This is a genomic window from Phenylobacterium sp. LjRoot219, from assembly GCF_964252995.1.
GTDB lineage: Bacteria > Pseudomonadota > Alphaproteobacteria > Caulobacterales > Caulobacteraceae > Phenylobacterium.
In genome coordinates this window covers 169,088-222,627 of the sequence record NZ_CAXUQI020000001.1, presented here as the reverse complement: position 1 = coordinate 222,627, position 53,540 = coordinate 169,088, and the positions used below count along the sequence as shown (strand labels likewise).

Sequence of the window (53,540 nt, the reverse complement as noted above, 5' to 3'; positions counted from 1 at the left end):
AGCCTCGGCGCGGCCGGAGCCCAGGAGGCGATCTACAGCCTGCTGATGCTGAACAACGGCTTCGCTGCCGAGAGCGCCAACATCGAGAACCTCGATCCGGCGTTCGACGGCCTGCCGATCCTGCGCAAGCGGGAGGACCGCGAACTGACCACGGTGATGTCCAACAGCTTCGGCTTCGGCGGCACCAACGGCTGCCTGGTGATGAGCCGGGTCTGATCAAGGGCGGTTTTCCCGGAAGCCTGCGCAAGCGGTTGTCCGCGGCCGATGAACACCGGATTTTCTTGAATGGCCGCAGCGGCTCAGCTGCGGCCATTTCCATTTGCGCCGTGTTCCTGGGTCCCGGTCTTTGGCGCAGCGCGCCAAAACCGGGATGACAGTTGGGGGCTGATCGTCCAAAACCCGCCGCATTACGGATTTTTCCGTCAGGGGAGTGGACGCGTGGCCGACGACTATCAGATGCCCAAGGGCGAACTGATGAAGGGCAAGCGGGGGGTGGTGACCGGCGTCGCCAACCACCAGTCGATCGCCTGGGGCATCGCCGCCCAGCTGGCCGCCCAGGGCGCGGAGATGGCCTTCCTGCACCTGCCGGGCATGGAACGCCGCGTGCAGCCGCTGGCCGAGAGCGCCGGCGTCAAAACGCTGGCCCCGGTGGACGTCACCGACGACGCCTCGATGGACGCCGCCTTCGCCGCGGTGAAGGACGCCTTCGGAACGATCGACTTCTTCGTCCACGCCATCGCCTTCGCCAACAAGGACGAGCTGAAGGGCTCGTTCGTCGAGAACACCACCCGCGACGGCTTCCTACGGGCGATGAACATCTCGGCCTTCAGCTTCGTCGACTGCGCGCGCCGCGCGGCCGAACTGATGCCGGACGGCGGCTCGATCGTCACCCTGACCTACATGGGCTCGGAGCGGGCGATCCCGAACTACAACACCATGGGCGTGGCCAAGGCCGCGCTGGAGAGCGCCACCCGCTACGCCGCCCGCGACCTCGGGCCGAAGGGCATCCGCGTCAACGCAGTCTCGCCGGGGGCCATGCGCACCCTGTCGCTGGCCGGCATCCAGGGCGGCCGCGGCATGCTGGCCAAGGGCCGCTCACTGTCGGCGATGAAGGAAGACACCTCGATGGAGGGCGTCGCCGGTTGCGCGCTGTGGCTGCTGTCGGACCTCGGCAAGTCGACCACCGGCGAAGTGATCCACGTCGACGCCGGCTTCCACATCATGGGCTTCTCCGAGGACGAGGAGGGCTGAGCCCCTCCCACCCCGTCATCCCGGACGGCCGTCAGGCCGATCCGGGACCGAGGGGTTCTGCAGTGCGGCGGCCCTGGGTCCCGGCTCTCCGCTTCGCTACGGCCGGGATGACGGTACTATGAGCCGATGACCGACACCTTCGACGCCGACGTGATCATTGCGGGCGCCGGCATGGCCGGGGCTACGCTCGGGCTGGCGCTGGCGAAAGCCGGACTAAAGCCGGTGCTGATCGATCCGGTGGTGTTCAGCGCCCAGGTCGCGCCGACCTTCGACGGCCGCTCGTCGGCCATCGCCTACGCCGCCTTCCGCCAGTGGCGCACGCTGGGCCTGGCCGAGGCGCTCGAACCGCAATCCGAGCGCATCGAGCACATCCTGGTCACCGACGGCCGCACTCCCGGCCCGCTGGCCGCCAGCGGCCCTGGGCCCTTCTTCCTGCGCTTCGACGCCGAGGAGATCGCCGACCGCTCGGACGGCGAGCCGCTGGGCTACATGCTGGAGAACCGCCACACCCGCGCGGCGCTGGCCCAGGCGCTGGAGGCCGCCGGCGTCACGGTGCTGGCCCCCGCCCGGGTCGCTTCGGCCAGCTTCGAGCCGCGCGCCGCGGTCGTCACCCTGGCTGACGGCCGGACCTTACGCGCCCCGCTGGTGGTCGGCGCCGAGGGCCGCGGCTCGGTGATCCGCGAGGCCGCCGGCATCGGCGCGATCGGCTGGGACTACCGCCAGACCGGCGTGGTCGCGACCGTGAAGCTGGCCCGGCCGCACAACGGCGTCGCCCACGAGTTCTTCCTGCCCTCCGGCCCGTTCGCCATCCTGCCGCTGACCGACCAGCGCGCCAGCCTGGTGTGGACCGAGAGCGACCGTCGCGCCGCGGCGCTGAAGGCCGCCCGGCCGGAAATCTTCCACGCCCATCTGCAGCGCCGGATCGGCGCGCACCTGGGGCCGGCGGTGGTCGAGGGCGCGGTCTTCACCTACCCGCTGAACCTGCAGCTCGCCGAGCGGCTCTGCGGCCCGCGGGTGGCGCTGCTCGGCGACGCCGCCCACGGCGTGCACCCGATCGCCGGCCAGGGGCTGAACCTCGGCCTGAAGGGCGCCGCGGCGCTGGCCGAGACCATCGTCGACGCCGCCCGGCTCGGCGAGGACTTCGGCTCGGAGGCGGTGCTGGCGCGTTACGCCGCCTGGCGCAGCTTCGACACCGTCACCCTCTCGGCCGGCATGGACGCCTTCGTGCGGCTGTTCTCGAACGACAACCCGCTGCTTCGGCTCGGCCGCGGGCTCGGCATGGCGGCGGTGAACCGCATCGGCCCGGCGCGGCGCTTCTTCATGCAGGAAGCCGGCGGCGCGGTCGGCGACCTGCCGCGGCTGCTGAAGGGCGAGGCGCTGTAGCGCCTCCCTCCCCTTTATGGGGAGGGACAGCTCGCCGAAGGCGAGCAGGGTGGGGAATGGTGGTTCAGGCTCGGAGCGCGGCGACTGATCGCGACTCCCCCACCCCTGACCGCTTCGCGGTCGTCCCCTCCCCATAAAGGGGAGGAAAGGCTACTCCCCGTCGCCCAGCTCGCGGGCGTCTTCCGGCAGCATGATCGGCACGCCGTCGCGGATCGGGTAGGCCAGCTTGGCGCCGCGGCTGATCAGCTCGCCCTTGGCGCGGTCGAGCTCCAGCGGGCCGCGGGTGACCGGGCAGACCAGGATTTCCAGGAGACGCGGGTCAACGTCGACTTCGAAGGCGGCGGGTTCGCTCATCTGCTCCCCTTACTGCAGCGACGGGCTCTCGTCATCGCCGTCCTCGACCGAGTCGATCTCCAGCAGCGTCGTCAGCACGTCGAAGCGCCCGGCGAGGTCGGGCGCCTGCAGCAGCGCCTGCTTCTCCTGCGGGGCGAACGGCAGGCCCATCGCCAGGCTGGTGACCAGCGCCTCGAGCGGCGCGACGTGGGCGGTCTCCCAGTCGATGTCGAGGTCGCGGCGGTTCAGGTAGCGCTTCAGCGCCCGGGCGAAGCGCTCGCGCGCCTCGGTCGGCGGGGCGGACTTCTCGTCCTCCTCGGCGAGATCGTCGGCGAACGGCTCGTAGCGGGCCCGCACCTGGCGATACGGCATCCGCAACGCCAGCTCGTCGCCCGGTTCGAAGCGGCACAGCCCGGTCAGGGTGATCAGATAGCGCCCGTCGGAGGTCTCGGCGAAGCTGGTGATGCGGCCGGCGCAGCCGACCGCCGCGAGCAACGGCCGCGCGCGGTCGCCGCCGGGCCGGGTCTGGATCATGCCGATGATCCGGTCGCCGCCCATCACGTCGTCGACCATGTTGAGGTAGCGCGGCTCGAAGATCTGCAGCGGCAGCTCGCCGCCCGGCAGCAACAGTGCGCCATCGAGCGGAAAGACCGGGATCACCTGCGGCAGGTCCGCCATCCGTCTGAAGCCGGCCATCGCGCCCTCCTAGAGCCGCTCCCGATCAGGTTGGAGCAACCTGACCGGGGAAGCATGGCTCGAATCAACGGTTTGAGCGCGTGTTAATCGCAAAGCCGCCTCCACTTTCGCGGCGCGCCCTTTAGCTGAACAGGATGGCCGACAACCGCCGCCGGCCGTTCTTGGCGAGGTCGGACATCTGCCCGGCCGCCTCGAACACCGTCAGCAGCTGCTTGCGCGCCGCCTGCTCGTTCCACTCGCGGTCGGCCTCGATGATCGCCAGCAGGTTGTCGACCGAGTCCTCCAGCCGGCCGTGCGCGGCCAGCGCCTTGGCCAGCTCGAACCGGGCCTCGAGATCGTTCGGATCCTTCGCCAGCCGGTCCTGAAACTCGCGCACGTCGGAGGGCGCGTCGGCAGCCAGCGCCAGCGCCGCGCGCACGCTGTCGAGGTCCGGATCCTTGGCGTCGGCCGGGGCCATATCGAGGATCTCGCGGGCCCGGTCCGGCTCGTCGCCGGCGAGGTAGACCCGGGCGAGGCCGCCGAGCGCCTTCACGTTCTCCGGGTCGTGCTGCAGCACTTGGGCGAAGGCCTGGGCCGCGCCGCCGAGATCGCCGAGTTCCAGCGACTCGCGCGCCATCGCCAGCACCTCGTCCAGCCCGTCGTCCGCGCCGCCGCCCTGTTTGGCGAGCCGCTCGACGAAGGTCTTCAGCTGGCTTTCCGGCACCGCGCCCATGAAACCGTCGACCGGACGGCCGTCGACGAAGGCGAACACCGCCGGGATCGACTGCACCCGCAGCTGGCCGGCGAAGGACGGATTCTTGTCGATGTCGATCTTCACCAGCTTGACCGCGCCCTTGGCCGCGGTGACCACGCGCTCCAGCGCCGGGCCGAGCTGACGGCAGGGGCCGCACCAGGTGGCCCAGAAATCGACGATGACCGGCTGTTCGCGGCTGGCCTCGATGACGTCGGCCATGAAGCTCGCGTCGGTGCCGTCCTTGATGATGTCGCCGGCCGGCTTGCCGGTGGTCTCGCCGATCAGGCTCATAGCTCTGCCCTCAACTTTCGCGCCCTCAGAAACGTCTCTGCGGCCAAGATGGTCGCACCGCGGCCAGTGTTCAACGCACCACGTTCAGCCGGCCTCTACGGGCTCGACCCGGCTCAGCGTTTCGAAGTCGACGACCAGCGGCTCGACGCCGATCGCCCGCAGGAAGAGCCGCAGCCCGGCCTGGTCGACGCTGGTCGTCGCGGTGTTGGTCAGCGGGTGGAAATTGACGCTTGCGGCCTCGGCCAGCGCCCGGTCGAGCACGAAGCGCACCCGGCGGTCGACATCGTTGATCAGGCCGAACGCCGTCACCGATCCCGGGATCACCCCCAGCGTCTCGACCATCAGCGCCTCGGCGCCGAAGGACAGCCGGCCCGAGCCGATCACCGCCGGCAGCCGCTTCAGGTCGATCACGCTGCGGTCCTCGGCGGAGATCAGCCACAGCTGGCCCTTGGCGTCCTTCAGGAACAGGTTCTTGCTGTGCGCGCCCTGGATGCTGGCCTTGATCTCCTCGCCCTCGCCCACCCGGAACACCGCCGGATGCTCATGGGTGGTCGCGGTCACCCCGATCTGCTCGAGGAAGGCCAACAGGTCGGCTTTGGTCTTCATGGGCGCAGCCTTACCCGGTCCGGTGATGTCCGCGAAACCCTCGGGCCGGGCTTTTTGCCGTTCCCGGGCCGCCAATTCCGTCATGGCCCGGCGGGCGTGTGGTCCCCTCTCCCGCTGGACGCCGCCGCGAGGGCTGCCTAGAGGTCGAAACTCCTCCTTTCCTCGCATCGAGAGCGTCATGGAACTCGAGTGCTACCCCACTTCCGAACGGCCGCCGGAAATGGTCCCGGGCCGGCCGCAGCGCGCCTGGATGGACCATTTCACCGACCGCCATCCCTATCGCTGCCTGCCGCTCAGCATGGCCAACACCTCAGGCTGGGAGCTGCTCAACCCGGTGGGCTTCACCGCCGAGTGGACCGGCGGCCCGCACCAGAACGACATCCGGCTGACTCCGGACCATCCGCACCCGGACTTCCACCGGCACGCGACCAGCCACTTCAGCCACGGGGTGCTGACCTTCCACTCCGGCTATCTGTTCCGCACCCCGCCGGGCTGGTCGATGTGGGTGATGGGGCCGCCGAACCACATCAAGGACGGCATCCAGCCGCTGGCCGGCGTGGTCGAGACCGACTGGCTGCCGTTCCCCTTCACGATGAACTGGGTCTTCAGCCGCCCGGGCAAGGTGCGCTTCGAGAAGGGCGAGCCGTTCTGCTTCCTGACGCTGATGGAGGACCACCCGCTGCACGAGATCCAGCCGGTGATCCGGCGGATGGATTCCAACCCCGAGCTGCGCCACCAGTACGACGTCTGGGAGAAGCACCGCAGCGAGTTCAACCAGAAGATTTTCCGGCAGGACCCCGAGGCGACCAAGGAGGCGTGGCAGCGCTACTACTTCAAAGGCGAGTTCCCGGAGGAGGTCGCGCCGGCCCCGGAAGGGCACGTGAACAAGCGTCGTTTGAAAGCCCCAAAATTTGGTGGCTGAGGCGCTTGCCAAGCCCTCCGCCCTCTGCCATAAGCCGCCTCCTCGAAACGGGGCGCGGCCATAACGGGTCGGCTCCGCGGAGAATGCGGGCGTAGCTCAGGGGTAGAGCACAACCTTGCCAAGGTTGGGGTCGGGCGTTCGAATCGCCTCGCCCGCTCCAAAATTTTGGAGCGAAAGCATTAACATAGCGCCGTCCTTCGGGACGGCGTTTTGCTGTCTAGCTAAACGCCCCACTCCAACCCCACTTCAGCCGCTTCATATTGGCCGGCCGCTTTCAGGCGCGTTGACGAATGGGGGGACAGGGGGGGCCGGGGGGTGCTCTTTGCAGCAATTCGGGCGTCGAAATTTTCCCAGAGAAATTCCGGAGATCGGACTCCCCAAGCGAATCAGCTTGAATCACATCCGCTTGACGTAAGGCGATCCATATCGTGGGCGGGGGTCTTGAGGAGTTCACAAGCGGGCTGAAGAGCCTCAGCGACCAGGCGATGCTGGACCGCTTCTACTACGCACGGCCGGCCGCCATGCTGGTGGGCGATCAGGAGGCCGCCCTGCGCAGAGCCATCACGGATCAGTTCCGCGTTTCGATGCGGGACGTTCTCGTGACAGGGTCCGCAAAACTCGGGTTCACCACGGTGTCGAAGCCGGAGAAAAAGCGACCCATCTTCTCACCCTTCGGCGATACGTCCGACATCGACGTCGCGATAATCTCAAGCGACCTATTCCTCCGCTTCTGGCGACGAACGTCCGAATTCGAGAATGCTGAGGGCTGGAAGGACCGGAGCTCCTTTCGAAGATACCTTGCGCGAGGGTGGATACGGCCCGACATGCTACCCACGCACCCCGATTTCTCTGAGAAAATTGAGTGGTTTGAGTTTTTTCAGGAACTCACCGCATCTGGCCGTTATGGCCCCTACACGATTACCGCCGGCGTCTATTATGACGCCGAGTTCTGGGAAAAATACGCCTGCAAGTCCCTTGGCATTTGCCGGCAGTATATAGAGAGCGGCCTATGAACACCTCCGCCGAAAGCAGAAATATTGGCGCTCTATTGAGAGCGCTGAGGGATAACGCACTTATCCCCAAGCCGCACTTCCAACGCCGCGCAGTGTGGACAAACAAGGATAAGGTCGCTCTTATCGAGACCATCCTTCAAAATTATCCGTTTCCGGAGATTTACGTTGTTTCCGGTCAGGTCGACGTTGTCTCGGGCGACACCAGCGAATGGCTCGTTGATGGACAGCAGCGCGTGCGCACCATCTACGAATACTTTTTGGGAGAGGCACCCTTCAAGACGAATCGATTAATTACGACATACAGGGATCTTGGCGAAGAGCAGCAAAAGTCCTTCCTCAGCTACAACGTGGCGATTCGGAACCTCGGAATCTTGGGCGATGAGAAGGTTCGAGAGGTGTTCAAAAGAATGAACAGCACCTCCTACAACCTTAACAACATGGAGAGATTTAACGCCGCCTACCTTGGGGAATTCAAAAAGTTCTCCGAGGCCGCGGCCAGCCTTATCGATCGTTGGATTGGTATATTCAGCCCGAACGACATTCGGCGCATGAAGGATGTATCTTACGCGGCCTCTCTGGTCTCCACGATGATGTCGACGTACTTCCATCGAGACGATGATATCGAGAAGTATCTTGAGACCTACAATGAGCAATTTTCAGCGAAAGATGTGATAGCTGCTAGATTGGTCTCCGCCCTTCGCTATTTTCATGAATTGAAACTGGGCGGCACTCCGCGGATTAATCTCAAGGCGGATTTCTATACACTGCTCGTGGAGATCGATCGTCAACTCGGACGCCAACACCGGAAGCCCGATCCGGAAGCAGCGTCGCGAGCACTAAAGGAGCTTTTGCGCTCCGTTTCTGCCGGGCGGGAGACCCCCCCTGAGAATCCGGCCGCGAAACGTTACTACGAGGCTACCCTCCAGAGCGTGAACGACCGCGCCAGCAGAATTGCGCGAGGCGATGCCATCCGGACCATCTTCGAAGGCGTTGAAGCCTCCCCCTTTGTGATGGACCTGGAGGTCGGAAAAAGGCTGGTTGCGCAGATGGAGGCCCCCACGGCGGACGACGAGATCGACGAAGAAGGAGATGCTGACTTGGGAACCACAGGGTCAGACCACACGCCCACGATGTTCTGAGTTGGTGCTTTTACCGCAGGGCGACTCCCTCCAAGTTCCGCAGCCATGCGCGCTGTTCACGACGTCATGGAGGCGGCTCAGTCCCCCGCGGAGATGCACGCCTTCGTAGAGGCCTTTGCGAGGGTTGGCGTGACCTACATTCGGGAGGTTCTCGGAACGCCAACGGAGGAAGCCGCTCAAGCCGAGGAGGCGCTCGATCCGGACTGGGACGACGACACCAAGCTCCTTGAGAGTGGCCTCGCGCTTGGAGCCATCGATGAAGATGCGCGAAGCGGTCGCCGCTATCTTCACATCGACGTGGCAGCCTCTCCCGCAGGCCAAAGGGCGCGAGAGTTGTTTCTCGGCCTGACCGGCTTGTCGGATAAGCAGCAGCGGACACTTTTCCCCGCCCTCCGCTCCCGCAGTCGCGTCGATCGGGAACGCTTGAGCACCGAAGTCACGCGCTTGAACGCTTGGCTGGACGAGGTCCGAGTAGATGGGTTCGATCCCGCCGCCTTCGTCACATACCAACGAAGCATCGGGATTCATGGTCAAACGACCAACTGGTTTGGCAGGATTGGCGCTGCGGGCGCGGCCTGCGCCTTTGCCGATGCTATCGAAGAGCTGCAACCGAATTCGATCAGCGACGCCGTTGGTCTACTTCCGCCGCCATCCATTCGAAAGCCCATCGAACTCTACAATTGGCTACGTGGTGGTGCCGATCGAACCGTCCGAGCTTTGCTGTTAAGGAATGGCCGGGCGATCGTATTTGCAGGCAGCAAAGACGTGAACATTTTCGAGCCGTTGGGAGGACGGGTGTTCAGCACGGCTCAGGAGGCGCTCACTGAGTACAACGCCGTAGCGACCAACCAGCGAGCCCGCTCTCAGCGCCTGCATGAGCACTCTGTCGGCGAGGTGAAAACGGCGACCGATCCAGCCAACCTTCATGAGCGCATGGGCCTAGCCTCGCGAGAAACCCAGACGGAGCTACGCACCGATCGCTTCCTGTTCATGGCTCTGCTGAGTGCAGACATCCTTGCGGGTGGCACGCAGCGCCGGACGCTCAACAACCGCGACCTCACCCGCTTCAGCCACGTATTCAACCTGCACCACTGTTGGGGCTGGGATGGTGGCCGAGATCGGCATCCAAACCACTGGAGCTTCTTTAAGGCGTCGGTTGCCGAGTGGTGCGGCCTCTAGGCTGCTGATCGGATCGTGACGGCCTCGACGTCCGCAAGCGTGAGGCACGTGTTCGACATTATCCAGTCGGCCGGCTGAGGGCGCTTGCCAGTCAAGGTCCAATCGACACAAGCCGCAATCTGCCAGGCAATCATTGGCGGCACCGCATCCCCGATAGCGCGATAGCGGTTCGCCACCGAGCGCACCGGGAACCGATAGTCGAATGGGAAGCCTTGGAGGGTGGCCATCTCCCGGACTGTAAGCAACCGATTGGCGAGAGGGTGAGCGTAGCGACCGTTCCCTATGTGAGCGCACTCCCGTTTGATCGTCGGGGCGGGACGATCCCACCACATCCTGCCGTACACATCAGGGTGCGAGCCTAAGTTCCCTTCGTTCCAGCGACGAAGGCAGTCCGGAGTTAGGTGCCGGCGCAACCGAGGTTGGCGAGCAACGTCCACCCAACCACCACCGTCAGCGGGCGTCACAGCCAGTCTCTTCGCGACCGGAGCGCTCATTCCCGGGACTGCGTCGCCAGTGCTGTCCTTCAGACCGCGCGCTCGCCAACCTTCCAGGCGGCCAAGAGCGCTCCTCACAGTTATGGCGCTAGGCCTTAACGACCAGCCGCTCCAAAGATCGGTCAGGGTCTTCGGGGCACCCACACGAGAGGCAATAACCAGCGCCCGCTCGCGGATTTGCGGCAACCCAAACTGGCTGAGGAAATGGACCTCCGCCCGCACCTCATAACCCAAGGTTTCCAAGCGGCGACGCAGCGAAGCCCAATGTTCCGGGTGATTACCAGTTATCAGCTCTCGGGCATTCTCCATCACGAAGACGTCCGGCAAGAGCGCCTCGACAAAGTCGCCAGAACGCCCGACCAGCGTGTTCCGACGCCGATCGGTGAGGTGATTTTGCGGGTTAGCCCGGGAAAAATCGGTACACGGCGCGCACGAAATCAAGCACCCGACCTGACCGCGCTCCAAACCGAAATGCGCCATCAGCTCTTCAGGCGTAAGCGCATGTAGGTCAGCTGAGAGCGGCTTTAGACCGTGATTGGCCTCATAGATCTCGTTGCAGCCAGTCTCGCCAGCATCCCGGCCTGAGGGCTTTGCGACCTCGAGATCCACCGCTCCAGCGAGGTGCCACCCAGGACGCTTGGCAAAACCAGCGCTCATCCCGCCCCCACAGGAGAAGAGATCTACAACTGCTCTGCTCGTCGTTTGCGGATAGGTCATGCGCGGCTCCCCGGAGGCGAAGCTAGCAGGCCGGCGGACTCAGGGGAATCCACCTACGTCCGAGGGGGACCGAGGAACTCGACCAGGCGGTTGATTACGGTCGGGAGATCGCGAAGTTCGCATTCCCAAACGACGGCGACGCGCCAACCTCGGCTGCTCAAGGCCCCTTCGTTACGAGCATCCCGCGCCACGTTGGACGCCAACTTCTCGGCCCACCACTCGCGTCTCGACGCCGGCGTCTTGTTTCTTTTGCTGCACAAAGCCGCGTCATGCTGATGCCAAAAGCACCCCCGCACATCGATGGCGGCGCGCTTGGCCGGGAAGACAATATCCGGCGTGCCGGGGAGGTCCCGAACATGCAGTCGAAAGCGATATCCCAGCCTGTGCAGCGCCGAACGCAAACGCTTCTCCGGCAACGTATCCTTCGCGCGGATAGCTTGCATGTTCCGGCGCCGACTAGGCGTGACCGGTGGCTCAAAGGTCATGCCCCGAACTGATGCCCAGACCCAACCCGACCGCAAGAGCCGCTCATTTCCAGTCGTGCTGAACGCCGTCGAGGAGGGCATCAAAATAGGGTCGGGTTCGAATCTGACTCGGCCGCAAATGATGTGACTTAGCGAATTCTCGCTCGGCCTGCTTCGTCATGAATCCATCAACGCCGTCAATAGGACCTGGACTAAAACCATTTAGTCGCAGCAGAAGTTGTATCAGACAAATTCTTTTAGATCTCTCATCTGGACTTAAGCCTTGGACATCTGGATTTAAATCTTCTGATGACATTCTTCTCAAATGCGAGATATCCGCAATTGCATCTAAGCTGGCGCGACACACACCGCCCTCGACCACCTGCTCAATTCGGCTATTCCACTGAAGATCATTATGCCAGTCACCCACAAACGGCGATGCACAAGACAAAATAACGGAAGTTAGAACACCGGTGCCGACAAGAAATTGTAGCGCTCCCCAGAAGTTGAGAGAGCCTGGAGCAAGTACAATGTCCGAAAGGTATAGCTCGGCAATCACGCGGTCACTTGCTGTTAGCCGACCCAGAAGAATGCGTTCGTCATAGAGCTGTTCACGGAACGCAAACCCCCCACGCGCCATGAGCCCTTGCAGGGGCGCACTCGCGGTAGTCATGAGAAGTTCGCCTCTGAACGGAACGAACAATTGCTCGCGCAATCCAAGCGGCGGACCGGCCTCGCCAAAAGCTGCCGCGGCGCGGCGCAGGCCGGATTCCCAATGGGCGAAAAGATCCGCAGTGAGCCGGGCCAAACTCCGGTCGAGCCCCGACGCTTCGATCATTCGCCCGCGCGTCACATCGAAGCCGCGCTGGTCGAATGGGGGATACTTATCTAGCCGACTTATCGTTGAGGCCGTTGGCGCTTGAGGAGGACGGCGAGTCTGAAGCGCTGAATGGCCCCAAACTTTTATGAACAGCTCCCGCCTTTCCTCAGGCTCGAATTCGGCCATGTCGCCCTCCCTACCTCAGGTCTACATACCTAAGCTTACGGAATTGACGAATGGGGTTGCGGCAGCTTGCTCAAGGTAGGAGCGAATAACCTCGCCCCCCCTCTCGACCTCCCCAACGTCGGAGTTGAGCCGCCAAATCGCGACCCTCCACGGCACATTGGGCGACAACCCGATCATAGCTGCGCTTCATGGCGCGACACGATGCAACCTTGCCTTTGAGCGCCCTTGCGAGGAGCGCCTTCGCCGCTCCACCTCCGGGTTCGTGCAATTCTGGCGCATAGAAGCTCGCGAGGCGAACCTCGACCCACGACGACCCGGATCCACGGCCCCTGCTCACGTCTACGCAGAAGCTGTCGCCGTCGCCAACGTAGACAACGGGACCGGAAAACTGCGCCTGATGCTGCAGCTCGGACGGCAAAGGACCACGGTCGGGGATCGCTTTGCAGGGGTCTGCGAAGGCCGCGCCATGCCACGCGAAGGCAACGACGATGCCGGCAGCAAACCGATCAACGACCTCCCGCCTTTCCATCAGGATCTCTCCCCCGGCCACGGTGCATCCAGCGGCTCGTGCCAATTCATGCCGGGAGCTTTGGCTTGGAAAGCGACGACGCCTCCACACCCCACTCGCTTGCAGCGACTCTTCCGGTTCCAGAGGCTGAAGGCTTGGCCGCGCACCTGGCACAACGCTTTGAGGTCGACATGCGTCAGGAGCCCACAAGCGGCGCACCTAGCCAACACTTCCCACTGCTGGTCGAGCATCTGCGCCACCGTTTCGCACTTGCGCCGCCGGTAGGCCAACGACACTCGATCTGGATTCCGACTACCCATGACCCTCTCCGAATATGGAACATATACGGAACATGAGGGCTGGATCGAGTCCGAAGAGCTAAGCGTCGGCTTCCTGGAGAAGGCGTGAAGGTGGGACACCGAGGGCTTGGGCGAGCCTTCCCAGCGCCCTAACAGTCGGATTGCGGGTACCCCGCTCCAAATCGCTCAGGTAGCTGCGCTTCATGCCGGCTTCGTGCGCAAGCTCTTCCTGGGACATGCCGAGACGCGTCCTCTCAAGACGAACGTTTCGCCCCAATGTCCGCACCACGTCCACGGGTGGAGTTAGGGCTAAGGCTTAGGCTTGCGCTGTCCACCAGTCGTGTCATTTCATGGCGCTGGGCTTCAATAGCGGGGGTGAGGCATGTTCGGACTCTTCAGGAAACGTGCGCGCGTCAATCCGCTCGACAGTGTGACACTGGAGATGATCCGGCCGACTCAGCCGAAGGACCCCTTCTCCTTCACGGATCAGGAGACCGCTACGATCAACGGCACATTCCTCGTGATCCAGGCCCTGATGCGGGAATGGGGTGGCGAGATTGCTCAGAAGTGGGATGAGGCCTGGGCGTGGTTCCAGGCGCAAGGTCCCGACAAAGCTCACGCCCAGTGCTTCATGATCAACAGGCTCTACGCGGGCCTCGATGGCGAGGTTTTTGTCTCTCCCGGTGAAGGCAATCACATCGTCAACCAGATCGGTCGAACGGTGGCCCACATGGTCCCCGACGTCATGAACTCGCGGCTTGCCGGTCTCTGCCAATCGGTGCGGGAGGCCCATCACGCGTTGCTCGACAGAATCGAGGAGGCAGACGACGCCTTGGCAGCGGAGGCGGATGAACCTGTGCCTGCCCCTTAAGGGTTCCCTTTAATGGTAGAGGGCGATTGGATGGTTCAATTCAGCCTCGCCCTCTCCATCATTAGTTATCCTTCACCATTAGCCAGGTGAACTAAGAGTGAATTGATATTCTTTTCCCCAATCAACAGGGGCCATTGAAACCAACCTCTTTTCAGATGGAACCACTTAGGTCAGGTTCCTTAATCGAAGAGCCTCCCTTTCTCTCGATCTTCGGTTCAAAACCAAAGCTGGATTGATAGTGGAGGGTCATCAGGTCCCGAAGGATCTGCTCGTCATCCCGCCGGACGATGAAGCTGTCGTGGACCGGTAGGATCGGAACCCCTTCCCTCACGCCATGCAGCAAAATGGCTCGGCAGAGGTCCGCATCGAGGGTCTGCAGGCGCAGCCCCACTCCAGCTCCGAGGTCTGCCGCAACCGCCTCGTGTTCGCCCCTAATCCAGTCCATCACCTCAGAGGGGTGCACGTCGTCGGGCAGCTCAATGCCCCAGTTCGCGAGCACCTCTGCACGATCGGCCCTCCGGACAGCTGCCAGGCTCCTAGGCCCCGAGTTCAGGGCCACAAGCCATAGGACCTTCACCGCCTTGCGAAGCTTCTCGCGATCGAAACCCGGCGCCATCTGAGCCGCACAGCCGAGCTCGTAGAGATCCTCGCGATAGTCGATCCCCCGCCGGTGATAGATCAACCTCGGGTGAAAGGACGCGTAGTCCAGCTCGACCGTGGGCTCGCCGTCGATGGTGATCTGGGAGCGGTACGACTTGGGTATGGATTGCCACCAGCCGCCGTAGAACCGCCCGCCCCGGTCGAGGTTATGGGTCTGCGGATCAACGTCGTTGAAGACGCGCCGGAGCTGCTTGTCGGCTAAGTCGATCCAGCGGCACGTCTCGTTGGCTTCCGCACGCCGCCAGCAGCCGTCATCAAGCGACCACCGCTCATAGGCTTCGTCCTCGATACGGCGGGCCTCGTCGGGAACCCATAGCTCAAACTTGGCCAAATGCGCGTTGATGAGCTTCAGGTGATGCCGCATCAAAAAAAGCTGCGCACCAACCGGGGTCCGCAGTGCGGGTGGTTCGACCAGGTCATAGGTCTTCCTGCCGTTCTTGCCCTTCCTCTTCTTGGAGCGGAGCTCGATCAACGGCCGGCTCGGAGAGGGCTTCACCATCTCTCGGGTGACGCCAAGCTGCTCCCAAAGGCTGATGAGCTCAGGGCGAGGACCGGCCTGGGACATCGTGCTGTCGGCCCCCACAACGTCCCACTTGCCCAACAGATGGAAAGCTAGGTCTGCGGCCACCAAGGCCTTCACGACCTCGGGGATGATCTTCGCGCTCACGAAGGCCGGCCGATAATGGGTTTGCCCTGAGTAGTAGCGAGGCGAGGCATAGAATCTCGTGCCCCGCCCCGGCCTCCGATTATGGTTCTGGATGAAATTGCACAGCAGCAGGCGGAGATTGTCGCTCCGGCCCTTGCGCCATCGCTGGACTGGCTGTGCGGCCTGCATGCGCTCTGAGACGATCGCCACCAGCTGCTCGAACTGAGGTGTGTCGCACTCCGCCCAATGGTCGAGATCAAAGACAGAAGGGGGATTGAGCGGTTGCCCTTCGGCCGGAAAGCAAGCTGCGGTGTAGTCGTATTTTGATTTGGTCATGTCGGATCCACGCCTCATCCAGCGCGAAGCGAGGGGCGTAATCCGCCACGCCCGCTCCTGCGCCAAGCCAAGGCCTAGCTGAATAAAATCAGTGATTTAGTTGGATGATAGAGCGATCAGACTCTCAGGCGCGCCGCGCTTGACGTGAGCGATTAGACCGCAGCCTTCCCGTTCCGAGCTGCATGCACGGAATTGGAGCGGCGACCTAAGCGCTCACGCCGTTGACAGTCAGCGCGCCTTAACTTCCGCGACCCATTTCAGCAGCTCATCCGCCGGATAGAGCGGTGTGGAGCCGATGAGGACCGGATCAAGCGCAAGCACGTGTTCTTTGCCGTGCCTGCGGAGGTGACGCTGGCCGCGCACCCAACTGGAAGACATGCCGATAAGCTTCGCGACGTCGCGGTCGCGATAGAGGAGTGGTGAATTCATGGAGGCAGCCCATGCTGCTGGGGAGAATGTTGGAGCCGCCTGCCCTGGCTCGTAAGGGAATGGGGTTTAGGTAGTTCGCTTAAGTCTTTGCGATACTGCCGAAAGCCTCCTGCGCTGCTCGCGACGCCGCTTCATCTCCCGAGAAGACGGCGTAGTGTTTCTCCAGCATGCTGAGATCACGATGGCCAAGCCGGCCCGCAACCTCGCGCATGTTTATGCCGGCCCCGACAAGCCTAGTGGCATGGGTACGACGGAAGTCATGTAACCGGACATCCTCGAGGCCGCAAGAGCGCCACAGCTTGGTTAGCTTGCGCTTGGCGGTCGTGAGAGAGACGGGAAACAGGCGGTCGTCCCCCGGCTCACGTCGGACCTCCTTCAGCCTCTCGGCAATCGCCTTCATCTCGTCAGTGCAGCTGACCACCCGAGGCGAACCGCCTTTGGTCTTCTGAAGCACAGCCACCAGGCCGCCATTCGGCACCGATCGAAGGTCCCCATACCTGAGACTCAAGATCTCGCCGCGTCGCATTCCGGAATGAAGCGCCCACAGGACGAAATCCGTCAGCCACCCCTTAATCTGGTTGGTCCGATATTTCTCTCGACCGTCTGCGGCCTCTTCCAGCTCACGCGCGGCCTTCAGCACGACCTTGAGCTCCTCCTCAGTGAGGAACCGCTGGCGCGCCTCGGCTCCACGGATCGGCTCCATGTCGGCAGCAGGGCTCCGCTCGATAAGCCCAGATTTCCGGGCGTGATTCAGGATCGCCTTGAAGGTCGTGAGCTGCCGCTGCACTGCCCCCGGCTTGTAGGTCTTCCGTTGCTTGGCGGCCCACCGGTCAACGTCAGCCACAGCGATGTCGGTCAGAGCCTTAGCCCCGAACGTGGGGTTCAGGTGTTTGGCGACATGCCCGGCCGCGATGCCGTAGCTCTTGAGAACCGGCTTCTTCAGCTCAAGCCACTCGCCGGCATGGGCAGCGAACGTGACCGTCTGCGCCTCTTCCAACGGCTCGCCTCGGTCAGCCCTGCCCTGAAGGTCACGATGCTGCTGCTCAAGCTGCTCCCATGACCAAGAGTCCAGGGAACCGAGCTTGATTTCCAAGGCTGACCCCGCCGAATAGGAGCGACCTTTGTAGGTGTTGGCGCGACGGAGGGAGATCTTGACCCAAGCCGTGGTCCCGCGCTCACCACGGAAAAGGCCGATGCCGTGAACGTAGGTCGGACGCTTCTTCTGCCCCGGCACGAGCGACTGATGCAGGGCCTCAAAGTGAGCGTATCGCGCTGGGCGACCACGCCGACGAACGTCTTTCATTCAGCCCCCTCGTGCAGCCCCGAATTGTGGGGAATGCCCTAATAATGGCCAGGGAACCCTTAACGGTCAAGGTGATGCCACCCCACTCAGCCCCCACTCCAAACGCTGATAAAAGCTGGTGGCAGCTCCTATCCGCTATAAACACACGCCTTTTCTTCGTGGAGGCCCTATGGTGACGGTATGGACGGGGATAACGCCATGAACGCGCTTACCCGACTTTGCCAAGGTTGGGGTCGGGCGTTCGAATCGCCTCGCCCGCTCCAAATTTCGAGACCCCCAAAACGCCGTCCTTCGGGGCGGCGTTTTTGCTTTTAGGCGCCCTCTTCACATCCACGGCGCCTGACGCGCCCGGCGGGAAGGCTTCCCGCTTTCGCGTGTTTTACGCGGACCACCGTCCGTCGCGGACAGGCGCCCGTTCGCCACGCTTTTCGGAATGCGACGGACCCCATGGCGAATTCCCGCCATCTCGAGGATGGCCGCGCCCGGTTCCCCCGCGCGCGCGTCGCCGACGGAGGTATGCAATGACGGTCCAGATCCTGCGCCCGCACCGCCTCGCGCACTACGCCGCCACCGCCGGGGCGCTGGTCTTCCTGGTCGCGGCGACCGCGGCTGCGGCGCAACAGGCCGAGATGTCCGGCGCGGTGCGCCAGGCCTGCGCCGGCGACGTCAAGACGCTATGCCCGACGGTCCAGCCGGGCGGCGGCAAGATCGTCGCATGTCTGCGCGAGAACGCCGCCAAGGTCTCGCCGGGCTGCAAGCAGGCGATGAAGACCGCCGAGGCGAGCAAGATGTCCAGCGGCGGCGCCAAGCCCGCGCCCCCCAACTAATCGCCTGCGGAAGCGACGCGCGGGCTCGCCGGCCCGCGCGGCCTACTTCTTCGGCGGCGCGGGGTACTGGATCCGCGGCTGCAGGTTGGCGACCACTTGGCGGGCGTCGAACGCGCGCGGGTCTTCGGCCGGCTTGGCGCCTTTGCCCATGAAGACCTCGGCGGTCGCCTCGAACTTTTCGACGGTGCGGACGTCGAAGCTGTCGGCCCAGAACGGACCGCCCCAGTAGGGATCCCAGGTGTTCCAGCCAGGGCCGCCGCCCCAATAGCGCCAGGACGGCCGCCAGTAGCCGTAGGGGCCGTACCACGGCGAATAGAAGGGGTCTGGGTCGATGTAGGTGCGGGTGTCGCGCTCGGTGTTGCGGTCGACGATCGAGAACCAGTCGAAGCCTTGCTGGGTGGTCAGTTCGGCGGCGCGGAACAGCAGGTAGCCCTCGACCGTCTGGCGGGAGGTGAGGCTGTTGCCCGCGAAGGTGACGCGCCAGCGGTTCGGCTCGATGCGCATCTCCGAATACCCGCCCGAAGAGGACTTGCCCGGAGTACTTGGCTGGTAAGGGGTCGGCGTGGCGCAGCCCGCAAGCGCAACCGCCAAGGCTGCGGCGACGGCCAGCGCGGCTGTTCTCTTGGCCATTGTTAGTTCCGATCTCAGCGAGGACGTCCCTCGAAAGTGACGCTATTCCGACAAACACCTCGCGGCAATTGTAGTTGCTGTGGTGAAGGCCGGCTTAGCCACGGATCGCAATGAGCGCTGCGGCGCTGATCAGCAGCAGGCCGGTGAAGGCGGAAAAGGCCCGCCGGAACTGCGGCTCGCGCATGCGCCGGGCGATCGCCGCGCCGCTGAAGCCGTAAGCGGTCATGGCGGCCACGTCGCCGGCGATCCCGACCGTGGCGAACAGCAGGATCTGCGGGCCAACCGGCCGCCCCGGATCGATGAACGGCGGCAGCACCACGGTGATGAACAGCAGCGCCTTGGGATTGGAGATCTGCACCAGGAAGCCGTCGCGGAAGGCCGAGCGGCCGGCGGTGCGCGGCGCATGGGCCGCGGGGTCGCCCCCCGCTCGGGCCGCCCACAGCGCCTGCAGGCCGAGCCAGGCCACATAGGCCGCCCCGGCGTAGGCGAGGGCGTGGAAGACCGCGGGAAACGCCAGGGCGAGCGCCCCCAGGCCGAGGCCCGCGGCGGCGTACCAGACGACGTTGGCGCTGTTCATGCCGGCCACCCCGGCCAGCACCGCGGCGCGGCCGCGGTGGGCGCCGAGCGCCATCGCGAACAGGTTGGCCGGGCCCGGCGCCGCCGTCATCACCGCGGTGATGCTCAGGTAGGCGCCGAACCGGGCCGGATCGACGGGCAGTTGCATGGCGCGCTCTGTGCCGCCGCTTGGCCGCGCCGTCGAGACGTCAGGCGGTCGCGCCGGCGGCCAGCAGGTAGATCAGCCGGCCGGCCGCGCCGAACAGCAGCACCAGGGTCGCCAGCGCCTGGATCACGAAGCCCGGCGCCCGCTTGGAGGCGTCGACCATGTAGCCCTGGGCGTAGAGCAGCCGGCCGACGATCCAGACCGCGCCCAGGCCTGCGGCCACTGCATCGCTCCAGGACAGTGCGAACAGCCACAGCGCGACCAGGAAGACCGGCAGCCATTCCAGGGTGTTGTAGTGCACGCGGATCGCCCGCTCGAGCTTCGGATCGCCGGTCATCGCCGGGGCCATGATGCCGATCTTGTGCCGGACGCGGCCGACGTTGATCCCCATGCCCAACAGCACCAACACCGCCGCGAGCGAGACCAGCCCCGGCCAGATATGCGGTTGCATCTTGTGTCCCCTCCCTTGCGCCGCCCCCGGCGCGACGGCGGAGCTTGGCGCAACGTCCGCGGGATGGGAACTCCCCGCGACGCGACGGCTTGGAGCCGGCGAGGTGCGACGGAGCCCAGGGTGCAGGTCGAATCCAGCGCGATCTACGCCATCGGCTACGACACGCGCCGCCGCCGGCTGCACGTCACCTTCGTCAGCGGCCAGCGCTACGCCTACGTCGGCGTGCCCGGCGAAGTGCATCGCGCCTTCCTCGAGGCGGACTCGAAGGGGCGGTTCTTCCAGCTGGAGATCCGAGACCGGTATCGGTACGCGAAGCTGGGGTGAGGCGCCCCTCCGCCCCCCCACCCGGTCATCCCCGCTTTCGCGGGGACGAGCGGCGGCGGAGACGCTTACTTGCCGGTCTTCAGGTCGCGCTTGGCCAGGCCGCGCAGACGCAGGGCGTTGAGCTTGATGAAGCCGGCGGCGTCGCGGTGGTCGTAGGCGACGGCGCCTTCCTCGAAGGTCACCAGCTCCTGGTCGTACAGCGAGTACGGGCTGGTGCGGCCGATGACGGTGACGTTGCCCTTGTACAGCTTCACCCGCACCTGGCCGCTGACCATCGCCTGGCTGTAGTCGATTGCCGCCTGCAGCATCTCGCGCTCCGGCGAGAACCAGAAGCCGTTGTAGACCAGCGACGCGTACTTCGGCATCAGCTCGTCCTTGAGGTGCATGGCGCCCCGGTCGAGGGTGACGGACTCGATGCCGCGGTGGGCGGCGAGCAGGATGGTCCCGCCCGGGGTCTCGTAGACGCCGCGCGACTTCATGCCGACGAAGCGGTTCTCGACCAGGTCCAGGCGTCCGATCCCGTTGTCGTGGCCGAGCTCGTTGAGCTTGGTCAGCAGCGCCGCCGGCGACAGCTTCTGGCCGTCGATGGCGACCGGATCGCCTTTCTCGAAGTCGATGGTGATGACCGTCGGCGCGTCCGGCGCGTCCTCCGGCGCGATCGTCCGCTGGTGCACGAACTCCGGCGCCTCGACGGCCGGGTCCTCCAGGACCTTACCTTCCGAGGAGGAGTGCAGCAGGTTGGCGTCGACGCTGAACGGGCTCTCGCCGCGCTTGTCCTTGGCGATCGGGATCTGGTGCTGCTCGGCGAAGGCGATCAGCGCCTCGCGGCTCTTGAAGTCCCACTCGCGCCACGGCGCGATCACCCGGATGTCGGGCTCCAGCGCATAGTAGCCGAGCTCGAAGCGGACCTGGTCGTTGCCCTTGCCGGTGGCGCCGTGACAGACCGCGTCGGCGCCGACCTTGCGGGCGATCTCGATCTGCTTCTTGGCGATCAGCGGGCGGGCGATCGAGGTGCCGAGCAGGTACTGGCCCTCGTAGACCGTGTTGGCCCGGAACATCGGGAACACGTAGTCGCGGACGAACTCCTCGCGGAGGTCCTCGATGAAGATGTTCTCCGGCTTGATGCCGAGCAGCTCGGCCTTCTTGCGCGCCGGCTCCAGCTCCTCGCCCTGGCCGAGGTCGGCGGTGAAGGTGACGACCTCCGCGCCGTACTCGGTCTGCAGCCACTTCAGGATGATGGAGGTGTCGAGGCCGCCGGAGTAGGCGAGCACGACCTTCTTGACGGACTTGTCGGCCATGGATCGGGGTCCTGAAGTGGAATGAGGAGCGTTCGCGCGCCTTTAAGGACACGCAGCCCCGCGGTTCAAGGCTTAAGCTGGCCTTCGCGCTCCAGGGCCTGCATCGCATCGCCCAGCCAGCGCAGGTGCAACAGCGCCAGCAGCGAGGCCGAGACGGCGCGCACCCCGAAGAGGATGAAGGCGAGGTCCGCATCCTCGCTCCACTTGCGGGCCTCATAGAGCAGCAGCAGGCTGAAGATGAAGGCTGAGCCCGGCAGCGACCAAAGCACCAGGCCGCGCGACAGGCGCACGCCCATCAGCGGCGGCTTCACCCCCGGCGGAATGCGCCGCCAGGCCTGGCGCGAAGCGCCGAACATGATGGTGAGCGCGAGCACCCACAGCGCGTCGCCGGCGTAGGACCAGACCATCCTAGACGGTCACCTGGGTGCCGAGCTCGACCACCCGGCCGGGCGGGATCTTGTAGAAGTCGGTCGGGTTGGCGGCGTTCTTCATCAGGAAGATGAATATCTTGTCCTGCCAGAGCGGCATGCCGGACTGGGCCGACGGCACCACCGAACGCCGCCCCAGGAAGAAGCTGGTGGCCATGATGTCGAACTTCAGGCCGAGCTTGCGGCAGAAGGTCAGCGCCTTCGGCACGTTCGGGCTCTCCATGAAGCCGTAGGTGATGATGACCTTCTTGAAGTCCTCGTTCACCGGCTCGATGCGGATCCGGTCCTCGTCGCGCACCCGCGGCGTCTCGGCGGTCTCGATCGTCAGGATGATGTTCTTCTCGTGCAGCACCTTGTTGTGCTTGAGATTGTGCATCAACGCGACCGGCGCGGTGTCCGGGTCGGAGGTCAGGAAGATCGCCGAGCCCGGGGCGCGATAGGGCGCGCGCACCCGCAGGATTTCGGACAGCTCGGACAACGGCACGCTGTCGCGCCGGGTCTTCTCGGCGAGGATGTGGGTGCCGCGGTCCCAGGTCCACATGATCACCACCAGGCCCGCGCCCAGCACCAGCGGCATCCAGGCCCCCTGCGGGATCTTCAGCAGGTTGGACGAGATGAAGACCACGTCGAGCAGGCCGAAGCCCCCGGCGGCGACGGCGGCCACCCAGGTCGGCTTCTTCCAGAAATAGCGGACGATGACGAAGAACAGCAGGGTGTCGATGAACATCGCCCCGGTCACCGCGATGCCGTAAGCGGCGGCGAGGTTCGACGAGGTGCGGAACATCACCAGCAGCACCAGCACGCCGATCAGCAGCAGGGTGTTGACCTGCGGCACGAAGATCTGGCCGGCCTGGGTCTCGGAGGTCCGGCGGATGTCGATCCGCGGGAACAGGCCGAGCTGCACCGCCTGCTGGGTCATCGAGAAGGCCCCGGTGATCACCGCCTGGCTGGCGATGATCGCGGCGGTCGTCGCCAGCAGCAGGACCGGCCAGTAGATCGCCTGCGGAATCATGTCGAAGAACGGATTGGCCCGGGCCTCGGGATGGGCCAGCACCAGCGCGCCCTGGCCGAGGTAGTTCAGCAGCAGGCAGGGCAGCGCCATGAACACCCAGGCCGCCTCGATCGGCTTCTTGCCGAAATGGCCCATGTCCGCATAGAGCGCCTCGGCGCCGGTGACGGCGAGGAAGACGCTGCCGAGGATGACGAAGCCCAGGAAGCCGTTGTCGATCAGGAAGATGACGCCGTAGTGCGGCGACAGCGCCCGGAACACCGAGGGGTCGTCGAAGATGTGGTAGATGCCGAGCCCGGCCATCACCAGGAACCAGGCCGCGGTGATCGGGCCGAAGAACCTGGCCACGCTGGCGGTGCCGCGCGACTGCACTAGGAACAGGGCGATCAGGATCCCCGCCGAGATCGGCAGCACCCAGTCGCCGACGCCCTGTGGCGCGCCGGGCGCGTCGCGGACGCCCTCGACGGCGCTGAGCACCGACACCGCCGGGGTGATGATGCCGTCGCCGTAGAACAGCGCCGCGCCGATCACCCCGAGGAAGAAGACGAAGCTCGATCGCTTGCTGAGCGAGCGCTGGGCCAGCGCCATCAGCGCCAGCGTCCCGCCTTCGCCCTTGTTGTCCGCCCGCATCAGGAAGACGACGTACTTGACCGTGACGATCAGGATCAGCGCCCAGGTCACCAGCGAGACCACGCCCAGCACCGCGAGCTCCGGCGAGATGCTGGCGCGCGTGTGATGCAGCGCCTCGCGCATGGCGTAGAGCGGGCTGGTGCCGATGTCGCCGAATACGACGCCCATCGAACCCAGCGCCAGGGCCCAGAAGCTTTCGGAAGGTGCGTGCCCCCCAGCCTCGTCCGAGGCGGTGGGAGCAACGCCGGCCTGGTCAGCCATCCAGTCTCTCCGGAGCCCCGAAGGGATCGGCTCCCGGGCGGCACGATGCCGTCACGCGGCCGGCGCGATACACGCAATCACGTCCCCGTTCAATGGGACCCAACCGCTACGGTTCCGTCAACGACCTCTGCTGCGGCTTGCGCTGGGGCCTGTACAGGCGGCGGCGGGCGGGGTTTGTGAGCGGCGGGCGAAGGAGAGGCGGATGGAGCGGAGACTGGCGCTGGTCACGGGCGCATCGGCGGGGATCGGCGCGGCCTTCGCCCGCACGCTGGCGGCGCGCGGCTACGACCTGGCGCTCAGCGCGCGGCGCACCGAGCGGCTGCACGAGCTGGCCACCGAGCTGCGCCATCGCTACGAGGCCGCATCGATCGTCGCCCCCGGCGACCTGAGCCGGCCCGAGGGCGTGCAGCAGGTCCTCGACCAGCTGGCCGCCTACGACCGGCCGGTCGACGTGCTGATCAACAACGCCGGCTGGGGCCTGCCCGGCGCCTTTGCCCAGACCGCCTGGGCCGACCAGCAGGCTTTCTTGCAGCTGATGGTCACCGCGCCCTGCGAGCTGGCGCACAAGCTGATGCCCGGCATGGTCGCGCGGCGCTACGGCCGGATCGTCAACGTCGCTTCGGTGGCCGGACTGATCCCGGGAGCGGCGGGCCACACGCTTTATGGCGGGGCCAAGAGCCTGATGATCAAATTCTCCCAGAGCCTGCACCTGGAGGGCGCGCCCCACGGCGTGCACGTCAGCGCGCTGTGCCCCGGCTTCACCTACACCGAGTTCCACGACGTCAACGGCAGCCGCGCGCAGATCACCGCGGCCACCCCGCGCTGGGCCTGGCTGCAGGCCGACGCCGTCGCCGAGACCGGCTGGCGCGCAGTGGAGGCCAATCGGGCGATCTGCATCCCCGGCGTGACCTACAAGCTGATCTGCGCAGCGGCGAAGCTGGTCCCGGACTCGCTGGCGCTCGCCGTCATGCGCGCCCAGGGGTCGAAGTTCCGCAAGGCCTGAACCCCCACTGTCATCCCGGTTTCGCGAAAGCGAAGACCGGGACCCAAGGACGCTGACTGAGGTGGTAGCCGCCGTGGCGGTGACGGTCCTGCTGCGCGGTGTTCTTGGGTCGCGGACAGCCGCTGCGCGGCTTCCGGGATGACAGCTCAGAATTACTTCGCGTAGGGCGTCGCCGCCTCCGGGCGGATGAAGTCGACGGTCGACTCGGCGATCCCGCCGAGGATGAACTGCACGGCCATGGCGCAGAGGATCAGGCCCAGCACCCGCACGACGATGGTCAGGCCGATCCGCCCGAGCAGCCGGCTGATCAGCGGGGTCGCCAGGAACGACAGCAGAGTGCAGACGCTGACCGCGGCGATCACGGCCACGCCGATCGCCGCGCCGGCGAGGCCGAAGACGCGCGCCTGGCTGGAGAAGATGACCACCGTCGAGATCGCCCCCGGGCCGATCAGCAGCGGCATGGCGAACGGCACGATCAGCCGCTCGAACCGACGCCTAGCGTAGGACCGGCCGCCGGCCCCGGCCTCCGGCGCGTCGGCGGCCTCGGCGAAGGTGGCGGTGAAGTCGTCCCGGGCCATCTGCAGGCCCATCAGGAACAGGATCACCCCGCCGGCGATGCGGAACGCCGGCAGCGAGATGCCGAAGAACTCGAGCAGCGCCACGCCGGAGAAATAGAAGAAGGTCGTGAAGCCGAGCACGAACAGCGAGACATAGAGGGCGATCTGCGCCCGCTGCCGCGGCAGCGCGCCGGCGGTCGCCGCGGCGAACACCGGCACGTTGCCGAGCGGATCGATCAGGGCGAACAACGCGACGAAGAAGTTGACCGCAAAGTCCGCCTGGCTCATGCAGCGGTCTTAGCCCAAAACCCCGCGCGCCGCACTGAGGCCAAGCCCTGAAGGGCAGGTCCTGAGCCCGCGCCCTGCCCGGAGCCGCCGCCATGCGCGCCGACCCTCGCCTGATCGTGCCCCTCGACGTGCCGACCGCCGACGAGGCCCGCGCCCTGGTCGCCCGGCTCGACGACACGGTCAGCTTCTACAAGGTCGGCCTGGAGCTGTTCGCCACCGACGGCATGGCGCTGGCCTGCGAGCTGAAGGCCGAGGGCAAGCAGGTGTTCCTCGACTGGAAGCTGCACGACATCGGCGCGACGGTGGAGCGCGCCGCCGCCGCCCTCGCCGGCGCCGGCTGCGACCTGCTGACGGTGCACGCCGAGCCGCAGGTGATGGCCGCCGCCGCGCGCGGCTGCGCCGGCTCCGGCCTGAAGATCCTCGGCGTCACCGTGCTGACCAGCCTGACCGACGCCGACCTGACCGAGATCGGCTACGCCGAGACCGCCCGCGCGCTGGTCGAGCGCCGCATCCGCCAAGCGCTGGCCGCCGGCATTCACGGCGTGGTCGCCAGCCCGCTGGAGGCCGAGCTGGCGCGGTCGATCGGCGGGCCGGACTTCCTGGTGGTGACGCCGGGCGTGCGCCCCGACTGGTCGGCGAAGAACGACCAGGCCCGCGCCGCCACCCCGGCCGAGGCCCTGAAGGCCGGCGCCAGCCACATCGTCTGCGGCCGGCCGATCACCGCCGCACAAGATCCGCAGGCCGCCGCGCTGAAGGTGGTCGCAGAGATGGCCGGGTCATAGGCCCTTCCTCTCCCGGAAGCCGCGCAGCGGCTGTCCGGGATCCAAGAACACCGACGTCGACGGCTGAGCGCGGCGTCGCCGAGGCCGTCCGGTCAGCATCGTGTTCTTGGGTCCCGGTCTTTCGCTGGCGCGAAAACCGGGATGACAGCTCGGGGGTCCTGCCCCTCCATTCTTGACCAAAGTTCTCCACAGGCGCATAAGCGCGCCCTTCTGGCGCAACCTCGGTCAGCGCCCTCCACCGCCACGACCCCCATCACCATATGGGACGAGGGCGGCGAGGCCCCCCGTCGACGTGATCGTCCACGGGGGTCGATCGCGTTTGGGCCCAAGGGTCGCCGCGTGCGGCGGCCCGGGAAAAAGAAAAACGCGCAGCTCGCATCCGCGGGTTGCGGACAGGGATCTGCATGTTCGACGCACTGACAGAACGGCTATCCGGCGTTTTCGACCGCCTCGGCGGGCGCGGCGTGCTGTCCGAAAAGGACGTGGATGAGGCGCTGCGCGAGGTCCGCGTCGCGCTGCTCGAGGCCGATGTCGCGCTGCCGGTGGTGCGCGAGTTCATCGCCAAGGCCAAGGAAAAGGCCACCGGCGAGGCGGTGATCCGCTCGGTGCGGCCCGCCGACCAGGTGGTGAAGATCACCTACGACGGCCTGGTCGAGATGCTCGGCGGCGAGGGCGAGCCCGAGGGGCTGAACCTGTCGCTGAACCCGCCGACGGTCATTCTGATGGCCGGCCTGCAGGGCTCGGGCAAGACCACCACCACCGCCAAGCTGGCGCTGCGCCTGTCGAAAGAGCGCAAGAAGGTGCTGGTCGCCTCGCTCGACACCCGCCGCCCGGCGGCGATGGAGCAGCTGGCGACGTTGGCGACCCAGGCGGGCGTCGACAGCCTGCCGATCGTCGTCGGCCAGACGGCCCCGGACATCGCCCGCCGCGCGCTGCAATCGGCCAAGCTGCAGGGCTACGACGTCGTCCTGCTCGACACCGCCGGCCGCACCACGCTGGACGAGGCGATGATGAACGAGGCGGCCGAGATCGCGAAGATCTCGACCCCCTCCGAGACCCTGCTGGTCGCCGACAGCCTGACCGGCCAGGACGCGGTGCGCACCGCCAAGGCGTTCCACGAGCGCCTGCCGCTGACCGGCCTGGTGCTGACCCGGGCCGACGGCGACGGCCGCGGCGGGGCGGCGCTGTCGATGCGCGCGGTCACCGGGCTGCCGATCAAGTTCCTCGGCGTGTCGGAGAAGATCGACGGGCTCGACGCCTTCGACGCCCGTCGGGTCGCCGGCCGGATCCTCGGCCAGGGCGACGTCGTCGCGCTCGTCGAGAAGGCCGCCCAGGACCTCGACCTGGCCCAGGCCGAGGCCATGGCCAAGAAGATGGCCAAGGGCCAGTTCGACCTGGACATGCTGGCCGATCAGTTCCGCCAGATGAAGCGGATGGGCGGCATGGAAGGCCTGATGGGCCTGCTGCCCGGCGTGCAGAAGGCCAAGAAGCAGATCGCCCAGTCCGGCATCAGCGACAAGACCATCGACCGGCAGCTGGCGATCATCTCCTCGATGACCAAGGCCGAGCGGAAGAAGCCCGACGTGCTGCAGGCCTCGCGCAAGCGCCGGATCGCCGGCGGCGCCGGGGTCGACGTGGCCGAGGTCAACCGCCTGCTGAAGCAGCACCGGCAGATGGCCGACGCCTTCAAGGCGATGAGCAAGAACGGCGGCAAGGGCTTCGCCCAGATGGCCTCCATGCTGGGCGGCGGCGCGCCGGGCGGCATGGACATGTCCAAGCTCAAGGCGCTGGGCGGCGGCAAGATGCCCTCGCCAGAAGAAATGGAGCAGCTCGCGGCCAAGCTGCAGGGACCCGGCGGTCCCGGCGGCGGCCTCAAGCTTCCTGGCCTGGGCGGCCTGCCGCCCGGCTTCAACCCCTTCAAGAAATAGACTGAAAGACTAAGAGGACCCCTCCAATGCTGAAGATCCGTCTCGCCCGTGGCGGCGCCAAGAAGCGCCCGTACTACTCGATCGTCGTCGCCGACAGCCACTCGCCCCGCGACGGCCGTTTCATTGAAAAGGTCGGCTCCTACAACCCGCTGCTGAAGAAGGACGACCCGAACCGCGTCGTGCTCAAGGTCGAGCGGATCCAGGAGTGGATCAAGAAGGGCGCCCAGCCGACCGACCGCGTCGCGCGCGAGCTCGGCAAGCAAGGCCTGGTCCAGTGGCAAGCCAGCAACAACCCGAAGAAGGGCGAGCCGGGCCAAAAGGCCAAGGAACGCGTGGAAGAGCGCGCCCAGCGTGAAGCCGACCGCACCGCCGCTGCGGCCGCCGCGGCTGAAGCTGCTGCTGAAGCCGCCGCCGCCGCCGCCGCCGCCCCGGCGGAAGAGCCGGCCGCCGTGGAAGAAGCTCCGGTCGAAGCCGCCGCTGAAGAAGCTCCGGCCGCCGAAGCTCCGGCCAGCGAAGAGCAGGCCTAAACCGCCTATCCTGTCCGTCATCCTGGCGATCGCCGGGATGACGGATCAGGGTCATCGCCTCTTCCGCCGAGAGCCGCGATCTTGAGTTCAGACAGCCTAATCCTCGTCGCCCGGGTCGCCGGCGCCTTCGGCGTCAAGGGCGAGGTGCGGCTGACCGCCTACACCGCCGATCCGATGGCGCTGCTCGGCTACCGTGACCTGCTGCGTGAGACCGGCGCGCCGGGCCTGACACTGACCAGCGCCCGGCCGGCCAAGGGCGGGGTCGTCGGCCGCGTCCGCGAGGTCGAGACCCGCGAACAGGCCGAAGCCCTACGGGGCCTGCAGCTCTACGTCCCGCGCGCGGCGCTGCCGGCGCCGGACGAGGACGAATTCTATCTCATCGACCTGGTCGGCCTGGCCGTGGTGACGCCCGCGGGCGAGGCGCTCGGCGTGGTCCGCAGCGTGCAGGATTTCGGCGCCGGCGACCTGCTGGAGATCCAGCCGCCGCAAGGCGCGAGCTGGTACCTGCCGTTCACCCGCGAAGCCGTGCCCGAGGTGCGGCTGGCCGAGCGGACGCTGATCGCAGTCCGTCCCGACGAAATCGAAGTCGAAGACGATCAGAAGACGCCCAGCGCCTGAGCGACCCAGCCGGCCACGAAGCCCGTGGCGGCGATCAATCCGAAATAGAGAACCGCGGCGTGCGGCTCCTCAGGCTCGCGACGGCGCCTGAACGTCAGGACGTACGACATCGGCAAGCTCTCCTGCTGGCCGATGGAGAACCGCTGCGCCGCGCAGCGGTTCCGAGATTCACTTCCCCTGCTCCGGTCATCCCCGTGAAAGCGGGGACCCAGGCGTTTTTTGTTGCGGACGGTCTGTAGCGCGACAACGCAAAAAACCTGGATCCCCGCTTTCGCGGGGACGAGCGGTGGATCTGCCACGCAAACGCAAAACGGCGGCCGCGTCGCCGCGGCCGCCGTCTTGAACTTCAGACCTTCGGCAGGGCTCAGCCTTCCGAGGGGGTCTCCGCCGTGGCCTTCGGCTGCGCCGAGATCTGGCGCTCGGCGATCCGGGCCGACTTACCGCGACGGTCGCGCAGGTAGTAGAGCTTGGCGCGACGGACGACGCCGCGGCGCTTCACTTCGATGGATTCGATGTTCGGCGACAGGATCGGGAACAGACGTTCCACGCCTTCGCCGAAGGAGATCTTGCGGACGGTGAAATTCTCGTCGACGCCTTGGCCGGCGCGGGCGATGCAGACGCCCTCATAGGCCTGAACGCGTTCGCGCTCGCCTTCCTTGATGCGCACGTTGACGCGCACGGTGTCGCCCGGGCGGAATTCCGGGATCTTGCGGGCGGCGAGGAGGCGCTCGGCCTCTTCCTGACGGAGTTGTTCGATCACGTTCATGGTCTTGATCCTTACGGGCTTTACTCGCCCTTTGCCTGTTGATTGGCGAGACGCTGCGCCCACAAGTCCGGCCGCCGCTCCCGCGTCGTCACTTCCCGCTGCGCCTGCCGCCACTTCCGCACTTCGGCATGGTGGCCGCTGAGCAGCACATCGGGAATATCGCGCCCTTCGAACGTCCGCGGTCGGGTGTACTGCGGATGCTCGAGGAGCCCGTCCTCGAAACTCTCTTCACTCAAACTCTCGGGCTGGCCCAACACGCCGGGCACGAGCCTTACGCACGCTTCGATCGTCACGAGCGCGGCGGCCTCGCCTCCGGCCAGGACCGCATCGCCCACGGCGACCTCTTCGAACCCGCGGGCGTCGAGCACCCGCTGATCCACGCCCTCGAACCGGCCGCACAGGACGATCAGCCCGGGGGCCGTCGACCACGTCCGCACCCGCTCCTGGGTGAGCGGGCGACCCCGGGCGCTCATGTACAAAAGCGGCCGCCCATTGCGCTCCACGCTGTCGAGCGCAGAGGCGATGACGTCCGCCCGCATGACCTGCCCTGGACCACCCCCCGCAGGGGTGTCGTCGAGGAAGCCGCGCTTATCCTTGGAAAACCCCCGAATGTCCACCGTTTCCAAGGACCAAAGGCCGGCCTCGCGCCAGGCGGTCCCGATCAGCGAGACGCCGAGCGGGCCCGGAAAGGCCTCGGGAAACATGGTCAGCACGGCGACGTCGAAGGACATGCGGCCTCCTTGGCCCTGCCCGGGCCCGCGGCGTCAAGCCTTGCCCGCCCTTGGGCCCGCGCGTAAGCGGTTAAGGGTCGCCGGCTGCAAAGGGAGCGTTCGCGCCATGGAGATCGACCTCCGCGAGGCCCTGAAGCTCGAGCCGCTCGAGGTGAACCTGTTTCGCGGAACGACCCCCGCCTCCAGGTCCGGCCGGATCTACGGCGGCCAGGTGATCGCCCAGTCTCTGCTGGCGGCCTACGCCACGGTCGAAGGACGGGTCTGCCACTCGCTGCACTGCTACTTCATCCGCCCCGGCGACCCGAAAATCCCGATCATCTTCGAGGTCGACCGCTCGCGCGACGGGCACAGCTTCACCACCCGGCGGGTCGTGGCGATCCAGCATGGCCGGCAGATCTTCAATTTCGCGGCCTCCTTCCAGGTCCCCGAGGAGGGCTTCGACCATCAGGCCGAGATGCCCGCGACGCCTGCGCCCGAGGGCCTGCCCGGGCTGTCGGAGACCTTCGGGCGGATGGAGGCCGAACTCGGGGCGACGCCGCCGCGGCCCGAAGATTACGTGAACCCGATCGACATCCGCTTCGCCGACATCCCGCTCGACGCGCCGCCAGGCCAGAAGCTGCCGCCCTATCAGCGGGCCTGGTTCCGGGTGCGCCATCCGCTGGGCGACGATCCGGTCTGGCACCAGGTGGCGATGGCCTACGCCTCCGACCTCGGCCTGATGGCGACGGCCCTCAGGCCGCACGGCTCGCTGTGGCACTCGCCGCACCTGCAGGGCGCCAGCCTCGACCACGCCATGTGGTTCCACCGGCCGACCGATTTCGCCCAGTGGCACCTCTATGAGATGGACAGCCCCTCGGCCTCGGGCGGCCGGGGGATCAACCGCGGCACCATCTACCGCCAGGACGGGACGCTGGTCGCCTCCTGCGCCCAGGAAGGCCTGATCCGCTGGCGCGGCGAGCATCCGGGCTAGGCGCTCCCCGGAAGGGTGCGAAAACCGCCGCAATCCAGGCGTTTGCCGCGTCGTCGCACTAGACGCGGGCGGGGGCGAACACCTAGATGCACGGCCATGTCCGGTAAGACGCTTTACGATAAGATCTGGGACGCCCACGTCGTCGACCAACAGGACGGCGAAGCGATCCTCTACATCGACCTGCACCTGATCCACGAGGTGACGACGCCGCAGGCCTTCGCAGGCCTTCGCGCCGCCCATCGGCCCGTGCGCCGGCCCGACCGCACGCTGGCGGTCGCCGACCACAACGTGCCGACCGAAGGTCAGGAGCTTGGCATCGACAAGGTCGCCGACGAAGAGGCGCGACTGCAGCTGCAGACGCTGGCGCGGAACGTCAAGGACAACGGGATCGAGTTCTTCCCGATGGGCGACATCCGCAACGGGATCGTCCACGTCGTCGGGCCCGAACAGGGCCGCACCCAGCCGGGTATGACCATCGTCTGCGGCGACAGCCACACCTCGACCCACGGGGCGTTCGGCGCGCTGGCGCACGGCATCGGCACCTCGGAAGTCGAGCACGTGCTGGCGACCCAGACCCTGCGCCAGAAGAAGGCCAAGAACCTGCGCGTCACCGTCGAGGGCGAGCTGGCCCCCGGCGTCGGCGCCAAGGACATCGCGCTGGCCATCATCCGCGAGATCGGCACCGCCGGCGGCACCGGCTACGTCATCGAGTACGCCGGCTCGGCGATCCGCGACCTCACGATGGAAGGCCGCATGACGCTGTGCAACCTGACCATCGAGGCGGGCGCGCGCGCCGGCCTGGTGGCGCCGGACGCGACCACCTTCGACTACCTCGTGGGCCGCCCGGCGGCCCCGAAGGGCGGCGCCTGGGAGATGGCGCTCAACTACTGGAAGAGCTTCTTCTCCGACGACGACGCCGTCTTCGACCGCGAGGTGACGATCGACGCCGCGACGATCACCCCGCTGGTCACCTGGGGCACCTCGCCGGAGGACGTGATCGCCGTCACCGACCGCGCGCCGGACCCGGCCGCCTACGCCGCGCCGGACAAGCGCGCCGCAGTTGAACGCGCGCTGGAGTACATGGGGCTTGCGGCCGGTCAGCCGATCACCGAGGCCAAGGTCGACGTGGTGTTCATCGGCTCGTGCACCAACAGCCGGATCGAGGACCTGCGCGCCGCCGCCAAGATCGCCGAAGGCCGCAAGGTCGCCGGCCACGTCCGCGCCATGGTCGTGCCGGGCTCCGGCCTGGTGCGGGCGCAGGCGGAAGAGGAAGGCCTGGACGCGATCTTCAAGGCCGCCGGCTTCGAATGGCGCGAGCCGGGCTGCTCGATGTGCCTGGGCATGAACCCCGACCGGCTGACCCCGGGCCAGCGCTGCGCCTCGACCTCCAACCGCAACTTCGAAGGCCGCCAGGGCCGCGGGGGACGCACCCACCTGATGAGCCCGCCGATGGCCGCCGCCGCCGCCATCGCCGGCCATATCGCCGACGTCCGGGAATACCTGTAGCGTGCTGGATCTGAAGTTCGCCGACGACTGGGTCAGACCCCGCAGCGAACTTCAGATCCGAAGAAGCACGCTAGCAATCAAGGAGTGGCTAGTGTCCTTGTCGAATCCGAAGTTCGACCGAGCCCTCCACAACCCCATGCGAACTTCGGATTCGGGACACTAGCATGGAAGCCTTCATCCGCCTCGACGCCAAGGCCGCGCCGCTGCCGCTGGCCAACATCGACACCGACCAGATCATCCCCAAGCAGTTCCTCAAGACCGTCGAGCGCGAGGGTCTGGGCAAGGGTCTGCTGTTCGACTACCGCTTCGACGAGCAGGGCGTCGAGAAGCCGGACTTCGTGCTCAACCGGCCGGAGTACAAGGGCGTCGGCATTCTGGTCACCGGCGAGAACTTCGGCTGCGGCTCGTCGCGCGAGCATGCGCCGTGGGCGCTGATGGACTTCGGCATCCGCTGCGTGATCGCCACCAGCTTCGCCGACATCTTCTACAACAACTGCTTCCAGAACGGCCTGCTGCCGGTGGTGCTGAAGGCCGACGAGGTCCAGGCGCTGGCCGACGAGGCCAAGGGCGGCAACCACGTGATGGCCGTCGACCTGGAGAGCCAGACGGTGACCTCGCCGTCGGGCAAGGCCTTTCGCTTCGAGATCGACGCGCAGCGCAAAGAGAAGATGCTCAAGGGCCTCGACGCCATCGGCGAGACGCTCGAGCGGGAAAAGTCGATCGACGTCTACGAGATGAAGCGGGCGCTGGCCCAGCCCTGGCTCGAAGGGGCGTAAGCACTATCCTACCTCCCCCCGCCGCAGAGCGGGTGGTGGCGGGGGCAAGCCGCAGACGCGGCGTCGCCACCTCGTTTCTGACATTCCGCTTTCGCAGCTGCGCAACCTTGCGCGCGGCTCGCCCCCTCCACCATGCGCTCTTCGGCGCACGGTCCCCCTCCCCCGCTGCGCGAGGGAGGTAGAAGGGGTTTGCATGGGGCTCCGCTTCGCCTAGGACGTCCGCGCACTTCAACGGACCTTCGGGGGCGCTTCCCATGACCGACCTGCTTCTCCTGCCTGGCGACGGCATCGGCCCGGAAGTCATCGGCGAGGTCCGCAAGGTGGCCGCCAAGCTGGCCCCGGAGCTGGCGATCGAAGAGCGCGCCTTCGGCGGCTGCAGCTTCGACCAGTTCGGCAGCCCGCTGACCGACGAGACCCTGGCCGCGGCTAAGGCCGCCAAGGCGGTGCTGATGGGCGCGGTCGGCGGCCCGAAGTGGGCGGGCGTGGCGCGCGACAAGCGCCCCGAAGCCGGCCTGCTGGCGCTGCGCGCCGGCATGAACGTCTTCGCCAACCTGCGGCCGGCGCTGTGCTTCGCCCCGCTGGCCGACGCCTCCAGCCTCAAACGCCATCTGGTCGAGGGCCTCGACCTGATGATCGTGCGCGAGCTGACCGGCGGCATCTACTTCGGCAGCCCGCGGTTCATCGAGGAGCTGCCGGAAGGCGGCAAGCGCGCCGTCGACACCCAGGTCTACACCACCGCAGAGATCGAGCGCGTCGCCCGGGTGGCGTTCGAGCTCGCCCGCGGCCGGCGCAACAAGGTGACCAGCTGCGAGAAGTCCAACGTCATGGACTCCGGCCTGCTGTGGCGCGAGGTGGTCACCGACCTGCACCAGCGCGAGTTCGCCGACGTCGAGCTGGAGCACATGCTGGCCGACAACGCCGCCATGCAGCTGGTGCGCGCGCCCAAGCAGTTCGACGTGATCGTCACCGACAACCTGTTCGGCGACATCCTCTCCGACGAGGCCTCGCAGCTGACCGGCGGCCTCGGCCTGCTGCCCTCGGCGGCGCTCGGCGTCCCCGGCGCGCCCGGCCTGTTCGAGCCGATCCATGGCTCGGCCCCGGACATCGCCGGCAAGGGCATCGCCAACCCGCTGGCCGCCATCCTGTCGTTCGAAATGGCGCTGCGCTGGTCGCTCGGCCGCGGCGAACTCGCCGACCGGCTGTTCGCCGCGGTGGTGAAGGCGCTGGAAGGCGGCGCCCGTACCCCGGACATCGGCGGCCAGCTGACCACCGCGCAGATGGGCGACGCGGTCATCGCCGCGCTCTGAGGGGGCGCAGCCCGCGGCCTGAGGTCGCAGCACCCCCGCCCAAGTCCCCCCGCGGAAAGCCGCTGTTAACCGCGATCTGGCTCGATGGCCGGATTGTCATGGGTGCGGGGGGAAGCCGGTGTCGCGTACCGCGAACACGAGCGTAGACGGCCGATCGTTCGAAGAACGGCGGGCCGGCTAGCCATGGGTCTCGATCCGACATCCCGCGCTCGCTTCAACCTGAAGGACTCCTCGGTCCTGCTGCTGGACGCCACGCCGCTCGGCATGACGATCCTGGTGCAGATCGTCACCGGCCTGGGGGCGAAGACGCTGCACCGCTGCACCGACCTCGAGAGCGCGCGGCTGGCCGTCGAAGGCAATCAGATCGACCTGGCGATCGTCGACAGCCTGGCGCCGAGCGGCGAGGGCTATGACTTCGTCGAATGGATGCGCCGCGAGGCCGGCGAGCCGAACTGCTACACGCCGGTGCTGATGACCACCTCGCACACGCCGCGCAGCCAGATCTCACGGGCGCGCGACTGCGGCGCGAACATCATCATCAAGAAGCCGTTCCCGCCGATCACCGTGCTGGAGCGGGTCATCTGGTCGTCGAAGGAGGGCCGGAAGTTCCTGTTCTCCGACACCTACGTCGGCCCGGATCGCCGGTTCCGCAACGTCGGCCCGCCCAAGGACATGAAGGGCCGCCGGCGCGAGGACTTCACCGCCACGCCCCTGCCGCAGGGTCACGCCGAGGTGGAAGCCGCAGGCGCCCCCGACGCGGAATCGGTCGAGATCGAGAACTAGATGGCCACCACCGCCCGTTTCACTGTCCCCAAGCAGCGGCTGGCGCAGCAGCTGAAGACGCCCGGCGGCCTGCCGGTGGCCGAGGCGATCGAGGCGGCCCAGAGCAACCTCGCCACGCTGAAGCCGATGTGCATGGGCGAGTTGCACGAGCTGCTGGAGGCGGCCGAGAAGGTGTTCGCAGGCCTCGGCCCCGCTTACGACGAGGCGGGCGTCACCGCGCTCTACCAGGCCGCGGTGCGCGGCATCGGCCTGGGCGACGTCTGTGGCGCGGGCAGCGTCGACGTCGCGCTGCACAGCCTGTGCGACCTGCTGGACCACCTGAACACCCATCAGCGCTACGAGGCCGAGGCGGTCGGCGTGCACCTGCGCGCCTGGCGCCTGCTGATCAGCACCGAGCTGCCGCCGGCCGGAGCCCAGGCGGTGCTGGCCGGGCTCAACAAGGTCAGCGCCCGCTTCGGCGAGGCGTAACCGGACGAAGCCTGATCATCGTCGGTCAGCGGTTGCGCAGGCGCCTGCGCGCCGCCATCTGAGGCCGAGCGCCGCCTTCGCCCGCGGCCTGTCTGCCTTGCGTCTGGGGGCTTAAGCGCGTAACGGAGCGCTCCCCCAAAAAGAACTTGGAGAGTTTGCGATGGGTTACCGGGTGGCCGTCGTCGGCGCCACGGGCAACGTGGGCCGCGAGATGCTGAACATCCTCGAGGAAGTTAAATTCCCCGTGGAGAAGATTCACGCGCTGGCTTCGCGGAAATCCATCGGCGTCCAAGTCTCGTTCGGCAACGCCAACATCGCCTGCGAGGACATCGAGCAGTTCGACTTCTCGACCGTCGACATCGTGCTGATGAGCGTCTCCGGCTCCTTCTCCAAGGAATGGTCGCCGAAGATCGGCGCCGCCGGCCCGATCGTCATCGACAACTCCTCGGCCTTCCGGATGGACCCGGACGTGCCGCTGATCGTGCCGGAAGTGAACCCGGACGACGTCGAGTGGGCGGACCGCAAGAATATCATCGCCAACCCGAACTGCTCGACCGCCCAGCTGGTGGTGGCGCTGAAGCCGCTGCATGACCGGGCGCGCATCAAGCGCGTCGTCGTCGCGACCTATCAGTCGGTCTCCGGCGCCGGCAAGGAAGGCATGGACGAGCTGTTCGACCAGACGAAGAACGTCTTCGTGCTGGGCGCCACCCCGCCGAAGAAGTTCCCCAAGCAGATCGCCTTCAACGTCATCCCCTACATCGGCTCCTTCCAGGACGACGGCTACACCGACGAGGAAGCCAAGATGTGGAACGAGACGCACAAGATGATCGACCCGGCGATCAAGCTCACGGTCACCTGCGTGCGCGTGCCGGTCATGGTCGGCCACTCGGAAGCGGTGAACATCGAGTTCCACGAGCCGCTCGACGAGGACGAGGCCCGCGAGATCCTGCGCGAGTCCCCCGGCCTGATCGTCATCGATAAGCGCGACCCCACCGGCTACATCACGCCGAAGGAAGCCCAGGGCGAATTCCCGGTCTTCGTCAGCCGCATCCGCAACGACCCGACCGTCGAGAACGGCCTGTCGATGTGGGTGGTCGCCGACAACCTGCGCAAGGGCGCGGCGCTCAACGCGGTGCAGATCGCCCAGCTGCTGCACGAGCGCGGCCTGATCGGCCAAAAGGCCCTCGCCTAGCGCCATGACCTCGTCGTCGGCGTCTGGCGGGGAGACCCGGCCCCAGGCTTGAACGGCCTGCGGGCCGTCCAAGCCTGAGGAATTCAAAGATTGACCACGTCCCGCGCCGAACCGGTTTCCACTTCGGCTGAACGTGGTCGGGCGACGGCGGCGGGGATCTCCTGTTACCTCTCCTGGGGACTGATCCCGGTCCTGTTCCAGCTGGTCGGACGGCTGGGCGCGGGCCCGTGGGAGATCCTCGCCCACCGCATCCTCTGGGGCGCGCCGACGGCGGTCGTCCTGGTGCTGCTCGCCCGCCAGGGCCACGCGGCGCGGGCCGTGCTGCGCCAGCCTCGCACCCTGGGCTGGCTGGCGCTTTCGGCGGCGACCATCGCCGCCAACTGGATCGTCTTCATCTGGGCCGTGAACTCCGGCCGGGTGCTGGAGACCAGCCTCGGCTACTACATCCTGCCGCTGCTCAACATTGCCGCCGGCGCGCTGATGTTCGGCGAGCGGATCGACCGCGTCGGCCGGATCGCCATCGCCTTCGCGGCGGCCGGCGTGGCGCTGCAGACCTTGGCGCTGGGCCACCTGCCCGTCGTTTCGCTGGCGCTGGCGATCAGCTTCGGCGCCTACGGGATCATACGCAAGCGGGTCACCGCCGAGGCCCAGACCGGCTTCCTGTTCGAGAGCGCCTTCCTCGTCCTGCCGAGCGCCGTCTTCGTGCTGTGGCTGGGAGCGCATGGCGCCAGCGGGTTCGGCCGCGACCTGCCGCTGAGCCTCTGGTTGGTCGCCTGCGGCCCGCTGACCGCCATCCCGCTGCTGTGGTTCGCCTGGGCCGCCCGGCGGCTGCCGCTGTCGGCGATGGGCTTCCTGCAGTTCATCGCGCCGACCCTGACCTTCGGCCTCGGCCTGTTGCAGGGCGAGATCTTCACCCCGCTGCGCGGAGCCTCGTTCGCGCTGATCTGGGCCGGCGTCGCGATCTTCGCCTATGGCGTCTGGCGCAAGAGCCGCGCGGCGCTGGCGGCCACCGAGGCTGTGGAAGCCGCCGCGCAGTAACCTAGAGCGCGGCGTAGACCGCTTCGATCAGCCGCTTGGGCCGCGCGTCGCCCATCAGCTTGGTGCCCTGCTTGTTCATCGCATAGGCCATGCCGATCCGGGTCTCCGGGTCGGCGACGGCGCAGGAGCCGCCCCAGCCGGAGTGGCCGAAGCTCTGCATCGCCGGGCCCCAGGGCTTCTCGGTCTCGTTGCGCATCACCCCGGCGCCCCAGCTCATCACGAACGGCAGCACCAGGTCCTGGCCGCGGATCCGCTCGCGGGCCATCTCGGCGATCACCTGCGGCGACAGGATCTCGCGCCCGCCGAGCCGGCCCTGGTCGGCCAGCGCGCCCATCAGCCTGGCCAGCGCCTCGGCCGTGGCGTGGCCGTTGGCCGACGGCAGCTCCATTCGCCGCCATTCGTCCTGGTTGCGCCCGGCCGGCGACGACCAGGAGGTCATGAAGGCCGCCTGGGTCGGCGCGTTGCGCTCGCCGAAGTCCGGCAGGCCGGGCGGCCGCTGCAGATCGGCGACGCGGCCGAACTCGGAGTCCGGCAGGCCGATCCACAGGTCGAGGCCGAAGGGCTGGGCAAGGTCCTCGCGCAGCGCCGCGCCCATGGTGCGGCCGGTCGCCCGGCGGAACAGCTCGCCGGCGATGTAGCCGAAGGTGATCGGGTGGTAGCCGCTCGCCGTGCCCGGCGGCCAGAGCGGCGCCATGGCCGCCAGCTTGGCGCAGATAGCGTCCCAGTCGAACCACAGCGCCGGGTCCATCTTCTCCGGGAAGCCGCTCAGGCCGGCCTGGTGCGACAGCGCCTGCTCGACGGTGATCGCGCCCTTGCCGGCTTGGGCGAACTCCGGCCACAGCTCGGCGACTGGCTGGCCGTAGGCGATCTGTCCGGCCTCGACGGCGCGGGCGACCAGCACGGCGGCGATCGCCTTGGTGGTGGAGAAGACCGGGACCAGGGTGCGCTCGTCGAACGGCCGCTCGCCGGCGCGGTCGGCGACGCCGGCCCAGAGGTCGACGACCACCTCGCCGGCCTCAGCCACGGTGAAGCGCGCGCCACGTTCGAGTCCCTGCTCGAAGTTGGCGGCGAAGGCGTCCTGGACGCTGGCGAAGCGGGGGGCTGCGAACCCGGCGATCTCGACCATGGCCTGAGGCCCTACCCTGCGGCGGCGCGGCGCGCCACCCGGGAATGGCGTCAAACCGTCTCGCGCTGGTGGAAGCCCTGGCTGCCGTCGTCCTCGGCCGGCGTGCGGCGCACGGCCGTGACCCGCGCCGCCGGCGGCCCTTCGGCGCAGACCCGTTCGAGCCCGGCGATCGCGTCCGGCGCGCCGATCGCCAGGATCTCGACCGAGCTGTCCTTGCGGTTGCGCGCCCAGCCGCTGAGCCCCAGCCGCTTGGCCTCGCCGACCGCCCACCAGCGATAGCCCACGCCCTGGACGCGGCCCTCGATGCGCAGATTGGCGGCGGTGCGGGTCATCGGCGACGGATGCGCCTGGTGCGACCTCGACGCAACCCCAACCGCTCTTCCCCGCGGAAGCGGGGATCCAGGGGTTTTTATTGGCCGCGTCGTTCGAACATAAAAAGCCTGGGTCCCCGCTTTCGCGGGGAAGAGCGGGGGAGAAGCGCTGGCCTACAGCCGCTCGATCCGGACGTCGGCCGAGGGCGCCGTCAGCTGTTCGGCGAGCGCGACGATCGGCAGGTCCATGACGCCCCACTCCAGTGCGGTCTGCACCGTCAGCGCCGCCACCCGGGCGGCGCGTTCGGCGGCGGCCAGCGGGGTCAGGCCCTCGACTAGGCCGGCGCCGAAGCTGGCGGTGACCAGGTCGCCGGTGCCGTTCGGCGCATGGGCCAGCCGCTGGTGGGTGAACAGCACCGCCTCGTCGGCGTCGCAGTAGAGCAGGCCGATGCCGCCCTCGCCGCCCGGCACCGAGGTCACCACCGCGCGGCGCCCGAGCCGGCGGACCGCGGCGACCGCGGCCTCGGCGTCGGCGATCGTCCCGCCGGCGAGACGGCCGAGCTCCCAGAGGTTGGGGGTGATCCAGTCGCCCAGCGGCGTCAGCCGGTCGGCGACCAGAGCGGCGACTTCCGGCTGGACGTACAGCCCCTTGGGGTCGTCGCCCATGATCGGATCGACCAGGATCACCGGCGGCTTGCTGGCGGCGGCGCGGACCCGCTCCAGCAGGCCGGCGGCGATCTCCACCTGCTCCGGCTCGGCAAAGTAGCCGGTGATGATCAGGTCGACCTCGCCGAACACCGCGTCGGCCTCGATCTCGGCCAGCATGCGGCGCAGGACGTCCGGCGCGGTGACGTCGCCGGTCGAGCCGGTCGCCGGACTGCGGCCGAACAGCACCGTCGGCGCCAGGACCGGATCGATCCTGTGCGCCGCCAGCACGTACTGTTGCGCCCCCCCGCCAATACGGGAGGCCGCGACGAAGGAGGACAGGATGAGCGCCACAGGCATGGCGCCATCCCTTACAACCTATGCCTTAGTAACGGTAGTGTTCCGGCTTGAACGGGCCCTTCGCCGGCACGCCGATATAGGCCGCCTGCTCGGCGTTCAGCGTGGTCAGCTTGGCGCCCAGCTTCTCCAGGTGGAGGAAGGCCACCTTCTCATCGAGGTGCTTGGGCAGGGTGTAGACCTTGGTCTCGTACTTGGCCTTGTTGGTCCAGAGTTCGATCTGGGCCAGCGTCTGGTTGGTGAACGAGGCGCTCATCACGAAGCTCGGGTGGCCGGTGGCGTTGCCAAGGTTCACCAGGCGGCCTTCCGACAGGACGATGATCTTCTTGCCGTCCGGGAATTCCACATGGTGGACCTGCGGCTTGATCTCGTCCCACTTGAAGTTGCGCAGGCCGGCGATCTGAATCTCGGAGTCGAAGTGGCCAATGTTGCAGACGATGGCGTTGTTGCGCATCCGGCGCATGTGGTCGACCGTCAGGACGTCCTTGTTGCCGGTGGCGGTGACGAAGATGTCGGCCTTGTCGGCGACGTCTTCCATGGTCTGAACTTCATAGCCTTCCATGGCCGCCTGCAGGGCGCAGATCGGGTCGATCTCGGTGACGATCACCCGGGCGCCGCCCTGGCGGAGCGAGGCCGCCGAGCCCTTGCCGACGTCGCCGTAGCCGAGCACCACCGCAACCTTGCCCGACAGCATCACGTCGGTGCCGCGGCGGATGGCGTCCACCAGGCTCTCGCGGCAGCCGTAGAGGTTGTCAAACTTCGACTTGGTGACGCTGTCGTTGACGTTGATTGCCGGGAACGGCAGCTCGCCGCGCTCGTGCATCTGGTAGAGGCGGTGGACGCCCGTGGTGGTCTCTTCCGAGACGCCGCCGATGGCGTCGCGGATGGCCGAGTAGAAGCCCGGCTTTTCCTGCAGGTAGCGCTTCATCACGGTGTAAAGCGCTTCTTCTTCCTCGTTCTGCGGGTTGTTGAGGACCGAAGGGTCCTTCTCGGCCTTGGGGCCGAGCACGCAGAGCAGGGTGGCGTCGCCGCCGTCGTCGAGGATCAGGTTCGGATAGCCGCCGTCGGCCCATTCGAAGATCTTGTGGGCGTATTCCCAGTACTCGATCAGGTTCTCGCCCTTGATCGCGAACACCGGCGTGCCGTTGGCGGCGATCGCCGCGGCGGCGTGGTCTTGCGTCGAGAAGATGTTGCAGGACGCCCAGCGCACTTCGGCGCCGAGGGCTTCCAGCGTCTGGATCAGCACGGCGGTCTGGATGGTCATGTGCAGGGAGCCGGCGATGCGGGCGCCCTTCAGCGGCTGGTCCTTGCCGAACTCGGCGCGCACGGCCATCAGGCCCGGCATCTCGGTCTCGGCGATGGCGATTTCCTTGCGGCCCCAGTCGGCCAGGGCGATGTCCTTCACGACGTAGTCGGTCATGTCTTGTCCTTGCAGGGGCAGCGATGGATGGCGGCTCTATACCGGCCACCGCCTCAAGCGGCAAGGATCATATAAGGAAACCTTTATGTGAGATTTCCCGGCTGCGCGCGATCAGGCAGGCGTCGCCGCCTGCCTGTCGCCGGCGCGCAGGTCGGAACGTCTAGAGACTGCTGTAGCGCGCGTCGTCGGCCAGCGCGTGCTCGAGCTTGGCGGCGGCCGAGATCAAGGTGTCGTTCGGATTGGCCGCGCAATATTTGTCGACCCAGCTGCTGATCGACGCCTGGTCGACGCGGGCCAGCACGTCGGCCCCGTCCTTGCTGCTGCGCGACAGCCAGCCCAGGACCCAGTTCAGCAGCAGCGCTTTATCGAAGTCGTCGTAAGCCTGGTCGGCGGGCCAGGCTGAGCAGGTCGCCTCTCCCATCCATTTGGCGTGGCTGGGTGCAGCTTGAGCGTTCGCCGCAGCGAGCGTCAGGCCAAACGCTATCAACAAGGCCCGCTTCATACGGCCCCTCCCGGTTCGAGTTGCGTTTCCTCCGGCTCCCTTGAGGAAGCTCTGCCTTAGAACGCCACCGCGGACGGCGACGTTCCTTTAACAAGCCGTTAAAAATTACAGTCTGGCAACATCATTTCATGCGGCCGAGCCGGGGCGAATTGCACCGCGGACGCTCAGGCCTCGGCGGCGCCGAGCGCCACGAACTCGCCCTCGAATTTGCCGTTGACGGCGCCATTGCAGGCCAACACCGAAGCGACCCTGATCCGCGCCCGCCGCCGGCGAGCCAGCGTCGTTGCGAAGCGCGCCCAGTCGGCCCCGTCCGCGAGCGTGGCCGTCGCGGTGAAGTCACTCGTAATCGGAGCCGCGTAGTCCATGCGGTTCGATTGGATGACCAGCTCGGCCTGAACGCCCTCGGCCACGAGCTTCAGGTGAACCAGCGACCAAGCGGACAGGATCGCCAGCGCCGAGGCGCTGCCGCCGAACACGGTGCTCTTGTGGTTGATATTGGGCCGAAGAGGCGCGCCGAGGCTGACGGCGTCCGGCGAAATGGCCGCCACCGACACCTGCATCGCCGCGGACAGGGGAATTCGGAGGTGGAGGTACGCCTCGAGTTCCGACGCTGAGCTGCTCGTCATCCTCGTTTGCTTAAGCTCGAAACGTCGCAGCAGAAACCGGCAATTCAGCCCCAGAACGGCGCGATGTCGGCCAACCGGTCCAGCGCCTTGGCGGCCTTGGCGATGTGGCGCTTCTTGTCGGTGGTCTTGCGGCCGACCAGCTCGCCGGCGGCGAAGGCGGCCTCCGGCGTGAGGCCTAGGCTGTTCAACAAGGTCTCGGCGGTGGCGAGGTCGTTCAGGGCGCCGAGCTCGTCCTGCATGGACTTGAGCGCCTTGATGAAGTCGCCGGGGCCCTTGCGGCCGTACAGGCCCTGGAAGCCCTCGGCCGCATAGCGCAACTTCTTGGCGTCGATCCGCACCTGATGGCGGTCCTCGTCGCTCAGCCCGGCCAGGTCGCGGCCGTCCTTCAGCAGCTTGCGACGGCGCTTCTGCAAGGCCTTGGCGGCGAACGGCCGGGCGGGCTCGCCGGCCGGCGGCCGCGACAGCCAGGGGCCGGTGTCGACCCAGCCGGTGACCTCGATCAGGAGGTCGCGGAAGCGGGCCGAGGCGGCGGCCTGGGCGACGTCGGCGGCGGCGTGCTCGCGCGCCGCCTGCACCTCGGCGACCAGCGCCGGCAGCGCCGGCGGGGCGGGATCGAGCTTGGCGGCCGGGAGCAGCGTCTCGTCGGCGAAGACGTCCAGGTTGCGCGCGTCGTCGCAGGCCTTGGCCAGCCAGCGCAGCTCGCTCTTGACCCGCTCGAACGCCTCGTCCTCGACCACCTCGCGGAAGGTCGACAGCGCGCTGCGCAGCGCGCGGGCGCCGACGCGCAGCTGGTGCACCGCCTCGGCGTCGGCGCGCTGGCGCAGCACCTCGGCGTTGGCGGCGATCGACTCCAGCGCGCTGCGGGCGATCGCCTGGAACACCTCGGCGACGGTCGCGTCCTTGCCCAGCGCCACCCGGGCCCGGCGGTGGGCGTGCAGCGGGCAGCCGGCCACCAGCGCCTGGCCGCGCTGCGCCTTGCTGGCGAAGGAAAGGTAGATCGGCGCGGCATGGCTGAGCTCGCGGGCGAGGCCGAACAGCGCCGCCGGATCACCGGACTTGAGCTCGAGCTCGAGCTCGCTGATCGGGCTCACCTCCTTGCCGCCGCGCACCTCGCCCTGATCCAGCGCCATCTCGATCTCGGCGCCGTCGAACCGCACCAGCCGCTGGCGGCGGGTGACCCGCACGTGGAAGGCCGGCTTCAGCGATCCGCGCGCGCGCGCCGGCAACAGATCCGGCAAGGGGCCGAGCGCGGGATCCGGCGCGTCGCTGCTGATCGGCGTCTCGTGCTCCTCGCGCGCCAGGCCGTCGCCGCGCTTCAGCGTCTGGACCCGCTGACCCTTGCTCTCGCGCACCCGCAGCGAGGCCCCGGCCTTCTGCAGGTCGAGGTCCGGGGTGTCGAAATAGACGCTGATCAGCTCGCGACTTTCGTCGTCGCCCGCGGGCGCCGCGGCCAGCACGCGAACCAGATCCTCCGGCGCGCAGAGAAACTTCAGCTCGATTTCCTGAAGCTGCGACATCTTCACGCTCTCCGCCGCGCCAACCACCCCGACCCTTGAGCGTCTGGCGCGCGCCTCGTCAACGAATGTTAAAGCGGCGCCGGCGCGGCGAAGGTTCCGCGGATCGCGCGCCGCGGTTGCCGCGAACGGCGTTGGCGTATAGGTGCGGTGAGAACTTTGTCCGTTACCGCCTAAGGAGCCGGCATGAACGCCCCTGTCCTGCCCGCGACCATGATCGACCCCGCCCAGCCGCGTCACGACTGGACCGTGGAAGAGGTCGAGGCGCTGTTCGAGCTGCCGTTCACCGAGCTCGTCTTCCGCGCCGCCGACGTGCATCGCCGCTGGTTCGACCCGACCGAGGTCCAGCTGTCGCAGCTGCTGTCGGTGAAGACCGGCGGCTGCGCCGAGAACTGCGGCTACTGCAGCCAGTCGGCGCACTTCAAGACCAACACGCCAGCCTCCAAGCTGATGGAAGCCGACGTCGTCATCGCCGCGGCGAAGCAGGCCAAGGAAGGCGGAGCCCAGCGGTTCTGCATGGGCGCGGCCTGGCGCGACATGAAGGATCGCGACATGCCCAAGGTCGCGGCCATGATCTCCGGCGTGAAGGCGCTGGGGCTCGAGACCTGCGCGACGCTCGGCATGCTGAAGCCCGAGCAGGCGAAGGCCCTGAAGGACGCCGGCCTCGACTACTACAACCACAACCTCGACACCGGGCCGGAGTATTACGACAAGGTCGTCACCACCCGGACCTACCAGGACCGCCTCGACACCCTGGAAGCCGTGCGCGACGCCGGCCTTTCGACCTGCTGCGGCGGCATCGTCGGCATGGGCGAGACCCGCCGCGACCGCGCCGGCCTGCTGCAACAGCTGGCGGCGCTGCCGGCGCACCCGGACAGCCTGCCGATCAACGACCTGATGCCGATCCCCGGCACGCCGCTGGGCGGCGCAGCCCCGGTCGACGGGCTGGAGTTCGTGCGGATGATCGCCGTCGCCCGGCTAGTCTGCCCGAAGTCGGTGGTCCGGCTGTCGGCCGGCCGCGAGCACATGTCGCGCGAGCTGCAGGCGCTCTGCTTCCTTGCCGGGGCCAACTCGATCTTCGTCGGCGGCAAGCTGCTGACGACCTCGAACCCGGACCAGGACACCGACGCCGCCCTGCTGGCCGACCTCGGCATGCGGCCGATGACCATGAAGAAGGCGGCGGTTTAAGCCCCCTTCTCCGGTCATCCCCGCGAAAGTGGGGGCCCAGGCTTTTTTTGCGTTCGACTGAGCCTGCGCCCCAACCTGGGTCCCCGCTTTCGCGGGGATGACCGGTGTTTGGGTCAGGCGCTGAGAACGCTTCGGATCGCGCCGGTCAGTTTGGCCAGCTCGGCGTCGGTGACCACGAACGGCGGGGTCAGGTAGACCACCTTGCCCATTGGGCGGATCCAGACGCCCAGTTCGGCGAAGCGCTGCGAGAGCGCGCCGACCGCCACCGGCTTGTCGAATTCGACGACGCCGATCGCACCCTTCACCCGCACGTCGACCACGCCCGGCGCCGTGCGGCACGGCTCCAGCCCCTCGCGCAGGCCGGTCTCGATGCGGGCGACGTCGGCGCGCCAGCTCCCGGTCTCGAAAAGGTCGAGCGAGGCGTTGGCCGCCGCGCAGGCCAGCGGATTGGCCATGTAGGTCGGTCCGTGCATCAGCGCCGCGCCCGGATCGTCCGACCAGAAGGCCTCGAACACCCGGCTCGAGGCGATCGCCGCCGACAGCGGCAGGGTGCCGCCGGTCAGCGCCTTCGACAGGGTGACGATGTCGGGGACCACGCCCGCGCCCTCGCAGGCGAACAGGTCGCCGGTGCGGCCGAAGCCGACGAAGATCTCGTCGAAGATCAGCAGCACGTCGTGCTCGTCGGCGATCCGGCGCAGCCGGCGCAGCACCTCGTCGTCGTGGAACAGCAGGCCGCCGGCGCCCTGGACCCGGGGCTCGACCAGCATGGCGGCGATCTCCTGGCCGTTCTCGGCGAGATAGGCGGCGAGGCCCGCCTCGGCGGCGTCGTCGACCGGCAGGGCGACCACGTGCTGCGCCGGCAGCACGCCGGAGAACAGGCTGTGCATGCCCTCCTCCGGGTCGCAGATGGTCATCGTCGCCAGGGTGTCGCCGTGGTAGCCGCCGAGGAAGGACAGGAACCGCGTCCGCCCCGAGATCCCGCGGTTGATCCAGTACTGCAGCGCCATCTTCATCGCGATCTCCACCGAGACCGAACCGGACTCGGCGAAGAAAACGTGGTCGAGGTCGCCGGGCAGCAAAGCCGCCAGCCGGCTAGCCAGCCGGTAGGCCGGTTCGTGCGCCAGGCCGCCGAACATCACGTGCGGCGCGCGCGCCAGCTGCGTCTCCACCGCCGCGCGGATGTGCGGGTGATTGTAGCCGTGGCAGGCGGTCCACCAGGAGGCGATCCCGTCGACCAGCTCGCGGCCGTCCTCGAGGATCAGCCTGGAGCCCTCGGTGCGCGCCACCGGCAGTGGCGCGGGCGCGGTCTTCATCTGGCAATAGGGGCGCCAGACATGGCGCGCGCCCTTCGTCAGCCAATCGGGGACGCCAGAGACGGGCGAGGACATGACGCGGGCTCCGTTCACGTTTCGGCGGCGGGTCTTTCGCATGTAGGAAAGGTGGGGCATAGCGCCCGTGTGACCGACACCCTCACCGCCTTCGCGCAGGGCAAGCTCGACCAACTCTCGGCGGCCAGCCTGCTGCGCACCATCAAGCCGACGCACCGGATGGACGGGGTGGTCGTCGAACGCGACGGCCGCCAGTTCATCTCCTTCTCCTGCAACGACTATCTCGGGCTGTCGCACCACCCGGAGGTCAAGGCCGCGGCGATCCGCGCGATCGAGACCTACGGCGCCGGCGCCGGGGCCTCGCGGCTGGTGACCGGCGACCATCCGCTGTTCGCCGAGCTGGAGGCCCGGCTGGCCGCGCTGAAGGGCGCCGAGGCGGCCTGCATCTTCGGCTCGGGCTACCTGGCGAACGTCGGCCTGATCCCGACCTTCGCCGGGCCGAACGACCTGGTGGTCGTCGACGAGCTGGCCCACGCCTGCATCTGGACCGGGGCGAAGCTGTCGGGCGCGCAGATCGTCAGCTTCCGGCACAACGACGTCGCTGACCTCGCGGCCAAGCTGGCCGAGCATCGCGCCGGCGCGCCCAAGGCGCTGGTCGCCACCGACGGCGTCTTCTCGATGGACGGCGACATCGCCCCGCTGGGCGAGATCAGCCGGGTCTGTCAGGCGTACGACGCCTGGCTGATGGTCGACGACGCCCACGGCCTGGGCGTGGTCGGCGACGGCAGCGGCACGGCCAAGCTGTTCCCCGAGGCCCGCGTCGACCTGCAAATGGGCACGCTGTCGAAGGCGATCGGCGGCTACGGCGCCTACGTCTGCGCGACCAGGCCGGTGATCGACTTCATCAAGACCCGCACCCGCACGGTGATCTACACCACCGGCCTGCCGCCGGCGAACGCCGCCGCCGCGCTGGCCGCGCTGGACGTCATCGCCCGCGAGCCGGAGCGGGTCTCCGCGCCGATCGCGCGCGCGCGCCGGCTGACCACCGCGCTGAACCTGCCGCCGGCTGAGAGCGCCGTAGTGCCGATCGTACTCGGCGAGGCGGACCTGGCGCTGGCCGCCGCCCGCGACCTGGAGGCCAAGGGGCTGCTGGCCGTCGCCATCCGACCGCCGACGGTGCCGGCCGGCACCGCGCGCCTGCGGCTCGCCTTCTCCTCCGAACACACCGAGGCGCACGTCGACCAGCTGATCGAGGCCGTGCGCCCGTGGCTGAACCGCTGACCGCGCCCGCCCTCTACGTCGCCGGGGCCCACACCGACGTCGGCAAGACCCAGGTCGCCTGCGCCCTGCTGCGCGCCGCTCGCGGCCGGGGGATGGCCTGCGACGCCTTCAAGCCGGTGCTGAGCGGCTTCGAGCCGGCGCGCTGGGCCGAGAGCGACGCCGGCCGGCTGCTGGACGCGCTCGGCCGCTGCGAAGCCGATCTCGACGCCGTCTCGCCGCTGCGCTTCGCCGCCCCCCTCGCTCCGCCGATGGCCGCTCGCCAGCAAGGGGCGCGGCTGGAGCTGGCCGACATCCTCGGACGCTGCCGCGCCTGGCTGGAGACCAGCTCGGCGGCGCTGAAGCTGCTCGAAGGCGCCGGCGGGCTGATGTCGCCGATCGCCGAGGACGGCACGGCGCTGGACCTGCCCGAACAGCTCGCCCTGCCGTCGATCCTGGTCGGCGGCGGCTATCTCGGCGCGGTCAGCCACCTGCTGACGGCGCTGGAGGTGCTCCGGGCGCGCGGCCTGCCGGTGCTGGCGCTGGTCGTCAGCGAGGACGCCAGCCCCGACGCTCCGGCCTTCGCCGAGACGCTGGAGATGGTCCGCACCTTCGCCGGCGCGGTCCCGGTGGTCGCCGCGGTCCGCGCGCACGAAGCCTGGGCGGAAGAGCTGCTGGATCTGCTGCGGGCGTAGATGCTCCCCCTCAGGGGGAGCTGTCGGCGGAGCCGACTGAGGGGGTTTCCGCTCAGACGCTGCTGAAGCCGAACACCGACCTTCTGAGTGGAAAACCCCCTCCGGCCCTCCGGGCCACCTCCCCCTGAGGGGGAGATCTGGGCTGCGCGCTTCATTGCACCGCCCCGTCCCCGCCCCTACCTTCACCGCAACGAAGGGGAACGCGTGCAGCCGATCATCACCATCGAGGGCCTGTCCAAGACCTATGCCGGCGGGTTCCAGGCGCTGAAGGGCGTCGACCTGGAGATCCGCCAGGGCGAGATCTTCGCGTTGCTCGGCCCGAACGGCGCCGGCAAGACGACGCTGATCGGCATCGTCTGCGGCCTGGTGCGGCCGACGTCCGGCCGGGTCGTCGCCGACGGCCATGACATCAAGAAGGACTTCCGCGCCGCCCGCGCGACGATCGGCCTGGTGCCGCAGGAGCTGGCGACCGACGCCTTCGAGACGGTCTGGGCGACCGTCTCCTTCTCCCGCGGGCTGTTCGGCAAGCCGGCCAACCCGGCGCACATCGAGAAGGTGCTGAAGGACCTGTCGCTGTGGGACAAGAAGGACGCTCAGCTGCGCGCCCTGTCCGGCGGCATGAAGCGCCGGGTGATGATCGCCAAGGCGCTGAGCCACGAGCCGCGCATCCTGTTCCTCGACGAGCCGACCGCCGGCGTCGACGTCGAGCTGCGCCGCGACATGTGGGAGATGGTCCGCAAGCTGCGCGAGAGCGGCGTCACCATCATCCTGACGACCCACTACATCGAAGAAGCCGAGGAGATGGCCGACCGCATTGGCGTGATCTCCCGGGGCGAGCTGATCCTGGTCGAGGAGAAGACCGCCCTGATGCGCAAGCTCGGCAAGAAGCAGCTCACCCTGCACCTGCAGGAGCCGCTGACGGCGATCCCCGACGGGCTCGACGGCCACCAGCTGGCGCTGGCCGACGGCGGCAACGAGCTGGTCTTCACCTTCGACGCCCAGGCCGAGCACACCGGCATCGCCGAGCTGCTGCGCGCGCTCTCCCAGCGCGGCGTCGACTTCAAGGACCTGCAGACCAGCCAGAGCTCGCTGGAGGAGATCTTCGTCAGCCTGGTAAGGAGCCGCGCATGAACCTGCACGCCGTCGCGGCCATCTATAAATTCGAGATGGCGCGGACCTTCCGCACCCTGGTGCAGTCGATCGCCGCCCCGGTGCTGACCACCTCGCTGTATTTCATCGTCTTCGGCGCGGCGATCGGCAGCCGCATGCCGAGCCTCGACGGGGTCTCCTACGGCGCCTTCATCGTGCCCGGGCTGATCATGCTGTCGATCCTGACCGAGAGCATCTCGAACGGCTCGTTCGGCATCTACATGCCGAAGTTCTCCGGCACGATCTACGAGGTGCTGTCGGCGCCGATCTCCGGGGCGGAGATCCTCGCCGGCTACGTCGGGGCTGCGGCCAGCAAGTCGGTAATGCTGGGGCTGATCATCCTGCTCACCGCGCGGATCTTCGTGCCGTACGAGATCCAGCATCCGGTGTGGATGGCCGCCTTCCTGGTCCTGACCTCGGTGACCTTCAGCCTGTTCGGCTTCATCAGCGGCGTCTGGGCCGACGGCTGGGAGAAGCTGTCGATCATCCCGATGCTGGTGATCACCCCGCTGGCCTTCCTCGGCGGCAGCTTCTACTCGATCCGCATGCTGCCGGAGCCCTGGCAGACGGTCGCCCTGTTCAATCCGGTGGTCTATCTGGTCAGCGGCTTCCGCTGGGCCTTCTTCGGGACCTCCGACGTCGGCGTCGGCGTCAGCCTGGCGGCCACCGCCGGCTTCCTGATCCTCTGCCTGGCGATCGCCGGGCGGATCTTCGCCACTGGCTGGAAGCTCAGGACCTAGCCGCGCGGCTTGCGCTTCAGCGCCACATAGAGCGCGCCGGCGCCGCCGTGGCGGCGGTGCGCCTCGGAGATGCCGGCGACCATCGGCGCAAGATGCGGCGCCGCCAGCCACTCGGGCGCGCGGCGGCGCAGGATCCCGTCGCCCTGCACGCCCTTGCCGGTGATCACCAGCACGGCCCGGTAGCCGTCGTCCCAGGCCCGGCGCAGGAAGCCTTCCAGGGCGGCGCGGGCGCGGTCCTGGTCGTAGCCGTGCAGATCGAGCCGGGCGGGGATCGGGTCGCGCTCGCGGGCGATGCGGTGATGGCGGTTGGGCTCGATCTCGTCGACGCCGCCGCGGACCCGCGGCGGCTTCGGCCGCAACGGCGCAGGCGGCGGAATACGGGCCGGGGTCTCGGTGGCGATCGCCTCAGCCGAGGGCGGCGGCGCGGCGACGACCCGGCCGGGCAGTGGGTGGACGGTGCCGGCGACGACGCTCCAGACCTTCAGCTCCTCCGGCTTCAACGGCCGTTTCACGGCAGCGCGTCCCGCGGCTGCAGGCGATAGAGCCGCAGCGTGTGGCGGACGCGGCCCGCCTCCTTGCCGGCCGCGGCGCCTTCACCGAGGTAGAGGTCGGCGCGCACCGGCCCCTGGATCGCGCCGCCGGTGTCGAGCGCCACCGCCAGCCGGCGGTAGGCCGGGAAGGCGCCCTTCAGCAGCGGGGCCTCGGCGTCGACCCATAGCACCTCGCCCATCGGATGGTGGGCGCGGTCGATCGCCACCGCCCGGCCCGCCGGCAGCGGGATGTTGGCGGCGCCGACCGGCGGCCGGCCGTCGTCGGGCGCGAGCCGGAAGAAGGCGTAGCGCGGATTGAGCTGCATCAACGCCTGGGCCTCGGGGCCGCGGTTGGCCGCCAGCCAGCCGTGAATCGCCTCGCCGGAGGTGTCGCCGGCGGCCAGCAGGCCGCGGTCGCGCATGACGTTGGCGATGCCGACGAAGGGGCGGCCGTTATTGGCGGCGTAGAGCGCCTTCATCCGCCGGCCGTCCTCGAAAACCAGCGCCCCGGAGCCCTGGATCTGCAGGAAGAACAGGTCCTCGGGCCGCAGCCAGGCCAGGGCGTCGTCCGGCGCCGCGGCCTCGATGTTGCTGCGGTCCGGATAGGGCAGAAGCGGGCCCGAGCCGGGATCGAAGGCCGCGCTCGCCCGGCCGGCCTGGGCCGGATCGAACAGGCCGGCGTCGACCACCTTCAGGTTCGCCGGCTTCGGCCGCAGCGGCGCGCTGAATTCGCCGTCGGGCGCGCGGCGCGCCTCATAGACCGGCGCGTAATAGGCGGTCAGCACGCCCTGGCCGTCCATCGTCTCGGCGACGAACTCGGTCTCGAAGAAGGCCCGCGCGGCCGGCGCGGCGAGCGGCCCCGCCGCCCGGGCGCGGGCGCAGACGCGCGCCAGCGCGGCGTCCTTGGCGGCGCCGCAGGTCGCCCGGAAGGCGGCGAAGGCGCTGGCGTGGTCGTCGGCCACCCAGCCCGGCAGCGCCGACAGCGGCAGGATCCGCTCGGCCGGCTGGAGCGGCGGCGGCAGGGGAACGGGCGAAGGCCCCGGGGGCGGGGCGG

The 53,540-nt window shown here is 67.8% G+C and carries 59 protein-coding genes and 1 tRNA gene (2 of these 60 running past the window's edge); 29 read left to right on the top strand and 31 right to left on the bottom strand.

What is annotated here, in order from left to right:
• The 3 genes from fabB to ACSQ14_RS01080 form a co-directional block, all read left to right on the top strand.
• Positions 1 to 216, top strand: partial view of a beta-ketoacyl-ACP synthase I gene (gene fabB / locus ACSQ14_RS01090; RefSeq protein ID WP_436008866.1) — the final stretch only. 996 nt of this gene lie to the left of the window's left edge; only the last 216 of its 1,212 coding nucleotides appear in the window; its start codon lies off the left edge, out of view; its stop codon occupies positions 214 to 216.
• Between the two features lie 222 nt (positions 217 to 438).
• The gene (locus tag ACSQ14_RS01085) at positions 439 to 1,251 is read left to right on the top strand and encodes an enoyl-ACP reductase FabI (RefSeq protein WP_436008864.1); all 813 of its coding nucleotides are present in this window, start codon (positions 439 to 441) and stop codon (positions 1,249 to 1,251) included.
• Positions 1,252 to 1,377: 126 nt separating this feature from the next.
• Positions 1,378 to 2,634, top strand: a complete 1,257-nt coding sequence (locus ACSQ14_RS01080) for a UbiH/UbiF/VisC/COQ6 family ubiquinone biosynthesis hydroxylase (protein WP_436008862.1) — start codon at positions 1,378 to 1,380, stop codon at positions 2,632 to 2,634.
• A 150-nt stretch (positions 2,635 to 2,784) separates the two neighbouring features.
• Here the strand turns inward: ACSQ14_RS01080 and ACSQ14_RS01075 are convergent, their stop codons facing one another.
• The 4 genes from ACSQ14_RS01075 to ACSQ14_RS01060 form a co-directional block, all read right to left on the bottom strand.
• Positions 2,785 to 2,988 carry a Trm112 family protein gene (locus tag ACSQ14_RS01075; RefSeq protein WP_436008860.1) on the bottom strand — a complete coding sequence of 68 codons (204 nt, stop codon included), beginning with the start codon at positions 2,986 to 2,988 and terminating at the stop codon, positions 2,785 to 2,787.
• A gap of 9 nt (positions 2,989 to 2,997) precedes the next feature.
• Entirely contained in the window at positions 2,998 to 3,663 is a 666-nt protein-coding gene (locus tag ACSQ14_RS01070; protein WP_436008858.1) for an LON peptidase substrate-binding domain-containing protein, read from the bottom strand.
• A 121-nt stretch (positions 3,664 to 3,784) separates the two neighbouring features.
• Positions 3,785 to 4,687: a tetratricopeptide repeat protein gene (locus ACSQ14_RS01065; protein WP_436008856.1), complete on the bottom strand. Its 903-nt coding sequence runs from the start codon at positions 4,685 to 4,687 to the stop codon at positions 3,785 to 3,787.
• An 84-nt stretch (positions 4,688 to 4,771) separates the two neighbouring features.
• On the bottom strand, positions 4,772 to 5,293 hold the full coding sequence (locus ACSQ14_RS01060) for a prolyl-tRNA synthetase associated domain-containing protein (protein ID WP_436008854.1): 522 nt from the start codon (positions 5,291 to 5,293) through the stop codon (positions 4,772 to 4,774).
• 178 nt (positions 5,294 to 5,471) lie between these two features.
• On the opposite strand from ACSQ14_RS01060, the gene ACSQ14_RS01055 reads away from it, so the two are divergent.
• The 5 genes from ACSQ14_RS01055 (at position 5,472) to ACSQ14_RS01035 (ending at position 9,546) form a co-directional block, all read left to right on the top strand.
• Positions 5,472 to 6,215, top strand: coding sequence for a DUF6065 family protein (locus tag ACSQ14_RS01055; protein WP_436008852.1), 744 nt, complete (start codon positions 5,472 to 5,474; stop codon positions 6,213 to 6,215).
• A gap of 85 nt (positions 6,216 to 6,300) precedes the next feature.
• Positions 6,301 to 6,375: transfer RNA gene (locus ACSQ14_RS01050), tRNA-Gly, on the top strand.
• 268 nt (positions 6,376 to 6,643) lie between these two features.
• A complete protein-coding gene (locus ACSQ14_RS01045) occupies positions 6,644 to 7,228 on the top strand; it encodes a hypothetical protein (RefSeq protein ID WP_436008850.1) in 585 nt (194 codons plus the stop codon).
• Positions 7,225 to 8,367: a DUF262 domain-containing protein gene (locus ACSQ14_RS01040; protein WP_436008848.1), complete on the top strand. Its 1,143-nt coding sequence runs from the start codon at positions 7,225 to 7,227 to the stop codon at positions 8,365 to 8,367. Before ACSQ14_RS01045 ends, ACSQ14_RS01040 begins: the two co-directional genes overlap by 4 nt.
• 129 nt (positions 8,368 to 8,496) lie before the next feature.
• Positions 8,497 to 9,546, top strand: a complete 1,050-nt coding sequence (locus ACSQ14_RS01035) for a hypothetical protein (protein WP_436008846.1) — start codon at positions 8,497 to 8,499, stop codon at positions 9,544 to 9,546.
• On the opposite strand, the gene ACSQ14_RS01030 is transcribed toward ACSQ14_RS01035, so the two are convergent.
• From ACSQ14_RS01030 to ACSQ14_RS01015, 4 genes are all read right to left on the bottom strand, one after another.
• Complete coding sequence (locus tag ACSQ14_RS01030; protein WP_436008844.1) at positions 9,543 to 10,757, bottom strand: DNA cytosine methyltransferase; 1,215 nt, start codon at positions 10,755 to 10,757, stop codon at positions 9,543 to 9,545. The genes ACSQ14_RS01035 and ACSQ14_RS01030 overlap by 4 nt on opposite strands.
• A 53-nt stretch (positions 10,758 to 10,810) precedes the next feature.
• Positions 10,811 to 11,242: a very short patch repair endonuclease gene (locus ACSQ14_RS01025; protein ID WP_436008842.1), complete on the bottom strand. Its 432-nt coding sequence runs from the start codon at positions 11,240 to 11,242 to the stop codon at positions 10,811 to 10,813.
• Positions 11,243 to 11,285: 43 nt separating this feature from the next.
• Positions 11,286 to 12,227: a peptidoglycan-binding domain-containing protein gene (locus tag ACSQ14_RS01020; protein ID WP_436008840.1), complete on the bottom strand. Its 942-nt coding sequence runs from the start codon at positions 12,225 to 12,227 to the stop codon at positions 11,286 to 11,288.
• An 886-nt stretch (positions 12,228 to 13,113) separates the two neighbouring features.
• Positions 13,114 to 13,320 carry a helix-turn-helix domain-containing protein gene (locus tag ACSQ14_RS01015; protein ID WP_436015315.1) on the bottom strand — a complete coding sequence of 69 codons (207 nt, stop codon included), beginning with the start codon at positions 13,318 to 13,320 and terminating at the stop codon, positions 13,114 to 13,116.
• 96 nt (positions 13,321 to 13,416) lie between these two features.
• On the opposite strand from ACSQ14_RS01015, the gene ACSQ14_RS01010 reads away from it, so the two are divergent.
• Positions 13,417 to 13,905 carry a hypothetical protein gene (locus ACSQ14_RS01010; protein ID WP_436008838.1) on the top strand — a complete coding sequence of 163 codons (489 nt, stop codon included), beginning with the start codon at positions 13,417 to 13,419 and terminating at the stop codon, positions 13,903 to 13,905.
• 151 nt (positions 13,906 to 14,056) lie between these two features.
• Here ACSQ14_RS01010 and ACSQ14_RS01005 read toward each other — a convergent pair whose 3' ends face one another.
• The 3 genes from ACSQ14_RS01005 to ACSQ14_RS00995 form a co-directional block, all read right to left on the bottom strand.
• Positions 14,057 to 15,547, bottom strand: coding sequence for a hypothetical protein (locus tag ACSQ14_RS01005; protein WP_436008836.1), 1,491 nt, complete (start codon positions 15,545 to 15,547; stop codon positions 14,057 to 14,059).
• A gap of 228 nt (positions 15,548 to 15,775) precedes the next feature.
• Entirely contained in the window at positions 15,776 to 15,976 is a 201-nt protein-coding gene (locus ACSQ14_RS01000) for a hypothetical protein (RefSeq protein ID WP_436008834.1), read from the bottom strand.
• Between the two features lie 79 nt (positions 15,977 to 16,055).
• Positions 16,056 to 17,279: a tyrosine-type recombinase/integrase gene (locus ACSQ14_RS00995; RefSeq protein ID WP_436008832.1), complete on the bottom strand. Its 1,224-nt coding sequence runs from the start codon at positions 17,277 to 17,279 to the stop codon at positions 16,056 to 16,058.
• A 521-nt stretch (positions 17,280 to 17,800) separates the two neighbouring features.
• On the opposite strand from ACSQ14_RS00995, the gene ACSQ14_RS00990 reads away from it, so the two are divergent.
• Positions 17,801 to 18,106 carry a cysteine rich repeat-containing protein gene (locus ACSQ14_RS00990; protein WP_436008830.1) on the top strand — a complete coding sequence of 102 codons (306 nt, stop codon included), beginning with the start codon at positions 17,801 to 17,803 and terminating at the stop codon, positions 18,104 to 18,106.
• Positions 18,107 to 18,148: 42 nt separating this feature from the next.
• On the opposite strand, the gene ACSQ14_RS00985 is transcribed toward ACSQ14_RS00990, so the two are convergent.
• From ACSQ14_RS00985 to ACSQ14_RS00975, 3 genes are all read right to left on the bottom strand, one after another.
• Positions 18,149 to 18,736: a CC0125/CC1285 family lipoprotein gene (locus ACSQ14_RS00985; RefSeq protein WP_436008828.1), complete on the bottom strand. Its 588-nt coding sequence runs from the start codon at positions 18,734 to 18,736 to the stop codon at positions 18,149 to 18,151.
• Between the two features lie 94 nt (positions 18,737 to 18,830).
• Complete coding sequence (locus ACSQ14_RS00980) at positions 18,831 to 19,460, bottom strand: LysE family translocator (RefSeq protein WP_436008826.1); 630 nt, start codon at positions 19,458 to 19,460, stop codon at positions 18,831 to 18,833.
• 40 nt (positions 19,461 to 19,500) lie between these two features.
• Complete coding sequence (locus tag ACSQ14_RS00975) at positions 19,501 to 19,908, bottom strand: MAPEG family protein (protein ID WP_436008824.1); 408 nt, start codon at positions 19,906 to 19,908, stop codon at positions 19,501 to 19,503.
• 120 nt (positions 19,909 to 20,028) lie between these two features.
• Between ACSQ14_RS00975 and ACSQ14_RS00970 the strand changes: the two genes are divergently transcribed.
• Positions 20,029 to 20,232, top strand: a complete 204-nt coding sequence (locus ACSQ14_RS00970) for a KTSC domain-containing protein (protein ID WP_436008822.1) — start codon at positions 20,029 to 20,031, stop codon at positions 20,230 to 20,232.
• Positions 20,233 to 20,297: 65 nt separating this feature from the next.
• Here the strand turns inward: ACSQ14_RS00970 and ACSQ14_RS00965 are convergent, their stop codons facing one another.
• The 3 genes from ACSQ14_RS00965 to ACSQ14_RS00955 all read right to left on the bottom strand — a co-directional run bounded on the left by ACSQ14_RS00965 (position 20,298) and on the right by ACSQ14_RS00955 (position 23,858).
• Complete coding sequence (locus ACSQ14_RS00965) at positions 20,298 to 21,530, bottom strand: argininosuccinate synthase (protein WP_436008820.1); 1,233 nt, start codon at positions 21,528 to 21,530, stop codon at positions 20,298 to 20,300.
• Positions 21,531 to 21,595: 65 nt separating this feature from the next.
• Complete coding sequence (locus ACSQ14_RS00960) at positions 21,596 to 21,937, bottom strand: hypothetical protein (RefSeq protein ID WP_436008818.1); 342 nt, start codon at positions 21,935 to 21,937, stop codon at positions 21,596 to 21,598.
• 1 nt (position 21,938) lies between these two features.
• Positions 21,939 to 23,858: a potassium transporter Kup gene (locus ACSQ14_RS00955; RefSeq protein ID WP_436008816.1), complete on the bottom strand. Its 1,920-nt coding sequence runs from the start codon at positions 23,856 to 23,858 to the stop codon at positions 21,939 to 21,941.
• Positions 23,859 to 24,060: 202 nt separating this feature from the next.
• On the opposite strand from ACSQ14_RS00955, the gene ACSQ14_RS00950 reads away from it, so the two are divergent.
• The gene (locus ACSQ14_RS00950) at positions 24,061 to 24,861 is read left to right on the top strand and encodes an SDR family NAD(P)-dependent oxidoreductase (protein WP_436008814.1); all 801 of its coding nucleotides are present in this window, start codon (positions 24,061 to 24,063) and stop codon (positions 24,859 to 24,861) included.
• Positions 24,862 to 25,013: 152 nt separating this feature from the next.
• On the opposite strand, the gene ACSQ14_RS00945 is transcribed toward ACSQ14_RS00950, so the two are convergent.
• Complete coding sequence (locus ACSQ14_RS00945) at positions 25,014 to 25,706, bottom strand: MarC family protein (RefSeq protein ID WP_436008812.1); 693 nt, start codon at positions 25,704 to 25,706, stop codon at positions 25,014 to 25,016.
• Positions 25,707 to 25,798: 92 nt separating this feature from the next.
• On the opposite strand from ACSQ14_RS00945, the gene pyrF reads away from it, so the two are divergent.
• The 4 genes from pyrF (at position 25,799) to rimM (ending at position 29,561) form a co-directional block, all read left to right on the top strand.
• Positions 25,799 to 26,488, top strand: coding sequence for an orotidine-5'-phosphate decarboxylase (gene pyrF / locus ACSQ14_RS00940; protein ID WP_436008810.1), 690 nt, complete (start codon positions 25,799 to 25,801; stop codon positions 26,486 to 26,488).
• 404 nt (positions 26,489 to 26,892) lie between these two features.
• A complete protein-coding gene (gene ffh, locus ACSQ14_RS00935) occupies positions 26,893 to 28,416 on the top strand; it encodes a signal recognition particle protein (protein ID WP_436008808.1) in 1,524 nt (507 codons plus the stop codon).
• A gap of 26 nt (positions 28,417 to 28,442) precedes the next feature.
• Positions 28,443 to 28,943, top strand: coding sequence for a 30S ribosomal protein S16 (rpsP, locus tag ACSQ14_RS00930; RefSeq protein WP_436008806.1), 501 nt, complete (start codon positions 28,443 to 28,445; stop codon positions 28,941 to 28,943).
• Between the two features lie 81 nt (positions 28,944 to 29,024).
• Positions 29,025 to 29,561 (top strand): ribosome maturation factor RimM, encoded by a 537-nt coding sequence (gene rimM / locus ACSQ14_RS00925; protein ID WP_436008804.1) that lies wholly within the window; start codon positions 29,025 to 29,027, stop codon positions 29,559 to 29,561.
• On the opposite strand, the gene ACSQ14_RS00920 is transcribed toward rimM, so the two are convergent.
• From ACSQ14_RS00920 to trmD, 3 genes are all read right to left on the bottom strand, one after another.
• Positions 29,540 to 29,671 carry a hypothetical protein gene (locus tag ACSQ14_RS00920; RefSeq protein WP_436008802.1) on the bottom strand — a complete coding sequence of 44 codons (132 nt, stop codon included), beginning with the start codon at positions 29,669 to 29,671 and terminating at the stop codon, positions 29,540 to 29,542. The genes rimM and ACSQ14_RS00920 overlap by 22 nt on opposite strands.
• A 254-nt stretch (positions 29,672 to 29,925) precedes the next feature.
• A complete protein-coding gene (rplS, locus tag ACSQ14_RS00915) occupies positions 29,926 to 30,327 on the bottom strand; it encodes a 50S ribosomal protein L19 (protein ID WP_436008800.1) in 402 nt (133 codons plus the stop codon).
• A gap of 20 nt (positions 30,328 to 30,347) precedes the next feature.
• The gene (trmD, locus tag ACSQ14_RS00910; RefSeq protein WP_436008798.1) at positions 30,348 to 31,058 is read right to left on the bottom strand and encodes a tRNA (guanosine(37)-N1)-methyltransferase TrmD; all 711 of its coding nucleotides are present in this window, start codon (positions 31,056 to 31,058) and stop codon (positions 30,348 to 30,350) included.
• A gap of 106 nt (positions 31,059 to 31,164) precedes the next feature.
• Between trmD and ACSQ14_RS00905 the strand changes: the two genes are divergently transcribed.
• The 8 genes from ACSQ14_RS00905 to rarD all read left to right on the top strand — a co-directional run bounded on the left by ACSQ14_RS00905 (position 31,165) and on the right by rarD (position 39,098).
• A complete protein-coding gene (locus tag ACSQ14_RS00905; RefSeq protein ID WP_436008796.1) occupies positions 31,165 to 32,028 on the top strand; it encodes an acyl-CoA thioesterase in 864 nt (287 codons plus the stop codon).
• A 96-nt stretch (positions 32,029 to 32,124) separates the two neighbouring features.
• Positions 32,125 to 33,534: a 3-isopropylmalate dehydratase large subunit gene (leuC, locus tag ACSQ14_RS00900; protein WP_436008794.1), complete on the top strand. Its 1,410-nt coding sequence runs from the start codon at positions 32,125 to 32,127 to the stop codon at positions 33,532 to 33,534.
• A 164-nt stretch (positions 33,535 to 33,698) separates the two neighbouring features.
• On the top strand, positions 33,699 to 34,310 hold the full coding sequence (leuD, locus tag ACSQ14_RS00895) for a 3-isopropylmalate dehydratase small subunit (RefSeq protein ID WP_436008792.1): 612 nt from the start codon (positions 33,699 to 33,701) through the stop codon (positions 34,308 to 34,310).
• A 254-nt stretch (positions 34,311 to 34,564) separates the two neighbouring features.
• The gene (gene leuB / locus ACSQ14_RS00890) at positions 34,565 to 35,617 is read left to right on the top strand and encodes a 3-isopropylmalate dehydrogenase (RefSeq protein WP_436008790.1); all 1,053 of its coding nucleotides are present in this window, start codon (positions 34,565 to 34,567) and stop codon (positions 35,615 to 35,617) included.
• A 183-nt stretch (positions 35,618 to 35,800) separates the two neighbouring features.
• Positions 35,801 to 36,400 (top strand): response regulator, encoded by a 600-nt coding sequence (locus tag ACSQ14_RS00885; protein WP_436008788.1) that lies wholly within the window; start codon positions 35,801 to 35,803, stop codon positions 36,398 to 36,400.
• Positions 36,401 to 36,868, top strand: a complete 468-nt coding sequence (locus ACSQ14_RS00880) for a hypothetical protein (RefSeq protein ID WP_436008786.1) — start codon at positions 36,401 to 36,403, stop codon at positions 36,866 to 36,868.
• Between the two features lie 160 nt (positions 36,869 to 37,028).
• Positions 37,029 to 38,060 carry an aspartate-semialdehyde dehydrogenase gene (locus ACSQ14_RS00875; RefSeq protein WP_436008784.1) on the top strand — a complete coding sequence of 344 codons (1,032 nt, stop codon included), beginning with the start codon at positions 37,029 to 37,031 and terminating at the stop codon, positions 38,058 to 38,060.
• A 90-nt stretch (positions 38,061 to 38,150) separates the two neighbouring features.
• Positions 38,151 to 39,098 carry an EamA family transporter RarD gene (gene rarD / locus ACSQ14_RS00870; protein WP_436008782.1) on the top strand — a complete coding sequence of 316 codons (948 nt, stop codon included), beginning with the start codon at positions 38,151 to 38,153 and terminating at the stop codon, positions 39,096 to 39,098.
• A 1-nt stretch (position 39,099) separates the two neighbouring features.
• On the opposite strand, the gene ACSQ14_RS00865 is transcribed toward rarD, so the two are convergent.
• The 7 genes from ACSQ14_RS00865 to ACSQ14_RS00835 form a co-directional block, all read right to left on the bottom strand.
• Complete coding sequence (locus ACSQ14_RS00865) at positions 39,100 to 40,224, bottom strand: serine hydrolase domain-containing protein (RefSeq protein ID WP_436008780.1); 1,125 nt, start codon at positions 40,222 to 40,224, stop codon at positions 39,100 to 39,102.
• 50 nt (positions 40,225 to 40,274) lie between these two features.
• Positions 40,275 to 40,556: an acylphosphatase gene (locus ACSQ14_RS00860; protein ID WP_436008778.1), complete on the bottom strand. Its 282-nt coding sequence runs from the start codon at positions 40,554 to 40,556 to the stop codon at positions 40,275 to 40,277.
• Positions 40,557 to 40,709: 153 nt separating this feature from the next.
• Positions 40,710 to 41,540, bottom strand: coding sequence for a PfkB family carbohydrate kinase (locus ACSQ14_RS00855; RefSeq protein ID WP_436008776.1), 831 nt, complete (start codon positions 41,538 to 41,540; stop codon positions 40,710 to 40,712).
• A gap of 25 nt (positions 41,541 to 41,565) precedes the next feature.
• Positions 41,566 to 42,957: an adenosylhomocysteinase gene (ahcY, locus tag ACSQ14_RS00850; protein ID WP_436008774.1), complete on the bottom strand. Its 1,392-nt coding sequence runs from the start codon at positions 42,955 to 42,957 to the stop codon at positions 41,566 to 41,568.
• 160 nt (positions 42,958 to 43,117) lie between these two features.
• Positions 43,118 to 43,459, bottom strand: coding sequence for an HdeA/HdeB family chaperone (locus tag ACSQ14_RS00845; RefSeq protein WP_436008772.1), 342 nt, complete (start codon positions 43,457 to 43,459; stop codon positions 43,118 to 43,120).
• A gap of 164 nt (positions 43,460 to 43,623) precedes the next feature.
• Positions 43,624 to 44,085: a YiiD C-terminal domain-containing protein gene (locus ACSQ14_RS00840; protein ID WP_436008770.1), complete on the bottom strand. Its 462-nt coding sequence runs from the start codon at positions 44,083 to 44,085 to the stop codon at positions 43,624 to 43,626.
• A gap of 44 nt (positions 44,086 to 44,129) precedes the next feature.
• Positions 44,130 to 45,602, bottom strand: a complete 1,473-nt coding sequence (locus tag ACSQ14_RS00835) for a CHAD domain-containing protein (RefSeq protein ID WP_436008768.1) — start codon at positions 45,600 to 45,602, stop codon at positions 44,130 to 44,132.
• Between the two features lie 210 nt (positions 45,603 to 45,812).
• On the opposite strand from ACSQ14_RS00835, the gene bioB reads away from it, so the two are divergent.
• Positions 45,813 to 46,787 (top strand): biotin synthase BioB, encoded by a 975-nt coding sequence (gene bioB, locus ACSQ14_RS00830; RefSeq protein ID WP_436015313.1) that lies wholly within the window; start codon positions 45,813 to 45,815, stop codon positions 46,785 to 46,787.
• Between the two features lie 113 nt (positions 46,788 to 46,900).
• Here bioB and ACSQ14_RS00825 read toward each other — a convergent pair whose 3' ends face one another.
• Positions 46,901 to 48,175 carry an adenosylmethionine--8-amino-7-oxononanoate transaminase gene (locus ACSQ14_RS00825; protein WP_436008766.1) on the bottom strand — a complete coding sequence of 425 codons (1,275 nt, stop codon included), beginning with the start codon at positions 48,173 to 48,175 and terminating at the stop codon, positions 46,901 to 46,903.
• Positions 48,176 to 48,244: 69 nt separating this feature from the next.
• On the opposite strand from ACSQ14_RS00825, the gene bioF reads away from it, so the two are divergent.
• The 4 genes from bioF (at position 48,245) to ACSQ14_RS00805 (ending at position 51,956) form a co-directional block, all read left to right on the top strand.
• Positions 48,245 to 49,396, top strand: a complete 1,152-nt coding sequence (gene bioF / locus ACSQ14_RS00820) for an 8-amino-7-oxononanoate synthase (RefSeq protein WP_436008764.1) — start codon at positions 48,245 to 48,247, stop codon at positions 49,394 to 49,396.
• On the top strand, positions 49,381 to 50,067 hold the full coding sequence (bioD, locus tag ACSQ14_RS00815) for a dethiobiotin synthase (RefSeq protein ID WP_436008763.1): 687 nt from the start codon (positions 49,381 to 49,383) through the stop codon (positions 50,065 to 50,067). The genes bioF and bioD overlap by 16 nt, the downstream gene beginning before the upstream one ends.
• A 153-nt stretch (positions 50,068 to 50,220) precedes the next feature.
• Positions 50,221 to 51,198 (top strand): ABC transporter ATP-binding protein, encoded by a 978-nt coding sequence (locus tag ACSQ14_RS00810; RefSeq protein WP_436015311.1) that lies wholly within the window; start codon positions 50,221 to 50,223, stop codon positions 51,196 to 51,198.
• Positions 51,195 to 51,956: an ABC transporter permease gene (locus ACSQ14_RS00805; RefSeq protein WP_436008761.1), complete on the top strand. Its 762-nt coding sequence runs from the start codon at positions 51,195 to 51,197 to the stop codon at positions 51,954 to 51,956. The genes ACSQ14_RS00810 and ACSQ14_RS00805 overlap by 4 nt, the downstream gene beginning before the upstream one ends.
• Here ACSQ14_RS00805 and ACSQ14_RS00800 read toward each other — a convergent pair.
• Complete coding sequence (locus ACSQ14_RS00800; protein ID WP_436008759.1) at positions 51,953 to 52,468, bottom strand: Smr/MutS family protein; 516 nt, start codon at positions 52,466 to 52,468, stop codon at positions 51,953 to 51,955. The genes ACSQ14_RS00805 and ACSQ14_RS00800 overlap by 4 nt on opposite strands.
• Positions 52,465 to 53,540 carry the 3' portion of an MltA domain-containing protein gene (locus ACSQ14_RS00795; RefSeq protein WP_436008757.1) on the bottom strand. The gene runs 67 nt beyond the window's last position, so 1,076 of the gene's 1,143 nt are visible here — the last part of the coding sequence; its start codon lies off the right edge, out of view — the gene reads right to left on this strand; its stop codon occupies positions 52,465 to 52,467. The genes ACSQ14_RS00800 and ACSQ14_RS00795 overlap by 4 nt, the downstream gene beginning before the upstream one ends.

Excerpts from the sequence above, each read along its gene's own strand:
- pyrF (WP_436008810.1), top strand. The coding sequence starts at position 25,799 with ATGCGCGCCGACCCTCGCCTGATCGTGCCCCTCGACGTGCCGACCGCC.
- ACSQ14_RS00980 (WP_436008826.1), bottom strand. The coding sequence starts at position 19,460 with ATGCAACTGCCCGTCGATCCGGCCCGGTTCGGCGCCTACCTGAGCATC.
- ACSQ14_RS01025 (WP_436008842.1), bottom strand. The coding sequence starts at position 11,242 with ATGACCTTTGAGCCACCGGTCACGCCTAGTCGGCGCCGGAACATGCAA.
- ACSQ14_RS01060 (WP_436008854.1), bottom strand. The coding sequence starts at position 5,293 with ATGAAGACCAAAGCCGACCTGTTGGCCTTCCTCGAGCAGATCGGGGTG.
- ACSQ14_RS01065 (WP_436008856.1), bottom strand. The coding sequence starts at position 4,687 with ATGAGCCTGATCGGCGAGACCACCGGCAAGCCGGCCGGCGACATCATC.
- ACSQ14_RS00855 (WP_436008776.1), bottom strand. The coding sequence starts at position 41,540 with ATGCCTGTGGCGCTCATCCTGTCCTCCTTCGTCGCGGCCTCCCGTATT.
- ACSQ14_RS00880 (WP_436008786.1), top strand. The coding sequence starts at position 36,401 with ATGGCCACCACCGCCCGTTTCACTGTCCCCAAGCAGCGGCTGGCGCAG.
- bioB (WP_436015313.1), top strand. The coding sequence starts at position 45,813 with ATGATCGACCCCGCCCAGCCGCGTCACGACTGGACCGTGGAAGAGGTC.
- leuC (WP_436008794.1), top strand. The coding sequence starts at position 32,125 with ATGTCCGGTAAGACGCTTTACGATAAGATCTGGGACGCCCACGTCGTC.
- ACSQ14_RS00975 (WP_436008824.1), bottom strand. The coding sequence starts at position 19,908 with ATGCAACCGCATATCTGGCCGGGGCTGGTCTCGCTCGCGGCGGTGTTG.
- ACSQ14_RS00960 (WP_436008818.1), bottom strand. The coding sequence starts at position 21,937 with ATGGTCTGGTCCTACGCCGGCGACGCGCTGTGGGTGCTCGCGCTCACC.
- ACSQ14_RS00835 (WP_436008768.1), bottom strand. The coding sequence starts at position 45,602 with ATGTCGCAGCTTCAGGAAATCGAGCTGAAGTTTCTCTGCGCGCCGGAG.
- ACSQ14_RS01005 (WP_436008836.1), bottom strand. The coding sequence starts at position 15,547 with ATGACCAAATCAAAATACGACTACACCGCAGCTTGCTTTCCGGCCGAA.
- rpsP (WP_436008806.1), top strand. The coding sequence starts at position 28,443 with ATGCTGAAGATCCGTCTCGCCCGTGGCGGCGCCAAGAAGCGCCCGTAC.
- ACSQ14_RS00965 (WP_436008820.1), bottom strand. The coding sequence starts at position 21,530 with ATGGCCGACAAGTCCGTCAAGAAGGTCGTGCTCGCCTACTCCGGCGGC.
- ACSQ14_RS01010 (WP_436008838.1), top strand. The coding sequence starts at position 13,417 with ATGTTCGGACTCTTCAGGAAACGTGCGCGCGTCAATCCGCTCGACAGT.
- ACSQ14_RS01020 (WP_436008840.1), bottom strand. The coding sequence starts at position 12,227 with ATGGCCGAATTCGAGCCTGAGGAAAGGCGGGAGCTGTTCATAAAAGTT.
- ACSQ14_RS00995 (WP_436008832.1), bottom strand. The coding sequence starts at position 17,279 with ATGAAAGACGTTCGTCGGCGTGGTCGCCCAGCGCGATACGCTCACTTT.
- ACSQ14_RS00840 (WP_436008770.1), bottom strand. The coding sequence starts at position 44,085 with ATGACGAGCAGCTCAGCGTCGGAACTCGAGGCGTACCTCCACCTCCGA.
- ACSQ14_RS00825 (WP_436008766.1), bottom strand. The coding sequence starts at position 48,175 with ATGTCCTCGCCCGTCTCTGGCGTCCCCGATTGGCTGACGAAGGGCGCG.
- ACSQ14_RS00985 (WP_436008828.1), bottom strand. The coding sequence starts at position 18,736 with ATGGCCAAGAGAACAGCCGCGCTGGCCGTCGCCGCAGCCTTGGCGGTT.
- rplS (WP_436008800.1), bottom strand. The coding sequence starts at position 30,327 with ATGAACGTGATCGAACAACTCCGTCAGGAAGAGGCCGAGCGCCTCCTC.
- trmD (WP_436008798.1), bottom strand. The coding sequence starts at position 31,058 with ATGTCCTTCGACGTCGCCGTGCTGACCATGTTTCCCGAGGCCTTTCCG.
- ACSQ14_RS00865 (WP_436008780.1), bottom strand. The coding sequence starts at position 40,224 with ATGGTCGAGATCGCCGGGTTCGCAGCCCCCCGCTTCGCCAGCGTCCAG.
- ACSQ14_RS00860 (WP_436008778.1), bottom strand. The coding sequence starts at position 40,556 with ATGACCCGCACCGCCGCCAATCTGCGCATCGAGGGCCGCGTCCAGGGC.
- ACSQ14_RS00875 (WP_436008784.1), top strand. The coding sequence starts at position 37,029 with ATGGGTTACCGGGTGGCCGTCGTCGGCGCCACGGGCAACGTGGGCCGC.
- ACSQ14_RS01070 (WP_436008858.1), bottom strand. The coding sequence starts at position 3,663 with ATGGCCGGCTTCAGACGGATGGCGGACCTGCCGCAGGTGATCCCGGTC.
- ACSQ14_RS00990 (WP_436008830.1), top strand. The coding sequence starts at position 17,801 with ATGACGGTCCAGATCCTGCGCCCGCACCGCCTCGCGCACTACGCCGCC.
- ACSQ14_RS00920 (WP_436008802.1), bottom strand. The coding sequence starts at position 29,671 with ATGTCGTACGTCCTGACGTTCAGGCGCCGTCGCGAGCCTGAGGAGCCG.
- leuB (WP_436008790.1), top strand. The coding sequence starts at position 34,565 with ATGACCGACCTGCTTCTCCTGCCTGGCGACGGCATCGGCCCGGAAGTC.
- ahcY (WP_436008774.1), bottom strand. The coding sequence starts at position 42,957 with ATGACCGACTACGTCGTGAAGGACATCGCCCTGGCCGACTGGGGCCGC.
- ACSQ14_RS00905 (WP_436008796.1), top strand. The coding sequence starts at position 31,165 with ATGGAGATCGACCTCCGCGAGGCCCTGAAGCTCGAGCCGCTCGAGGTG.
- ACSQ14_RS00805 (WP_436008761.1), top strand. The coding sequence starts at position 51,195 with ATGAACCTGCACGCCGTCGCGGCCATCTATAAATTCGAGATGGCGCGG.
- ACSQ14_RS00950 (WP_436008814.1), top strand. The coding sequence starts at position 24,061 with ATGGAGCGGAGACTGGCGCTGGTCACGGGCGCATCGGCGGGGATCGGC.
- ACSQ14_RS01075 (WP_436008860.1), bottom strand. The coding sequence starts at position 2,988 with ATGAGCGAACCCGCCGCCTTCGAAGTCGACGTTGACCCGCGTCTCCTG.
- ACSQ14_RS01080 (WP_436008862.1), top strand. The coding sequence starts at position 1,378 with ATGACCGACACCTTCGACGCCGACGTGATCATTGCGGGCGCCGGCATG.
- ACSQ14_RS00945 (WP_436008812.1), bottom strand. The coding sequence starts at position 25,706 with ATGAGCCAGGCGGACTTTGCGGTCAACTTCTTCGTCGCGTTGTTCGCC.
- ffh (WP_436008808.1), top strand. The coding sequence starts at position 26,893 with ATGTTCGACGCACTGACAGAACGGCTATCCGGCGTTTTCGACCGCCTC.
- ACSQ14_RS00845 (WP_436008772.1), bottom strand. The coding sequence starts at position 43,459 with ATGAAGCGGGCCTTGTTGATAGCGTTTGGCCTGACGCTCGCTGCGGCG.
- ACSQ14_RS01040 (WP_436008848.1), top strand. The coding sequence starts at position 7,225 with ATGAACACCTCCGCCGAAAGCAGAAATATTGGCGCTCTATTGAGAGCG.
- ACSQ14_RS01000 (WP_436008834.1), bottom strand. The coding sequence starts at position 15,976 with ATGAATTCACCACTCCTCTATCGCGACCGCGACGTCGCGAAGCTTATC.
- ACSQ14_RS01030 (WP_436008844.1), bottom strand. The coding sequence starts at position 10,757 with ATGACCTATCCGCAAACGACGAGCAGAGCAGTTGTAGATCTCTTCTCC.
- ACSQ14_RS01055 (WP_436008852.1), top strand. The coding sequence starts at position 5,472 with ATGGAACTCGAGTGCTACCCCACTTCCGAACGGCCGCCGGAAATGGTC.
- ACSQ14_RS00885 (WP_436008788.1), top strand. The coding sequence starts at position 35,801 with ATGGGTCTCGATCCGACATCCCGCGCTCGCTTCAACCTGAAGGACTCC.
- leuD (WP_436008792.1), top strand. The coding sequence starts at position 33,699 with ATGGAAGCCTTCATCCGCCTCGACGCCAAGGCCGCGCCGCTGCCGCTG.
- ACSQ14_RS00955 (WP_436008816.1), bottom strand. The coding sequence starts at position 23,858 with ATGGCTGACCAGGCCGGCGTTGCTCCCACCGCCTCGGACGAGGCTGGG.